Origin of the sequence: Psychrobacillus mangrovi (assembly GCF_037104765.1) — a bacterium.
GTDB lineage: Bacteria > Bacillota > Bacilli > Bacillales_A > Planococcaceae > Psychrobacillus > Psychrobacillus mangrovi.
Window position 1 is genome coordinate 1 of sequence record NZ_JBAWSY010000018.1, and the last position, 48,774, is coordinate 48,774.

55 protein-coding genes are annotated in these 48,774 nt (G+C 36.1%); 17 read left to right on the forward strand and 38 right to left on the reverse strand.

Features of this window, described 5'->3' with window-relative positions:
* The 3 genes from WAX74_RS21065 to WAX74_RS16895 all read right to left on the reverse strand — a co-directional run.
* A partial coding sequence (locus WAX74_RS21065) for a transposase (protein ID WP_413788989.1) occupies positions 1-147 on the reverse strand: 147 nt, incomplete at its 3' end.
* Positions 148-232: 85 nt separating this feature from the next.
* Positions 233-1,786 (reverse strand): flotillin family protein, encoded by a 1,554-nt coding sequence (locus WAX74_RS16890; protein ID WP_336498837.1) that lies wholly within the window; start codon positions 1,784-1,786, stop codon positions 233-235.
* 18 nt (positions 1,787-1,804) lie between these two features.
* Positions 1,805-2,377 carry a hypothetical protein gene (locus tag WAX74_RS16895; protein WP_336498838.1) on the reverse strand — a complete coding sequence of 191 codons (573 nt, stop codon included), beginning with the start codon at positions 2,375-2,377 and terminating at the stop codon, positions 1,805-1,807.
* 262 nt (positions 2,378-2,639) lie between these two features.
* Between WAX74_RS16895 and WAX74_RS16900 the strand changes: the two genes are divergently transcribed.
* Positions 2,640-3,260 carry a DUF47 domain-containing protein gene (locus WAX74_RS16900; RefSeq protein ID WP_336498839.1) on the forward strand — a complete coding sequence of 207 codons (621 nt, stop codon included), beginning with the start codon at positions 2,640-2,642 and terminating at the stop codon, positions 3,258-3,260.
* Positions 3,261-3,272: 12 nt separating this feature from the next.
* Positions 3,273-4,271 (forward strand): inorganic phosphate transporter, encoded by a 999-nt coding sequence (locus tag WAX74_RS16905; protein ID WP_336498840.1) that lies wholly within the window; start codon positions 3,273-3,275, stop codon positions 4,269-4,271.
* 39 nt (positions 4,272-4,310) lie between these two features.
* On the opposite strand, the gene WAX74_RS16910 is transcribed toward WAX74_RS16905, so the two are convergent.
* Entirely contained in the window at positions 4,311-4,943 is a 633-nt protein-coding gene (locus WAX74_RS16910; RefSeq protein ID WP_336498841.1) for a pentapeptide repeat-containing protein, read from the reverse strand.
* A 109-nt stretch (positions 4,944-5,052) separates the two neighbouring features.
* On the opposite strand from WAX74_RS16910, the gene WAX74_RS16915 reads away from it, so the two are divergent.
* Positions 5,053-7,176 carry an MMPL family transporter gene (locus WAX74_RS16915; protein WP_336498842.1) on the forward strand — a complete coding sequence of 708 codons (2,124 nt, stop codon included), beginning with the start codon at positions 5,053-5,055 and terminating at the stop codon, positions 7,174-7,176.
* Positions 7,177-7,382: 206 nt separating this feature from the next.
* On the opposite strand, the gene WAX74_RS16920 is transcribed toward WAX74_RS16915, so the two are convergent.
* From WAX74_RS16920 to WAX74_RS16950, 7 genes are all read right to left on the reverse strand, one after another.
* Positions 7,383-7,988 (reverse strand): alpha/beta hydrolase, encoded by a 606-nt coding sequence (locus tag WAX74_RS16920; RefSeq protein ID WP_336498843.1) that lies wholly within the window; start codon positions 7,986-7,988, stop codon positions 7,383-7,385.
* A 158-nt stretch (positions 7,989-8,146) separates the two neighbouring features.
* Entirely contained in the window at positions 8,147-9,169 is a 1,023-nt protein-coding gene (locus WAX74_RS16925; protein WP_336498844.1) for a beta-carotene 15,15'-monooxygenase, read from the reverse strand.
* Between the two features lie 209 nt (positions 9,170-9,378).
* Entirely contained in the window at positions 9,379-9,756 is a 378-nt protein-coding gene (locus WAX74_RS16930; RefSeq protein WP_336498845.1) for a DUF3221 domain-containing protein, read from the reverse strand.
* 12 nt (positions 9,757-9,768) lie between these two features.
* Positions 9,769-10,239, reverse strand: a complete 471-nt coding sequence (locus WAX74_RS16935) for a hypothetical protein (RefSeq protein ID WP_336498846.1) — start codon at positions 10,237-10,239, stop codon at positions 9,769-9,771.
* 142 nt (positions 10,240-10,381) lie between these two features.
* Positions 10,382-11,326: a dipeptidase gene (locus tag WAX74_RS16940; protein ID WP_336498847.1), complete on the reverse strand. Its 945-nt coding sequence runs from the start codon at positions 11,324-11,326 to the stop codon at positions 10,382-10,384.
* A 54-nt stretch (positions 11,327-11,380) separates the two neighbouring features.
* A complete protein-coding gene (locus tag WAX74_RS16945) occupies positions 11,381-12,364 on the reverse strand; it encodes a diaminopimelate dehydrogenase (protein WP_336498848.1) in 984 nt (327 codons plus the stop codon).
* A 37-nt stretch (positions 12,365-12,401) separates the two neighbouring features.
* On the reverse strand, positions 12,402-12,902 hold the full coding sequence (locus WAX74_RS16950) for a DinB family protein (RefSeq protein WP_336498849.1): 501 nt from the start codon (positions 12,900-12,902) through the stop codon (positions 12,402-12,404).
* 144 nt (positions 12,903-13,046) lie between these two features.
* Between WAX74_RS16950 and WAX74_RS16955 the strand changes: the two genes are divergently transcribed.
* Complete coding sequence (locus WAX74_RS16955) at positions 13,047-13,421, forward strand: nucleotide excision repair endonuclease (RefSeq protein ID WP_336498850.1); 375 nt, start codon at positions 13,047-13,049, stop codon at positions 13,419-13,421.
* A gap of 200 nt (positions 13,422-13,621) precedes the next feature.
* Here WAX74_RS16955 and WAX74_RS16960 read toward each other — a convergent pair whose 3' ends face one another.
* The 6 genes from WAX74_RS16960 to WAX74_RS16985 all read right to left on the reverse strand — a co-directional run bounded on the left by WAX74_RS16960 (position 13,622) and on the right by WAX74_RS16985 (position 16,816).
* Entirely contained in the window at positions 13,622-13,795 is a 174-nt protein-coding gene (locus tag WAX74_RS16960) for a hypothetical protein (protein ID WP_336498851.1), read from the reverse strand.
* Between the two features lie 89 nt (positions 13,796-13,884).
* The gene (locus tag WAX74_RS16965; protein ID WP_336498852.1) at positions 13,885-14,865 is read right to left on the reverse strand and encodes an NAD(P)/FAD-dependent oxidoreductase; all 981 of its coding nucleotides are present in this window, start codon (positions 14,863-14,865) and stop codon (positions 13,885-13,887) included.
* A gap of 25 nt (positions 14,866-14,890) precedes the next feature.
* The gene (locus tag WAX74_RS16970; RefSeq protein ID WP_336498853.1) at positions 14,891-15,280 is read right to left on the reverse strand and encodes a thiol-disulfide oxidoreductase DCC family protein; all 390 of its coding nucleotides are present in this window, start codon (positions 15,278-15,280) and stop codon (positions 14,891-14,893) included.
* 99 nt (positions 15,281-15,379) lie between these two features.
* The gene (locus WAX74_RS16975; RefSeq protein ID WP_336498854.1) at positions 15,380-15,868 is read right to left on the reverse strand and encodes a TraR/DksA C4-type zinc finger protein; all 489 of its coding nucleotides are present in this window, start codon (positions 15,866-15,868) and stop codon (positions 15,380-15,382) included.
* A gap of 38 nt (positions 15,869-15,906) precedes the next feature.
* Positions 15,907-16,365, reverse strand: coding sequence for a DinB family protein (locus WAX74_RS16980; protein WP_336498855.1), 459 nt, complete (start codon positions 16,363-16,365; stop codon positions 15,907-15,909).
* A complete protein-coding gene (locus WAX74_RS16985; protein WP_336498856.1) occupies positions 16,355-16,816 on the reverse strand; it encodes a DUF3052 domain-containing protein in 462 nt (153 codons plus the stop codon). The genes WAX74_RS16980 and WAX74_RS16985 overlap by 11 nt, the downstream gene beginning before the upstream one ends.
* Before the next feature lie 119 nt (positions 16,817-16,935).
* On the opposite strand from WAX74_RS16985, the gene WAX74_RS16990 reads away from it, so the two are divergent.
* A complete protein-coding gene (locus WAX74_RS16990) occupies positions 16,936-17,562 on the forward strand; it encodes a YfbR-like 5'-deoxynucleotidase (protein ID WP_336498857.1) in 627 nt (208 codons plus the stop codon).
* An 86-nt stretch (positions 17,563-17,648) separates the two neighbouring features.
* Entirely contained in the window at positions 17,649-18,293 is a 645-nt protein-coding gene (locus tag WAX74_RS16995) for a GntR family transcriptional regulator (protein ID WP_336498858.1), read from the forward strand.
* Between the two features lie 470 nt (positions 18,294-18,763).
* Here the strand turns inward: WAX74_RS16995 and brnQ are convergent, their stop codons facing one another.
* From brnQ to WAX74_RS17035, 8 genes are all read right to left on the reverse strand, one after another.
* The gene (gene brnQ / locus WAX74_RS17000; RefSeq protein ID WP_336498859.1) at positions 18,764-20,104 is read right to left on the reverse strand and encodes a branched-chain amino acid transport system II carrier protein; all 1,341 of its coding nucleotides are present in this window, start codon (positions 20,102-20,104) and stop codon (positions 18,764-18,766) included.
* 1,023 nt (positions 20,105-21,127) lie between these two features.
* Positions 21,128-21,493 carry a Na+/H+ antiporter subunit G gene (locus WAX74_RS17005; RefSeq protein WP_336498860.1) on the reverse strand — a complete coding sequence of 122 codons (366 nt, stop codon included), beginning with the start codon at positions 21,491-21,493 and terminating at the stop codon, positions 21,128-21,130.
* Positions 21,471-21,755, reverse strand: a complete 285-nt coding sequence (locus WAX74_RS17010) for a Na(+)/H(+) antiporter subunit F1 (protein ID WP_336498861.1) — start codon at positions 21,753-21,755, stop codon at positions 21,471-21,473. The genes WAX74_RS17005 and WAX74_RS17010 overlap by 23 nt, the downstream gene beginning before the upstream one ends.
* A complete protein-coding gene (locus tag WAX74_RS17015) occupies positions 21,755-22,237 on the reverse strand; it encodes a Na+/H+ antiporter subunit E (RefSeq protein WP_336498862.1) in 483 nt (160 codons plus the stop codon). The genes WAX74_RS17010 and WAX74_RS17015 overlap by 1 nt, the downstream gene beginning before the upstream one ends.
* 18 nt (positions 22,238-22,255) lie before the next feature.
* Entirely contained in the window at positions 22,256-23,740 is a 1,485-nt protein-coding gene (locus tag WAX74_RS17020) for a Na+/H+ antiporter subunit D (protein WP_336498863.1), read from the reverse strand.
* On the reverse strand, positions 23,733-24,071 hold the full coding sequence (locus tag WAX74_RS17025; RefSeq protein WP_336498864.1) for a Na(+)/H(+) antiporter subunit C: 339 nt from the start codon (positions 24,069-24,071) through the stop codon (positions 23,733-23,735). The genes WAX74_RS17020 and WAX74_RS17025 overlap by 8 nt, the downstream gene beginning before the upstream one ends.
* Positions 24,072-24,073: 2 nt before the next feature.
* A complete protein-coding gene (locus WAX74_RS17030) occupies positions 24,074-24,496 on the reverse strand; it encodes a Na(+)/H(+) antiporter subunit B (protein WP_336498865.1) in 423 nt (140 codons plus the stop codon).
* Positions 24,483-26,894, reverse strand: a complete 2,412-nt coding sequence (locus WAX74_RS17035; protein ID WP_336498866.1) for a Na+/H+ antiporter subunit A — start codon at positions 26,892-26,894, stop codon at positions 24,483-24,485. The genes WAX74_RS17030 and WAX74_RS17035 overlap by 14 nt, the downstream gene beginning before the upstream one ends.
* Positions 26,895-27,237: 343 nt before the next feature.
* Between WAX74_RS17035 and WAX74_RS17040 the strand changes: the two genes are divergently transcribed.
* Complete coding sequence (locus WAX74_RS17040; protein WP_336498867.1) at positions 27,238-27,924, forward strand: universal stress protein; 687 nt, start codon at positions 27,238-27,240, stop codon at positions 27,922-27,924.
* Positions 27,925-28,115: 191 nt separating this feature from the next.
* Here WAX74_RS17040 and WAX74_RS17045 read toward each other — a convergent pair whose 3' ends face one another.
* Complete coding sequence (locus tag WAX74_RS17045; RefSeq protein ID WP_336498868.1) at positions 28,116-28,505, reverse strand: SRPBCC domain-containing protein; 390 nt, start codon at positions 28,503-28,505, stop codon at positions 28,116-28,118.
* A 72-nt stretch (positions 28,506-28,577) separates the two neighbouring features.
* Positions 28,578-29,792: an MFS transporter gene (locus WAX74_RS17050; RefSeq protein ID WP_336498869.1), complete on the reverse strand. Its 1,215-nt coding sequence runs from the start codon at positions 29,790-29,792 to the stop codon at positions 28,578-28,580.
* Between the two features lie 157 nt (positions 29,793-29,949).
* Between WAX74_RS17050 and WAX74_RS17055 the strand changes: the two genes are divergently transcribed.
* On the forward strand, positions 29,950-30,651 hold the full coding sequence (locus WAX74_RS17055; RefSeq protein WP_336498908.1) for a DUF421 domain-containing protein: 702 nt from the start codon (positions 29,950-29,952) through the stop codon (positions 30,649-30,651).
* Between the two features lie 136 nt (positions 30,652-30,787).
* Here WAX74_RS17055 and WAX74_RS17060 read toward each other — a convergent pair whose 3' ends face one another.
* The gene (locus WAX74_RS17060; protein ID WP_336498870.1) at positions 30,788-31,561 is read right to left on the reverse strand and encodes an alpha/beta fold hydrolase; all 774 of its coding nucleotides are present in this window, start codon (positions 31,559-31,561) and stop codon (positions 30,788-30,790) included.
* Positions 31,562-31,566: 5 nt separating this feature from the next.
* A complete protein-coding gene (gene nagZ, locus WAX74_RS17065; RefSeq protein ID WP_336498871.1) occupies positions 31,567-33,228 on the reverse strand; it encodes a beta-N-acetylhexosaminidase in 1,662 nt (553 codons plus the stop codon).
* 152 nt (positions 33,229-33,380) lie between these two features.
* On the opposite strand from nagZ, the gene WAX74_RS17070 reads away from it, so the two are divergent.
* Together WAX74_RS17070 and WAX74_RS17075 are read left to right on the forward strand one after the other, a co-directional pair.
* Entirely contained in the window at positions 33,381-33,701 is a 321-nt protein-coding gene (locus WAX74_RS17070; protein ID WP_336498872.1) for a winged helix-turn-helix transcriptional regulator, read from the forward strand.
* An 18-nt stretch (positions 33,702-33,719) separates the two neighbouring features.
* Complete coding sequence (locus WAX74_RS17075; protein ID WP_336498873.1) at positions 33,720-34,649, forward strand: DsbA family protein; 930 nt, start codon at positions 33,720-33,722, stop codon at positions 34,647-34,649.
* A gap of 148 nt (positions 34,650-34,797) precedes the next feature.
* Here the strand turns inward: WAX74_RS17075 and WAX74_RS17080 are convergent, their stop codons facing one another.
* Entirely contained in the window at positions 34,798-35,274 is a 477-nt protein-coding gene (locus WAX74_RS17080) for a cupin domain-containing protein (RefSeq protein ID WP_336498909.1), read from the reverse strand.
* Between the two features lie 2 nt (positions 35,275-35,276).
* Positions 35,277-35,864 carry a histidine phosphatase family protein gene (locus WAX74_RS17085; protein ID WP_336498874.1) on the reverse strand — a complete coding sequence of 196 codons (588 nt, stop codon included), beginning with the start codon at positions 35,862-35,864 and terminating at the stop codon, positions 35,277-35,279.
* Between the two features lie 120 nt (positions 35,865-35,984).
* On the opposite strand from WAX74_RS17085, the gene WAX74_RS17090 reads away from it, so the two are divergent.
* Positions 35,985-36,743: a MerR family transcriptional regulator gene (locus WAX74_RS17090; RefSeq protein ID WP_336498875.1), complete on the forward strand. Its 759-nt coding sequence runs from the start codon at positions 35,985-35,987 to the stop codon at positions 36,741-36,743.
* Positions 36,744-36,757: 14 nt separating this feature from the next.
* On the opposite strand, the gene WAX74_RS17095 is transcribed toward WAX74_RS17090, so the two are convergent.
* Positions 36,758-37,180: an NUDIX hydrolase gene (locus tag WAX74_RS17095; RefSeq protein ID WP_413788987.1), complete on the reverse strand. Its 423-nt coding sequence runs from the start codon at positions 37,178-37,180 to the stop codon at positions 36,758-36,760.
* Between the two features lie 17 nt (positions 37,181-37,197).
* Entirely contained in the window at positions 37,198-37,533 is a 336-nt protein-coding gene (locus WAX74_RS17100; protein ID WP_336498876.1) for an MGMT family protein, read from the reverse strand.
* Positions 37,534-37,687: 154 nt separating this feature from the next.
* On the opposite strand from WAX74_RS17100, the gene WAX74_RS17105 reads away from it, so the two are divergent.
* The 5 genes from WAX74_RS17105 to WAX74_RS17125 all read left to right on the forward strand — a co-directional run bounded on the left by WAX74_RS17105 (position 37,688) and on the right by WAX74_RS17125 (position 41,407).
* Positions 37,688-38,011: a PadR family transcriptional regulator gene (locus WAX74_RS17105; protein WP_336498877.1), complete on the forward strand. Its 324-nt coding sequence runs from the start codon at positions 37,688-37,690 to the stop codon at positions 38,009-38,011.
* Positions 38,004-39,044 carry a DUF4097 family beta strand repeat-containing protein gene (locus tag WAX74_RS17110; protein WP_336498878.1) on the forward strand — a complete coding sequence of 347 codons (1,041 nt, stop codon included), beginning with the start codon at positions 38,004-38,006 and terminating at the stop codon, positions 39,042-39,044. Before WAX74_RS17105 ends, WAX74_RS17110 begins: the two co-directional genes overlap by 8 nt.
* A 73-nt stretch (positions 39,045-39,117) precedes the next feature.
* Positions 39,118-39,822: a ferritin-like domain-containing protein gene (locus WAX74_RS17115; RefSeq protein ID WP_336498879.1), complete on the forward strand. Its 705-nt coding sequence runs from the start codon at positions 39,118-39,120 to the stop codon at positions 39,820-39,822.
* A gap of 121 nt (positions 39,823-39,943) precedes the next feature.
* A complete protein-coding gene (locus WAX74_RS17120) occupies positions 39,944-40,828 on the forward strand; it encodes a GNAT family N-acetyltransferase (RefSeq protein WP_336498880.1) in 885 nt (294 codons plus the stop codon).
* 12 nt (positions 40,829-40,840) lie between these two features.
* Entirely contained in the window at positions 40,841-41,407 is a 567-nt protein-coding gene (locus WAX74_RS17125; protein ID WP_413788988.1) for a GNAT family N-acetyltransferase, read from the forward strand.
* A 246-nt stretch (positions 41,408-41,653) separates the two neighbouring features.
* Here WAX74_RS17125 and WAX74_RS17130 read toward each other — a convergent pair whose 3' ends face one another.
* The 5 genes from WAX74_RS17130 to WAX74_RS17150 form a co-directional block, all read right to left on the reverse strand.
* Entirely contained in the window at positions 41,654-43,675 is a 2,022-nt protein-coding gene (locus WAX74_RS17130) for a right-handed parallel beta-helix repeat-containing protein (protein ID WP_336498882.1), read from the reverse strand.
* A gap of 406 nt (positions 43,676-44,081) precedes the next feature.
* Entirely contained in the window at positions 44,082-45,218 is a 1,137-nt protein-coding gene (gene dnaN, locus WAX74_RS17135) for a DNA polymerase III subunit beta (protein ID WP_336498911.1), read from the reverse strand.
* 150 nt (positions 45,219-45,368) lie between these two features.
* Positions 45,369-45,845, reverse strand: coding sequence for a DinB family protein (locus WAX74_RS17140; RefSeq protein WP_336498883.1), 477 nt, complete (start codon positions 45,843-45,845; stop codon positions 45,369-45,371).
* Between the two features lie 43 nt (positions 45,846-45,888).
* Positions 45,889-46,908 carry an STAS domain-containing protein gene (locus tag WAX74_RS17145; protein WP_336498884.1) on the reverse strand — a complete coding sequence of 340 codons (1,020 nt, stop codon included), beginning with the start codon at positions 46,906-46,908 and terminating at the stop codon, positions 45,889-45,891.
* A 30-nt stretch (positions 46,909-46,938) separates the two neighbouring features.
* Positions 46,939-47,787: a GNAT family N-acetyltransferase gene (locus WAX74_RS17150; RefSeq protein ID WP_336498885.1), complete on the reverse strand. Its 849-nt coding sequence runs from the start codon at positions 47,785-47,787 to the stop codon at positions 46,939-46,941.
* 67 nt (positions 47,788-47,854) lie between these two features.
* Here WAX74_RS17150 and aroD point away from each other — a divergent pair, with 67 nt between their 5' ends.
* Positions 47,855-48,607 carry a type I 3-dehydroquinate dehydratase gene (gene aroD / locus WAX74_RS17155; RefSeq protein WP_336498886.1) on the forward strand — a complete coding sequence of 251 codons (753 nt, stop codon included), beginning with the start codon at positions 47,855-47,857 and terminating at the stop codon, positions 48,605-48,607.
* Positions 48,608-48,774: the final 167 nt, after the last annotated feature.

Below are 48,774 nucleotides of genomic sequence, written 5' to 3' on the forward strand. Positions count from 1 at the left end.
TCCAAAAGCTTTATAAGCCCTAACCCAATGTTTGATTGGCGTTGAAGATGGAATACCATGTTTTTGTGCTAATAATAAGTATCCCAGGTGTCCTTTTAAATACTCTTGAACAATCTTTAATTTAAAACCTTGGCTATATTTCGCCATATAAAAACACCCCAAAGGTTAGATTTATTACTCTAACTTTTGGGGCGCAGCACCCACGCTATTAAAGCGATTGGTCTCCCTCTCATTATTTAACTAGTGCTTCTTCTAAATTTTGTTCCGGTTGAGTTTCTTTTGTAGCAGTGACAGCATGTGTAAGCTGCTCAATACTTGGACGAATATTTCCTTTTCCAGCGTAGTTTTCAAGCATTTCTTTTACATCAATTCCAGAGGACGCCTTTAATGTTTCTTGAAGAGTGGTCATTAAATTGGTTGCGTAAGAAGTAACTTTATTTGCTCCTCCACCTTCACCACTGCCTGTATCGACCACGGTAATCTTGTCAATATTTGAAAGCGGGCTAGCAATTTCCTTCGCATACTCTGGTAACATACGCACAATCATGTCTAATACTGCGGCTTGCCCGTACATTTCAAATGCTTCAGCAATTTTTCGCTTAGCTTCAGCTTCTGCAAGACCTTTCAGACGAATAATATCTGCTTCCGACTCTCCTTGAGCTCTTTGAGAATCAGCTTTTGCGAGACCATCTAAACGAACTTTTTCCGCGTCAGCTTTTGCTTTCGCTTCAATTCTGTATTTTTCAGCATCGGCTTCCGCTATTTCTCGAGATTTAGCTGCTGCTGCATTTTGTTCAATTGCATATCGATCTGCATCCGCTTTTTTCTTCACTTCAGAATCATATTGCTTCTCACGACGTAGAATCTCTTTTTCTTCCAATTCAATTTGCTTTTGACGTTCTATAATTTGAATTTGCATTTCTTGTTCTGTTACTTCTTGCTTTGATCTAGCAGTTTCCAATTCATAAGCTTGATCCGCACGTGCTTTAGCAATATCTTGTTCACGTCGGTACTCCGCTACTTTCAGTTGGTTCTCTTTTTCAGCTTCCGCAATTTCTGTAGCTCGCTCTATCTCAGCACGTTGCGCATCTTTTGAAGCTTCCGCACGTTTAATACGTGTTTCTTTTTCCGCCTCTGCCGTAGCAATATCTGCATCTCGTTTCACCTGTGCAATTCTTGGTTTACCTAAAGAGTCTAAGTATCCATTTTTATCTCGAACATCCTTAATTGTGAATGAAACTATAATTAAACCCATCTTAGCTAAGTCTTGTGAAGCTACACGTTGTACTTCCTGAGAAAACTTGTCACGATTCTTATAAATTTCTTCAACCGTCATCGATCCTAATATCGAACGTAAGTGACCTTCCAATACTTCCTTCGCTTCGTTTTCACGTTCTTCTTTTGATTTCCCTAAAAATTGCTCCGCCGCAGTTGCAATTTCGGAAATAGAACCACCTATTTTAATAATAGCTGTCCCATCTGCCATAACTGGAACGCCTTGTTCCGTGTACACTTCTGGTGTTGTTACCTCTAATTTGCTTGACAATAAGCTTAGTGGTTGACCTTGTTGGAATACTGGAAATACAAATGTACCTCCACCACGAATAATTTTGATGCGATTGCCAGAGTCGTCTGTATGTACATTTTTCGACCCTAAGTAACTTCCCGTTACGATTAACGCTTCATCTGGTCCAACTGTTCGGTATTTTGTAATGTAAACTGCTAAAATGACAACTATAACAAACACAACAGCCCCAATTACGATTAAAAGTCCCATATCTAACATCTCATTTCCCCCTACCTCTTAATATTTTAAAGGCTCATATTCTTTCACTAAAAAAGTACCTGCATCTACATCGATGATTAATACTTGTTTTCCATAATCAATTTCTTCATTGTCATACTCAGTAGCTCTTTTGGAAATCAATCCATTTACTGTCTCAATGACTATTTCGCCAAATCCATCCTTTGGTATAGGAACAATCACTTTTCCAACCTGTCCTTGTAGTGACTGATCAGTATAAGCTGTTGATACTTCTGATGAAGCTAATGGAACTAAAATAAAGTAATACATTAAAAAGGACAAAATACTAGAAATGATTAGTGCCGCTACAATGATAATCGTATTATTCCAATCAGTAATTTTTAATAAAATAAAGCCTGACGCACATACAAATAAAACAAAAGATAAAATTACAGTCGGATTAAAAATGCCAGCATCCAGCCCGTCAATTGCATCCGCAAATAAAACATATAGAATCGTTACAAGACCAACAATGATTAAACCATATAAAAAGATTTGCTCGATTTTTATCACCCCTTTCTTGCATATAAACCAACTACTTATATATACGGAAACAATTTCAGAAAGTTTCATATTTTTACTTTTTTTCAAAAATAGTTTTCTCTCATTATTCTACTTTAATCGACAATATTCCCTTCCTTATTTTTTGTATTTACTGTGAATTCAAATATGTAAACGTTTTCAATAGGTTTTACCACCCTTATTTTAGGGAACAATGTTACAACATTGTAAATTTCGTATGTTTTACGTAAAAAGTGTGTAGATTTTGTAATTTTTTTGTTATGATATTTTAGATAAATCGACAACAAAAAATTCTAAAGTCCAGGAGGCTTTTATGATTAGTTCAAGAAAACAAGACCCATTTTTTACTTCTCTACTGAAAGTTGCTCAAAATATTCAAGAAGCAGCTCATTACGCTGACGACTTCCGCATCAATACTGTTGCAGATTTAAAAGAAATCAGTGTGCACGTAAAAAATTATGAGACTGCAGGGGACAAACTAATTCACGACTTAATCGTGATGCTTAACAAATCCTTCATGACTCCTATTGAACGGGAAGACATTTTGTCATTAGCTGTTAGAATGGATGATATTTTAGACGGAATAGATGATTTCACAGCCAATCTTGAAATGTTCTCACTTATTGAAATTGATGAATCTATGCGTACATTTTTAGGATATATCGTTAAAAGCACGGATGAAATTGTAAAAGCAATGGAGCTTCTTGCAAACAAGAAGTTACTTCAAATGCATGAACATGCTATTCTCATTAAAGATTATGAACGTAAATGTGACGAAGTACTTCGTTCGTCTATTAAACAATTATTCTTAAAAGAAAAAGATCCAGTTCGAATTATTCAATTTAAAGATATATATGAAAAATTAGAAGAAGTAGCAGATTATTGTCAAAACGTAGCAACTACGATTGAAGCAATCATCATGCGAAACGCGTAGGAGTGCTTTAAAATGGAAACTATTTTCATTCTTACGATTTTAGTAGTTATTTTTGCTTTAGCCTTTGACTTCATCAATGGATTTCATGATACCGCTAATGCAATAGCAACATCTGTTTCAACTAGAGCATTAAAACCAAGAGTAGCTGTTTTGATGGCTGCAATTATGAACTTTGTTGGTGCCCTTACTTTCACTGGTGTTGCCAAAACTATCACAAAAGATATTGTGGATCCTTTTGCACTGCAAAATGGCTCACTCATTATCTTAGCTGCACTTCTTTCAGCTATTATTTGGAACTTGGTTACATGGTATTTTGGAATTCCATCAAGTTCTTCACATGCGCTAATTGGATCTATTGCAGGAGCTGCAGTTTCTGCTGCTGGATTTGCCATTTTAAATTGGGAAGGGTTCATTAAAATAATTCAAGCATTGATCCTTTCTCCATTCCTTGCACTTGCAGTAGGATTTCTTATGATGTCTCTGTTTAAAGTCATCTTTAAAAAAGGAAGTTTGTACGGGACAAACAAAGGATTTCGTATATTCCAAATTGGAACAGCTGCACTTCAATCATTTACACACGGAACAAATGACGCTCAAAAAGCAATGGGGATTATTACAATGGCATTAATTGCTGCAGAATTACAAACTACGGATGATATTCAGATGTGGGTACGTATTTCTGCTGCGGTTGCGATGGGTCTAGGTACATCCATTGGAGGCTATAAAATTATTAAAACAGTTGGCGGTAAAATCATGAAGATTCGTCCAATCAACGGTGCTGCGGCGGATTTATCATCTGCTATGATTATATTTGGTGCTACAACAATCCATTTACCAGTATCTACAACGCATGTAATTTCTTCCGCTATTATGGGGGTAGGAGCAGCACAACGCGTGAAAGGTGTTAAATGGGGAGTAGCTAAAAAAATTGTTTTAACATGGATTATTACATTACCAATCTCTGCGATAGTTGCAGGACTTATATTCCAAGTACTAAATTTATTCTTTTAATAGAAAGCCCCTTGTCGTTTTTGGACAAGGGGTTTTATGTTATTCTTTTATTGTTAATCCTAACGATCTAGCAAAGCCTATAGCTTGTTCTGTAGATACTGTACAATCTTTAAGCTTGTCCATGGAAACAGTTAGTTGTTCATATGTATTGGAGCTTAAGTCAATGTCCTTCATAGAAGTTTCTGTAAAGTTCGCGCCATCTAGCTCACACCCCTCTATACTCACTTTATCAAAAGTAGCTTCTATGAAGTCTGCTCTATTTAATGTAACTTGTTTAAAGGCTACTTTTTTTAGTATAGAAAAACTCATACTTACATAATTTGCAACAGAATCCTCTATTTTGACTTCTGTTAGTCTACTCTGGGAGATATTTGCTCCTATTAACTTGCAGCCTCTAATTTCTACTCGGTGGAATACGGCGTCTCCAAAGTCGACATTAGACAAATCACATTTTTCAAACAAACAATCGATAAATTCTACTTGATAAAATCGAACTCCCTCCATCGAAATGTTTTGAAAATGTATTTGATCGAATATTAGTTTATCCTCTTGTTCCTCTTCTAAATTTAGTACTGTTACGATACCGCTGGAGACATAATTATCCTCCCGAAGTGCACTTTGAATGTCCAATTCTTCTAACGAGCTAGACAGTTTTGGTGGAGTAATTTTCATTTATAAAACCTCCCTTTCATTGTTCCTATTATTTTAACATTATATTAGTATGTTTTCGCTTCTTTCCAGTACAATAAATAGGGTTAGATATTTTGTCAGGGGGAAATATATGCGTTTTTTTTCTAATATAGTCATGCGTTATTATAAAGCAATACTTGTTGCTTGGTTACTACTGTTTATCGGCTTAGGGGTTTTGGCTATTCGTTTACCTGGTTTATTGGAGGGCGATGGGTTTAATACAGACGGTGAGCATCAGCAAGTAATGGAAGAACTGACTGATACATTCGATTTACCTGCTGAAACATTGTTTGTCGTATTTGATAATACTTCGGATGCAACAATCAAAGAGACGTTAGCTAATATTGAAGATTTACATATCGCTGAATCGATTCAATCCCCTTTGGATGATCCTGCACTTTACAAGGATCACGTCTCTTATGCCATGCTCCATTTTACTAGTGATACTAATGGATTAGTAGAGAAGTTACGCGAAACCATTGATGGTCAAAAGGGAGTTACATTAACGGGTGGCGCTGCGATTAATGAAGATATTAATAGCGCCAGTCAAAAAGACTTAGTAAATGCTGAAACAATTGGATTACCAATTGCTATCATTGTTCTTCTACTAGCATTTGGTGGTGTAGTAGCTGCTGTATTACCGCTTTTAGTTGGAGTAATTACCGTAGTTTCCACATTCGGTTTAATGACATTATTCAGTAGTACGATGGACTTGTCCATATTTGTTATGAATATCATACCAATGCTTGGGCTAGCTTTAAGTATCGACTTCGCTCTGTTACTTATTAATCGATACAAAGAAGAATTGCTGAATCAGTCTGTACAAGATGCAGTTTCAACTGCCATTCAAACTGCTGGTCGTTCTATTATTTTCTCAGCTGTTTGCGTATTTATCGGATTAGGTGCCATGCTAGTGATGAAAGTGGATATTTTCCAAAACATCGCACTAGGTGGGATGCTTGTCGTATTCATGGCTGTTCTTGCATCCATCACTTTATTACCATCCATTTTACTTTTACTAAAAGGGCATATAAATAAGTGGACAATTATACGAGTAAAACCAGGTGCATCTACAAGATGGCGTAATTTTGCTGCATTTGTTATGAAGAGACCAGTTACGTTAATTGTTGTAGCTCTAATTGTTTTAGGAATTGGTATTATTCCTGTAAAAGATATGGAACTTGCTATTCCGCAAGTGGATTCTCTCCCTATTTCATACGATTCTCGCCAAGCATATGAATTGATGGATGATGAATTTGGATTAGGTAATCAATCAACTATCTATATAATTGCCGAACGGAAAGATGGTTGGGACAATACAGAAGGCTTAGAGGAAATGAAAAAATTAGAAGACCAATTGATAGCTGATAAAGATGTGGATTCTGTTAACACTATTTTTACAGCTAGTGAAATCCCTACTGTAGAGCAATGGGAACAGAGTATGCAAGTTCCTGAAATAAAAGCTCAGCTAACCCCTTTGGCAGAGTCGTTTATAAAAGAGAATAAATTACTTTTGCCAGTCACTCTTAACCTAAACGGATCGTCGACAGAGGCACAGGATTGGGCTCGTGAATGGTCTGAAAAAGATGTAGGCGTGGACATCATGCTTGGTGGACACCCTAAATTCAATCAAGAAATCTTTGATGAAATATTTGATAAAGTGGGTTTATTACTAGCAATCATCTTAGGATCTACCTTTATTATTTTAATGATTGCATTCCGTTCAATATTAATACCGTTGAAGGCGATTATAATGAACGTGATTGGACTCTCTTCTACTTTCGGGATCTTAGTATACATTTTCCAGTATGGTCACTTTGGCATAGAGGAAACAACGATTGCACTGATTATACCGGTCATTGTATTTAGTTTAGTATTCGGATTAAGTATGGACTACGAAGTGTTCTTAATATCTCGTATCCAAGAGGAATATGCGAAACATCTCGATAACACTGCTGCTACGATTGATGGACTTACCTCTACAAGTAAAATCATTACATCAGCTGCACTCATTATGATTGTCATCACTGGTGCATTCGCATTTACGGATGTGACGCCAGTTAAACAGATAGGGGTAGGAATTGCTATTGCGGTTGCCATAGATGCATCCATTATTCGATTGCTATTAGTACCAAGCTTAATGAAGCTATTCGGAAAATGGAATTGGTGGATGCCTTTTAGTAAGGGCCCGTATAAAGCAAGTAAGTGGCATTAAATAGGAAAAGCAAGCAGAAGGGTCTCTGCTTGCCTTTTTTGTTTGGTTTCGATTAATTATTTTACTTTACCATCCGATTATTTTGGAAAGCCGTCCGATTTTCTTGGTAAGCCATCCGATTATTACGGAAAGCCGACCGATTTTCTTGATAAGCCGTCCGATTATTACGGATAGCCGTCCGATTTTTCAACTAAGCCATCCGATTATTAGAATTTAGTTTGGTACCAGTCTTTTGCTGCTTGCACTTCATCTTGAGTTAATTGATGACCGTATGAATGCCAATATAGCTCCACTTCTGCTCCAACGTTTTGTAACAAGTCACGCAATTCCTCTGATTCAGCGGCTGGACACATGAAATCATTTTTCCCCGCTCCAATAAAAATTGGAGTGCCTAAAAGTGATGGTAATTCTACACCACGTCTTGGAACCATTGGATGATGTAGAATCGCTCCTTTTAAAACATTCTCATATTCAAATAAAAGATTTCCCGCAATATTTGCTCCGTTGGAATAACCAATAGCGACTACATTATTACGATCGAACTCATAGTTCTCTGCTGCCTCATCGATAAAGTTTTTCAATTCTTCTGTACGGAACTTCAAGTCCTCCAGATCAAAAACACCTTCAGCCAGACGTTTAAAGAAACGTGGCATCCCGTTTTCTAATACGTTACCGCGAACACTTAAAATATTAGCTGCCCCGTCTATTTCTTTTCCCAAACCTACTAAATCATGTTCATTTCCACCTGTGCCATGTAAAAGCAATAAAGTTGGTTTTGTAGAATCTTCACCTTTATAAAAAACATGCTTCATGTTAAAACTCCTTTTTTATTATCTTGAATTTGAGGTAATTATAACTTTATTCATTTTATAGGTCAAATAAAAGGGTTTTCCAACTAAGAGCGGTATTTTTCCAACTAAACGCCCTTAAATTCCAACTAAACTCTTTATATTTCTAACTAAAACACTTTCTATTTAAAATCTCGCAAGAGGTGCTTCAACTTTTCAGGTTCATCCACTCGTATAGCAAACTCTGTTACACTCTTTTTCATCCCCAAAAACATCGTAGCTTGAACAGCTTCGTGAAGATAGACAATCGCTTGTGGTTCTACTTCTTCAAAATCTTTATACATAAACTTCAACGTATGTTTACTTGGCACTGCAGCTCCCCACTCTACCTCCTTAATATTGGAAACAGGAACTATGATTCGGTTTGCAAATCCTTGTGTAATATACATTTTTCCGTTCTTAATTTCCATTGGGTGGAGTCTAGTAACTTGAATATCAGCGAGAACAAAAATGACAGAGTAAATATTCAAGAGTAGGAGAACAATTGAAAGAATAAATGATTTTTCATGCAACCACCAGTGAAGTCCGATTGTTTCAATAAGGATTGCGTGTATGAGCATAATATTAATGGCTACCGCACTCGTCTTTTCATGCATTGTCACAACGCCCGTATGGCTTGGGGCTTTCTTTTTCCAAGTGAAAAATGCATAATACACAATTAAGAATTCGGACATGAAAATTTGGATAAATATATTTTTCGTTACTACTTTTTCAATGGCAGGTAACACGCTATAAATTGTTCCTTCATTCATTTCCTTCATTTGCTTACGAATTTGTGGTACTTTCCAAATAACTATGAATAGAAGTCCCAGTTCTGCGAGAACGAGCAAACCCTCCACTGCAATCCCTGTATATAGTATTCCAGCAAAAGGGGCGAATAATTCGGTTGGTATAAAAATCCTTGCTATGACTAAGCCAGCAACCATTAGACCAATTGTTTGTTTAATGGAGATTTTAAAAGCAGCATAAAAAAGTAGCGGAGCAATTATAGCTAAATCAATTAAAGAGCCAATTGCTACATCACTAGTTACCTGTATGGATAAAAAATCTTGAATTCCTGTTTTATACAAAAGAAAATTGGAGGTTAATACTAATAGCAGAAAAACCATTGCTAAATGAGCCTTACGGGTTTTACGGTAGACCATATTATCTCTCCCTTTCTGAGTTCTTTCTTTTATTATAACTTTCTGTTTTTTTTAAACACTAGTATCAATCATAAAAGAAGCACAATTTTATGACAGACACTAAGCATAGTCTATTTTTCAAAATAAAATGCCTAACCATTAAAAGTTATGGTTAGGCATAGTCTCTTCATATTTTCGTTCTTAACCAGGTGCTTTATATTTCACCAACTTTATTCATTCAACTTCTCAATTGTTTTTGCTGTTCCCTGCATTGGGTGTGATTCTGCTAGAGCCTCATGCCCTACTTTTACTTCATCGTATTTCTCTAGTTTACTTCGTTGATCCATTGTTAAGGAAAACCATGTCGCCTCTTTTCCTTGATCAATCGCTTCTTGAACAGAAAGGGCTTTAGCCTGTTCCACGGACAAGTTGCTTACGACTAATATATGTCCGTCCTCTTTCATATCTACAATAACTCCCGTAATATATCCAGTTGGTTGGGGCTGTGTAGGATTGTCTTCGAAAAACTGCGTAATAAAATAAAAGGTAGCTCCAATAGCAATGATAAGAACTGTTAATAAGAGAATAACGGTAGATTTACCCTTCATTCAAAAACCCCCTTACTTCTTAGCTACTTTGCGAAAGCCTTCTTCTAAAAGGTAAGATGTAGCTTCCTCATACGAGCCAAAGCTTTCTTCTAAGTTATATCCGTGATAGATATTCCAAAGTGTATCTTCCTGTAGTAAGGTTAGTTTAGAGTTTTCTTTGTTTTTCCACTCTTCTTCAACTTCTTCTTCAAAAATTTCTTCTTCCTCAGTAGCTAAATAAGCAATAGAATCTTTGATCATCTGTCTTAATTCATCGGCTGAAACTTCACGAATATTAACAAGTCCTTTTTCTTTAGCTTCATACTGTGGAAGATCTCCAACATAGACAAATCCATTTCCATTTGGGTGAAGATGATACACAACTGTTGTTTTATCGTATAAACTTTCTTCAAAATGGTAATTCACTCGTTTCATGGATACTTCTTTACGATTTAATTCCGGAAATTCCTGAATGATTGCTTCTTTTTCTTCAAATGTTAACATATGAGACCTCTTTCTCTTCTAATTTCATCCCAAGTATAGCATATACCCTATCCCCTACGCGTCCACCATTCCGCTAAAAGAATAAAACAAATAACCACTGCAATGACAAGAGCAAAAAACCAATCTGGTAAACCACTCATTTTCATTCCTCCTTACTAATCCGCTTCACAAATCGCGCAAAATTTTGTGAAGTGAATCCTTCTACTTCTTCTTTAGTAAAAGTTTTTAATAGATGCTCTACTAAATTCTGTGTTTTCGAAGCATCTTCTAATCCTACGACAAATTCTCCGATTCCATCAAAATCCGAACCTAATCCTATCAGGTGTTTACCTCCCAGAGAAAAAATATGATCTATATGCTCAACTAAGTGTTCCATAACTACAGGGTTGGTAGAAGTGTTAATAAATTGTGGATAATAAACAACATGAATAGGAGATTCTCTTTCAATTAAAGCTTTTATTTGATCATCTGATAAATTTCTCGACGAATCACATATAGCCCGTGCATTCGAGTGGCTCGCTATTAACCATTTAGCTTTCGGCAACACATCCCAAAATGACTTTTCACTCAAATGAGAAACATCAATAATAATATTTTCTTCGTTTAATAAATCCACCACTGTTTCTCCAAAAGAAGTTAAGCCTGTTCCCGAACTCTCTGCTGCACCATCCGCAACTTCGTTTGCTCCATTCCAAGTAAGGCCTACTAATTTCACTCCGTGTGCTAATAATAACTTTAATTTTACTAGATCTCCATCAATCATATCTAAGCCTTCTAGTGAGAGTACAGCTCCGATTTGCCCTTCTTTTAATGTATCGAGTTGCTCCCATTTATTAATAGCCACTACATTATCATTGTTCCCTACTATTTCTGTATAGAAAAATTCAATCTGTCGAATAGCCTCCATAAATTGTTTTTCTTTCGGAAATCCCTCTGACACAAACACAGCAAATAATTGAACTACTATCTCTCCCGCTTCTAGCGCCCGTTTATTTGCTTGTAATTCGGTTGAATCCGCAAATGAAATAGGGTTATCCGATTTTGCAAGTTTAAATAGCACGTCACAATGTAAATCATACACTTTCATTTAATTCCCCCTAAATAAAAACCGGTACTCTTTCAAAGAGTATCCGGTTTAGTTTTATAATAATTCTGATCTTAACTGTTCCGCCGTCTTTAGTGACAACAAACCTACTGGAATATCGTAAATAGTCTTAGCACCACTTTGACCTGACTCGCCTAATCGATAAGCTGCCCTTGCATAAGCAACTAATACGCTAGATGTGAAATTCGGATTGCTTTCCAGCTTTAATGAAAACTCCATTAATTGCTTTTCGTTCGCTTCACTTTCACCACTGCGGATGACAAAACCTCCATGAGGCATTCCACTATGATTCTTTTGCAGCTCATCTTCAGATATAAAGTGCACCGTTGTATCATAGTCTTCAAAGTAGTTTGGCATTGTAGTGATTTGCTGCTCTACTTGATCTTTATCCGCATCTTCTTTTAACACGACAAAGCATTCTCTCGTATGCTTTTCTCGAGTTGATAGAGATGGTTGCTCTCCACTACGAACACGCTCTACCGCTTCTTTTACAGGCAATGTGTATTGAACGCCATTTTTCACACCATCCAAACGTCGGATAGCATCTGAATGTCCCTGGCTTAAGCCATCACCCCAAAATGTATATGTATTTCCTTGAGGAAGTACCACTTCACCTAAAAGCCTATTTAGTGAAAATAACCCTGGATCCCATCCAACAGAAATTACACTTACTTTTTTTGATACTTTTGCTACTTCGTCCACTTTTGCAAAGAACTGCGGTATTAGAGCATGTGTGTCATAACTATCAACTGTATGGAAAAGCTGCGCGAATAATGGAGTTTGTTCTGGCAAATCTTTTGCGGAGCCTCCACATAATATCATCACATCTATTTTATCTTGAAAATCCTTTGCCTGATCCACTAAATACACACCAACTGATGGGTCATTCACTTCAACTGAGGAAGGGTCACGTCTTGTGAACACTCCAACTAACTCCATATCTGGGTTCTGCTTTATTGCTAATTGAACTCCACGCCCTAAATTTCCATATCCCAAAATACCTATTCGAATCTTATTCATCTCTAAATTACCTCCGTAACACCTTTATTTCCGCTATTTATTCTGGAGCTTCTCCAGAAAAAGCTAACCATTCTTCTTTAGATGGACCATACATTCCTGGGACAACTAGCCCTGCCTGACGCATTAGAACAGTCATTTGACCTCTATGGTGTGTTTGATGGAAAGCCAAAACATGTAAAATATTTGCAACAGTCCACGTTTGTCCATACATATCTTTCTCTTCCAACAGGGTTTCATCTGTCCATTGTTCTTTTATAGCTCGAACCATTGCATCACTTGATTCTTTGTATGCCACGGCCATTTCTTTTGCCGTTTCAGGTTGAGTTGCATCATGCGGTGTAGCTGTAAATTGTAATCCCGTTTTTCCAATCATCTCATCAATTGTTGTTACTAGATGCCAGGCAAGTTGTCCTAGCGTTCTGCCTTCTTCGTACACTTTCTGTTTTAAAGACTCATCTGTTAATGTATTTAAAATATTAAGTGTAGAGTCGCTTTCATGTTTCCAGTTCGTTAAAAAGTCTTCTAGCTTTCTAATCATAAATAAAATCCCTCCATTTACTATTATAAGTTATATTTCGATATTTTAGATGTTTTATCCTGCCTATAATCGCTTTTCTTCAGAATAGATATTACTGTGTAAATATGGTAGACTAAGGGACAGACAATAAGAGGACGTGAGTGTATGATTAAAATCGAATTACCAAAACCAACTGTAACCATTACCCAACGAGAGCAAGAGCGCAAAGAAGGCGAACTAGAGATTCCATCAATCTACGGGTTCATCGACTTCCACCAAATCCCACGAGATAAAGGCGGCATCTTCATGTTTTATAACAAAAATGATGAGCTTCTATTCGTAGGAAAAGCACGTAAAATTAGACAACGTATTAAAAAACATTTTGAAGATAATGTTTCTCCGATTATCAAACATCGTGATGAGGTCTACAAAATTAGCGTATGTGTAGTGGACGAAGCAATGGATCGTGAGATATACGAAACATATGCCATCAATACACTAAAAGCAAAATACAATATCGATAAAGTCTTTTACAAGTAATATAAAGCACCAAGAGAAATATTCTCTTGGTGTTTTATTTTTATATGTTTATGTGCTACTATTACGTTTTTGTTTTGAAAAATGTAATATCCCCACGATCAAGCAAAGCATACTCAATGTCCAAACAATTCCTGAAATACCTATTTGTAAAGATATCTCTTCAGATGCCATAGGATAATTGTAATCAAATGAGATAGCTTTTAAAGCAAAGTATGCAGCAAAAGAGAAAAATAAAAGGTGCAATATTGTCCAAAGATAGGCTGTACGATTTCCTTTATTTTAATACATAAAAATAGTACAGTTAAAAGTGCAATGCCCATAATAATTGAAAATCCTCCAATTAATAGTCCAATTACTTCTTCTTCTAAAGGCATCCTTTATTCCTCCTCTTAGATGTTGCTCTTCACCTTAATCGTTAGTTTGATGCATTTGCGGTTACTTTAGTTGCTTTGGCAATGAACTCTTATTCAAAGACACTTGTACTATGTGGCGGTTGAACACGTGATTTCGGGTCAATAAAAGCTTTAATATGACTAATTGCTATAGGTACTTCTCCAAATCCTACTGCAATTAGTTTTACTTTTCCATTATGCGTGCAAACATCCCCTGAAGCGTAAATTCCTTCTATGTTCGTTTCCATTTTTTCATTCACGACTACCGAGTTTTTCTGCATCGTGAGACCCCAATCTTTCAAAGGCCCTAATGATGCTACATTTCCATAATTGACAAGGACATGATCAACCGGAATTCGCTGTTCTGATTCATCTTTTGCAACGACCACAACCTCTTGAATCAACTCACCATCTCCAACTAATTCTTTAATTCCAAATGGTGCTTTTATTTGAACCTTTGAATTTTTCAGTTGTTGAACAGTCATTTCATGAGCTGTAAACTCTCTTCGATGGCAAATTGTTACGCTTGCTGCGACGTCTTCTAGCATTAAGGACCAATCTAGAGCAGAATCTCCGCCACCTAATACAAGTACAGTCGAGTCTTTAAAATCCTGGAGATTCTTTACTTTGTAGTGAAGGTTTTTCCCTTCATACTCTGCAGCTCCTGGAACTTTAAGTTTACGAGGCTGGAATGAACCGATTCCAGAAGTAAGCAAAATCGTCTTGGAATAATGCACTGCTTTATCTGTTGTTAATTTGAAATGATCTGGGAATTTCTCCAGAGTTGTTGCCGTTTCTTCTAGGCAGACTGTCGGTTTGCTATAGGCAGCCTGTTCCTCCAGGTTTGCTACTAAGTCTCTAGCTAAAATCTTCGGGAGACCCCCGATATCATATATATATTTGTCAGGATACAACTCCATTAACTGTCCACCAAGCTGTGGTAAACTATCTATTATTTTCACCTTCAGGTCTCGTAATCCTCCGTAGAACGAAGCGAATAATCCGGTCGGACCTCCACCAATAATAGTAACATCATACATTTCTTTCTCCATAATACCTTACACCTCTGTTTTGTTCTCATAAAAATCGATTTCGAATTTCAGGAGACGGAATTGTACAACTATCTTTTTTACCAAACCATTTATATCGATTATTTGCAACAAATTTATAAAGGATATCTCGAAATGTCTTGGGAATAATCTTAAAAAGGTAAAAAACCTTCCATAATCCATTCAGATGCTTGCAAATAAAAAGTGCCGCATCAGAGGAATTATATACTGTATTATTTTCAATTACTAACACACTATTCAATTTTTCAGGTATTTGATGCTTTTTTTTAAGTTCTTCGCCTATATCACTTTGTAAGGCTGCAAACTGAAAGTATCCTTTTGGATCCCTTGCGATAATAAATTGAACACTTGCATTACAGAAATTACATACACCATCAAACAAAACAATCGCAGTCATATAGTAACCCCCTTAACAATAGTGTACTATAGTGCGAAACATTTGTTTAATGATAAGGCAAATAAAAAGGACGTCCTACCTTACAGGACATCCCTTGTATTATTGTTTATCTTGAGGTGTATCAGATGATCCAACTTCTTCTAACACTTCAAAGCTATCCGAATAGTCTCGTAAACGGTCATCTTCGTCCTCTACCGGTTGTTCGGTAGTAGAATTCAGTACATCCTCTTCTAATGAACGAATATCCTGATTTACTTCTTGTCTAGCATGCTCTACGCATGTTAGGGTAGTTGGAACCGCCTCTAATCTTTCCATTGGAATTTCCTTAGAACATTCGGTACAAATACCATATGTACCTTGTTCCATTGCATCTAAAGCCTCTCTAATATCTTGCATCTCATCTTCATCATGCTTTTGCAATGCCAAACGAGTATGTTGAAGGGTTAAATCGGTTGCGTTGTCTGCAGGATGGTTATCGTAAAAAGATAACTCCGTTGTATTAAACTCTTCATTATTATCCCTACTATGTTCCAGTTCGTTTAATCGCGCAAGCAATGTATCTTTTATTTTATCGTACTTCGTCGTCATAAGAACTCCTCCTTCATTATAAGTAGGATTCCCACTTTTCAACGAAATAAAACAATATGTACTTCTTGATTTAGTAATAGAAAATATTGATATAATTGCATCCGGTGATGTACCAAATGATTGACAATTTGGATAAACCATTCTGCCCTACTATAATCACTTCCCCAATATGTGGTGAATCTTTCCTCTAATTCGTCTTCTGTTAAGTTTTCAAAATTACTTATGAGATCTTGAATACCAGTTATAAATATTAACTTTACTTCTTGTATATTCAAAGACATATTTGTTTGATAGTAATTCGTCATTTGTTGTTCAGAATAGCCTTTTTGAATATGTAAATCTGCTCCTGGTATTTGAGAGAGATGTTGGCAAACTTCCCATACACTCATTTTATTTCCCACTGGACGTTTATTTAGTAGTTCATTATCTACTTGTTCAAAAAGTTCTAAAATTGTATCCGAAATAAATTGTAATTGTTTTATAGCGTCATTGATCATTTGTGCGCTCTTTTCCCGCTTCTGTATGAGCAAATTTACGTACCATCTTTTTAATATTTTCTACCTTACGAAATCTCAGCGCTGACCAATCTTCATCTATTGCTATATTTCGAACTGGTTCAAAACCTTCTTCGGCAAGTACTTGTGCTACCGTATCTCTGCTACAGTCAGATCCCTTATAAACTTTTGAAGATTTTTTCGGATAGCATAGCCATAAAAGGCCATCTTCCTCAAGAACTTCTATAACTGATTTAGAAAGTGCTGTAATCTCTTCGTTGGAAGTCCCAAACACTTGAATAAACCCATAATTATCTGCAATCGCTTCTTTATCTACTCTTCCTTCAAAAGCAGCTAATACTTCTTTATAAGAAAGTGGAGCATTTAAAATGAGCACCGCCTTTCCTGTTTCCTTCCATTGTAGTTTCTTTAATACGGGTTGAATTTCAGTCATTTTTAACCCTTCTTTCATTTTACATTCATACTACCTTATTTTTTGGTTATCTTACAAATATGCTTTCATTACAATAATTTCGATTTTTCAAGTATGATAATAAAAAGGAGTGGTTATGAATGGGTATTCATAAGTTTTTTATGAGCATGAACGATTTAGAAAGAATTATACGTGCCCCTGGACGTTTTAAGTTTGAGGATCATAATGTTGCTGCGCATTCTTGGAAAGTTTCCCAATATGCGATGTTTTTTGCAACGATTGAAGAGAATAATGGAGCAACAATCAATTGGAAGTCTCTTTATGAAAAAACGATTAATCATGACTTTGCCGAAATATTTATCGGGGATATTAAAACTCCAGTGAAGCATGCATCACCAGAACTGAAACAAATGCTTTCCCATGTTGAAGAAAAAATGATGGAGAAATTTATTTTAGACGAAATCCCCGAGGAATTCCAAAGTATCTTCTTCGAACGCATGAAGGAAGGAAAAGATGAAACCATTGAAGGGAGACTGCTTGAACTTGCTGACAAGCTTGATCAAGTATATGAAGCTTTTGCTGAATTACAACGGGGAAATACAGACAAAGAATTTTTAAAGATGTACGATAATGCATTAAGAAAAATACTTCATATGCCTCTAGAGAAAAGTGTTAGTTACTTTAAAGAAGTCATGCTACAAGATATTATGGCGGAAGAATCTGTAATTGATGTAAAAGCTCTTACCTTAAAAATTTTAATGGAATAAAACTTTTTTAACAAAAAATGCGATATACTGTATAATATAGTGTATAATTTTGTTAACTATTAAGATATTTGAAGGGGGGTTGTCTCATGCCGATACCAGTTAATCATACAAAACCTGTAAGAACTACCGCTAAACTTCATGCATTTAATCAATTACAACAATGGATTATCGATGGTACATTACAACCAGAAGAAAAATTAAATGATATCGAGCTTGCTCAGGCACTGGGAGTCAGTCGAACTCCGATTCGTGAATCACTTCAGCTTTTAGAATCTCAAGGTTTTGTTACAATGCAACCAGGAAGAGCTACACAAGTAACGGCGGTAGAAACAGATGACATTAATAATCTTTTACCACCATTGGCAGTATTGCAAGCGCTTGCAGCCGAACTCTCTATATCAAATATGGATGAGAACACGCTTGAATTACTAGAAGAAAAGAACAAACAATTCGCTGATGCACTTCAAGCAAAGGAATTTACCACTGCATTGAAAGTAGACGAAGAGTTCCACCAGATTATTGTGGACAGTGCCAATAATCCATACATACTTTCTATGATAGAGATGCTTCAAGCACATGTAAGAAGATTATTCTATTATGAAAAAATTAATCTTAGAGAGTATTCCGTTGAACAACACGATGAAATAATTCGTTTTCTCAGAGAAAAGGACACACAAAAAGTAACGGAAGTTATGCGCGCAAATTGGATTTATACTATAGAAGAATTTTAATAGAAAACAAGGGGCTGTCCTGAAAGTCAAAAAATGACTTTTAAGGGCAGCCTCTTTCTTCGTAGCTTCTATTAAAAGGTATGATAGATTTCCGTTCCAGGCGACACTTTCCGCGGGCGAGTGTCGAGCCTCTTCACTTCGTTGGAGGCCACTGAAAAAGTCCTCAAAAGAATTTCATAGCGAGTAAGTGAACGGTTTATTGTTCACCTACTCCCTATTGTAGAAGGAACCCGTTGATTTCCGTTCCAGGCGGTCGCGTTCCGCGGGGCGAGCGATGAACCATCACCGCCCCTTCGGGTACGTTGTGATGTTTCATCTGTCTCACTTATCCCGCTGGAGTCGCCGCCTTTCACTCCAATCAACTACTTCACTCAATCAACATGGAAACACAAAAGCAGATAGAGAAAAACGAGTGTTTTTCTCTATCTGCTTTGTTATAGGGACTTATTGGACAGCCCCTTTTGCTTCTATTATGCTTTTTGCATTCTTCCAAATATACCTGTTATTATTGTTACTACTATGAATGGTATTAACCACCCTAGTCCAACATTATAAAATGGTAAGAAGTTTTCATAAAAAGTTACAATTGGTTTCATCCATCCAAAATATTCAATACCGAGTGAATCACATAATGCTTTAAAACCATCAATGACACTAATTAAGAATGTAACAAGAATGACACTCACATAAACAATTCTTGCGTGTTTAAATAGCGGAGATAAAAATGTCAATAAGATCAAAACAATTGCTAATGGATATAGCAGCATCAATACAGGAATTGAATATGTAATGATGTTTGATAATCCAAAGTTAGCAATAATACAAGTAAATATACTAAAGAATATGACAAATGCCTTATAACTAATTTTAGGCATTAGAGTATGAAAATATTCGCCACATGCTGTTGTTAAACCAATACTTGTCGTCAAACATGCTAAGAAGATAATGACAGATAAAAGCACTGCACCAAATGAACCAAAATAATGCTCAGAAGCACTACTTAAAACGGGACCTCCATTATCAAACAATCCGAAAAGACTTGTACTTGTTGCCCCTAAATAAGCAATCCCTGCGTATATTACGCCTAAAAAGAATATTGCAATTCCACCAGATTTTGCTGTTGCAGATATAATTCCTTTTGTGGAATTAACCCCCATCGAACGAACTGCATTGATCACGATAATACCAAATACAAGCGAAGCTAAAGCATCCATTGTATTGTATCCCTCTGTAAAGCCGGTCATAAATGCATTGTCTACGTAGTTTCCTTGAGGAGCTTCAAATCCACCCATTGGCTTTAAAACAACAAATAGTAATAAGATTAATAATCCAATAATTATTCCTGGGGATAAATACTTTCCTACATTATCTACAATTTTCGAAGGGTTAAGAGAAAATAATAATGTAATCCCAAAGAAAATTATTGTAAATATAAGTAATCCTATTTGTGCGTAGTCTGCATTAATAAACGGCTGAATTCCGATTTCATAAGAAACGGCACCAGTTCTCGGCAATGCGAAGAAAGGTCCTATAGTTAAATACAACAGAGAAGTAAAAATAACGGCGAAAATAGGGTTTACTCTACTTGATAACTCTTGTAAATTTTTACTACCGGAAAACCCCATTGCAAGCGTACCTAAGAAAGGTAATCCTATTCCTGTTGCTAAAAATCCAATTACCGCTGGCCAAACATTAGACCCTGCGTTTTGTCCTAAACTAGCCGGAAAAATAAGATTTCCCGCTCCAAAGAAAAGTGCAAACAACATTACTCCAATAACAAGATGATTAGAGAATGATAATTTTTTATCCATACTATTCTGCCTCCTGAAATGATAAACAAAATCATTTTTGATTTAACTTGTGTTTTTTCTTAGATGAATTTGCAAAAATGATTTCTCATTTCCTCGACTTGCAAATATATCAGACCTGATAATACTATGTTTTTATGCAGAATGCAATATATCAGAGCGAAATAAATAGAAAATTGTCGTTATTTTAACAATATTATTTACCTAGTTACCTGAATTATGTTACTATTGGTAAAATTTATATGTGATGAAGAGAATAGTAGATTGATATATTCTTTCGAATAGAGCTTCCAAGTGCTAAAAAGTAGTAAGAATTATTTATTGAAACAAGTCTCGGAGAATCACATAGGACCCTAATTATGAGATGGTGTAACGGAGCTGCAAAGATCCGTAATTTTATTTGTTGTACCGATTAAACTTAATATGGTGACATAATAATAAGCTAGGGTGGTACCACGACTTTCTAAATCTTGTCCTTAAGACATTTGGCTTGGGGCTGGGATTTTTTTATTTGCAGTTTTTTTAATAAAGAATCTGTTATCAATTACTGTTGGAAGTTAAATCGATTATTTGAATATGTTTCAGCAAGTTGTGAGCTAAAACACGGACGTGCGCTGCCGCACGCTACGCATGAGCCTCCTGCGTCGTGCAATGCGCACATCCTGGAAATATCCGATGAAATAGAAATATTCAATAAAAGTATCAATACATATAAAAGAATCTACTTTATTCCTTATTAAGAAAATACACTGGCATTCGCGCCTTGCCAGCCGCATGACGTGCCGTATGAGACAGCGAAATGCGCTTGCGCATACAGCGGCTCATGCGGACGTGCGGCCAGCGCGAATGCATATAGTCGGTGATGTATTTGTTCAAATCTCTACATATAATTGATACTTAAAGATTCGAAACACGGATGTGAACTCACCGCACGCTACAGGCTTATATTTGGTAACTTGCATTAAATTTTACGAATCCCTTTATTAAAAAAACACCTTCCAAGCGAAATCTTGGAAGGTGTTAATTTTACTTACTTTTCTCCTCTGGAAATAATACTTCCTTCAAAGCGTCTTCTGCTGATGAATTAGAAAGTTTCACTCCTGAACGATACGCAGCACGAGTAATTAGATGCCCAGATATAGGTGCGGTTAAAAAAACAAATATTATCCCTAAAATAAGCCTTACACTAATAAAAGCATCATGTACCCAAAAATATACAAACGCTCCAGAAAGGGATAATAATACTGCTAACGTGGAGCTCTTAGTAGCTGCATGTGAACGAGTGTAAACGTCCGGTAGCGTTATGATACCAAAAGCGCTTATAACACTCATAATACTCGCCAATAGGATCAGTATGGCTGCACCAAGTTCAATTATCTGACTTGCGCTCAACGATAATCCCCCTTTCTATGTACTTCGAAAAGGCAATTGTACTAATGAAAGCAAGAATTCCTAAAATAAGAATTGCCTCTAAAAAGGCCATTGTTCTTAATACCATCGAAATAACAGCGATTGAAGATAGTAGATTTACACCAATCATATCTAAAGCTATCGCACGGTCCGGCATCGTGGGTCCTTTAATCATCCGAAAAAGAGCGATCGTTATGGAAATGGCAAAAAAGGCGAGAGCAATCAAAAGAATCTTCTCTATCATCAACGTGTCACCTCCATAATTGCTTTTTCAAATCGTTCAATTGATCTTAATACATCTTCTTTTGATTTCTCAATATCCATTGCATGAATATAAAACATGTCTCCCTCAGGGTTTACTTCCATTACGACAGAGCCTGGAGTAAGCGTTAATAACAAAGCAAGCGCTGTAATTTCCCAGTCTCCCCGTAATTCAGTTTTATAAGTAAAAATCCCAGGTGTTATTTTATGTCTAGGTATCAATATCTGTTTAATAATTAGGATACTTGAAAAGGTTAACTCTGATATAAAGATAAAAGTAAGTTTTAAAATAGAAACCAATCTTCTTAAATAGAAATGGGTACCGAAAAAACGGTGCATTAAAAAGATAATGCCTATTCCCACAAGGAAACCAGCGATAAAGGTAGTTATTCTAAGCTCATCTTCATCTTGTAATAGCATCCATAAAAATGCGATAAACAAATTAAGCAAAAACTGTGCAGGCATGTATATTCACCTCTTCCTCTACTTTTCTCCACCTAAAACCGCTTCAATATAAATAACAGGATTTACAAGAGTATTTGCAGCATCACCTACGTAAGCAGATATAAATTCTGCCCCAAGCCCTAGTGAAACTGTTCCAATAGCCAATAATACAATTGGAACAAGCAATCCTTTTTTAAGTGGTATTTCTTCTCCTAAACTAATAATTGTTTCACCGAAGAAGGAGTTTAAAAATATACGAAGTAGTGAATACAACACCACAAGACTAGATATAAAAGCTAAAGCCAATAAAATATATGAACCTGCTTCCACTGTCCCTTGTCCCACTAGTATTTTCCCAACAAAACCACTTAATGGAGGTATTCCAGTAAGAGACAATGTTACGATGAAAAATAGCCATCCAAACAATGGGTAGTTTCGAATAAGTCCACTTATCTCGTCTATCTTATTCTTTCCAGTAAGCAAAATCATCGTACCTACAAGTAAAAATAACATAGCCTTTGCAATCATATCGTGGATAATGTAATAAATAGAACCTTCAATCGAAGCAGGTGTCGCAACTGCTAGTCCAATTAATATAAATCCAACTGCAATGACGACATTATATGCCACGATTTGTCGCACATCTTTAAACGCAATCGCACCCATACACCCTGCCACAATAGTGATTCCTGCCATTACTCCAATTAAGCTATGTGTAACATCTGGTTCATGATAAAAAATCAGTGTGAATGTGCGGAACAATGCATATATTCCTACTTTCGTCAGCAAAGCTCCAAATAGTGCCGCTACTGCAGTCGGAGGAACACTATAAGAACCTGGAAGCCAAAAGAATAATAACAATCCTGCCTTTAAGCTAAACACTAGTAAAAAGACGATGGATATCGTTGTAAGTAAAGGATCCTGTCCTGCTTCCGCTACCCTTTCTGCTAAATGAGCCATATTCAAAGTACCAGTTGTGCCATATAGAAGAGCTAATGCTACCAAGAAAAACCAAGATGCAACCACGTTAATGACCACATACTTAATCGATTCTCTTAATTGTACCTTCTCCCCTCCAAGCGTTATAAGCGCATAAGAGGCTAATAGCATCACTTCAAAACAAACGAATAAATTAAACATATCACCAGTCAGCAAAGACCCATTTACCCCTGCTAATAAAAATAAGACAAATGGGTAGAAAAACATTTTCTCATGTCCTTCTCCAATTGAAGAAAAGGCATAAATTAAACAAATTGCTGTTACAATACTTGCCGTTAATACTAGTAACATGGAAAAGGAATCGGCTACAAAAAGTATTCCAAATGGTGGTTCCCAGCCTCCAAAATCTAACCGTAAAATACCCTCTGATTGAATGGTATTTAAAACAAAGATACTAATACAAGCTACTGCAATCATCGTTAACAAACTAATAATTCTCTGTACACGTATATATGAACGAAGAAAAACGAGTATAACTCCTACCATTATCGGCATGATTAAAGGCAAAACAATTAAATTATTCATCGTTTGTTCCTCGCAATGCATGAAGATCATCTTTCCCATTTGCTTGATAAGATCGATAAGCTAACACAAGTAGAAAGGCAGTCACCGCAAAACTAATAACAATAGCAGTTAAAATCAATGCCTGTGGAAGAGCATCAGTATAAGGTGCATCTGCTTGCTTTAGTAAAGGTACATTTCCCTTTTTCAAGCCTCCAATTGTTAAGATCAACATATGAACAGCATGAGAAAGAACAGCCGTCCCTAAGATTACTCGTATAATATTTCTAGAGAGGATTAAATAAGTTGCAACGGCTGTTAGTATTCCGATTAATATCATAATTAACGTTTCCATCTCTACTCATCCTCCCTAATACTCAAAATAATTGTTACAACTACTCCTACCACGGTTAAAGCTACTCCTGCCTCGAAAATAGTGACTGTCGTAAGCTCTGTTTTCCCAAAGATAGGTAGATCAAAGTAGCCAAATGATTGGGATAAAAAAGGAACTCCCAGAATGATAGAACCAAACCCAGTGGAAGTAGCGATCAACACACCTAACGCAGCTACTAGCTTAAAATCAAAGGGAAGACTCTTGCTGATTGATTCTATACTATGTGTTAAATAAAGAAGCACGATAGCAGAACCAAGTACTAAGCCACCTATAAATCCACCACCAGGTTTATGATGGCCCGACAAAAATAAATACACACCAAAAGTAAGAATAATAAACACTACAATTTTAGTTACTGTTCGTAAAATAACATCATTGATCTTCAATGTCTTCTGCTCCCTTCTTTGCTCGCAACTTAATGAGTGTATAAACTCCTAAGCCAGCAATAAAGAGTACGACAACCTCAAGCATTGTATCAAACGCACGGAAATCACCTAAAATGGCGTTTACTATATTTGCTCCACCAGCCAGTTCATATGCATCTTCAAAGAATACAGATATCGATTCAAATGAATTGTAATTTATGGCAGATAAACCGATTAGCATCACAATTGCACCAACAGCGATCGAAATGATTCCATTCATCATCTTAGTATTGGACGATGATTTCTCTTTCTTCCAGTCAGGTAGATGTGAAAAAGCCAAAAGGAATAGAGCCGTAGTGACAGATTCAACAACAAGCTGGGTTAACGCCAAGTCTGGAGCACGGAATATAACGAAAAAGATCGAGATAGCATATCCCAAAACACCATTCAATAGAACAGCTGTTAAGCGTGATTTCGCAAATATCATCGCTACAGCAGCAATTGCCATTACTCCGACCAATATGGCTTCATACAAGCTAATTGGAGCGTTAGTGGAAACACTAAAGGAAAAAGCAGATGAAAATAATAAAAATCCACCTGTGGTTACTATAAAGAACAAATATATATAAACTAAATAATCTCTCAAAAATCCAGTCATATATGACTTCGTTGTTAGGGTTGAACTTACTTCACTGTCAGAAAGAACCTTGTTATAAAGCGCATTAAAAGTATATTTTTGAGAAAACAAGCTGTAGATAGGCTTCCAATTCTTAAGTCGATAATATAATAATGCCCCTACTAAAATAACTCCAATCGTCATAAGTAATTCTGCATTAATTCCATGCCACGCAGAAATTTTCGGAGTGAGACTTTCTGCCTCCGCAAATGTCGGATATATACTAGCCATTGCTGGGCGTAGTATATATTCACCTAGTATGTTAGGGAAAAAGAATATGCCTACCACAAATGCAACTAAAATCAATGGAGAAATAAGCATTCCTATTGGAGCTTCATGAATTGGCTTATCTAACTTTTCAGGTTGAGCAGGTCCTAAAAAAGTTTTAAAAATGATAATCATACAATAAACAAAAGTAAAGACACTCGCTATCCATGCGATTATTGGAAAAATAATACCTATGGTGTCAAGTGAATAGGCATTAAGCTCACTAATTGCTACCGTAGCAGCAAAGAACATCTCTTTACTTAAAAAACCATTAAAAGGAGGCAATCCTGCCATCGATAAACTTCCTATTGTAGCTACAGTGAATGTGAAAGGCATTAGCGTCATTAATCCACCAAGTCTTCGTATATCACGAGTCCCAAGTTCATGATCGACAATTCCCACAACCATGAACAAAGCTCCTTTAAAAGTTGAGTGGTTGATCATGTGAAATAACGCTGCAAATGTTGCTTGGGTATAAATAATTGAATCCTTCGAATAACCCAAATGAAGTGCAATCGATCCTAAACCGAGGAGACTCATAATTAGACCCAGTTGACTAACAGTCGAATACGCTAACAAGGCCTTCAAATCCGTCTGTCGGATTGCATTGAAAGAACCCCAAAATAACGTAATCATTCCTACTCCACTAACCACCCAAAACCAAACTTGTTCTCCTCCAAAAATAGGAGTAAAACGTGCAACTAAATATATCCCAGCTTTAACCATTGTCGCGGAATGTAAGTATGCACTAACAGGAGTTGGAGCTTCCATTGCATCAGGTAGCCAAATATGAAATGGAAACTGTGCTGATTTTGTAAACGCACCTATTAATATCAATATCATTGCCGGGATAAAAAACGCATGATCCGTAATCTCACTTAGACTTGAAATAATTTCTCGAATACTATATGTCCCAGTCATTGAATGAAGCATGATAAATCCTACAAGCATAGCTACTCCGCCGCTAACGGTAATAAGCATTGCTTTTTGAGCACCTTGTCTTGAGCCTTTACGATGATGCCAAAAGGCAATTAATAAGAATGACGAAACACTTGTTAATTCCCAAAATACATATAAGACCATTAAGTTGTCCGAAAAGACAACACCTAGCATGGCACCCATGAATAATAGCAAATAACAATAAAAATGTTGAAGGGATTCTTTAGATGAAAGATAAAAAATAGAATATAAAATGACTAAACTACCTACACCGGTTATAAGTAAACCAAATATCATACTTAAACCGTCTAAATAAGTAGTGAAATTAATTCCTAGATGGGGAATCCACTTATATGTATGGATATATGTACTTCCACCTGCTACCGAGGGAATTAGCCTAGCAAGCATAACTAACAAAAAAATAGGAACTAATAGGACAAACCAACCTACATGAATTTTGGTAAATCGCCTATATATAAATGGCACAATTGCCGCTATTATAAAAGGAAAAACAATAATTAAACTGACAGGGAACAAAATTTAACCTCCTACCTTACAAGTTTTGTGGAATGTTGGTATTTACAGAATTATTTCATTTGAACTGGATGCTTGACTATACCACTAACAAGTAGCATAATAGGAATCCATATGGAGTCCTTTGCATTTTCGGAGAAAATTTGAGGTGTATGACGTTGAGTATTTTTGCTTCTTCGCTTTTATATGGAAATTAAGCCCAACAAAGGAATGCATTAATATACTATGTAAATTATACACTAAAGAAGCGCTCTACGCACTTGAAGTGCTTGAGGATTAAACAATCTGACATAAAGTTAAACGCTAGACGATAAATAAATTAATTGAAAAAGAGGTGTAGACTACCGTGAAACACACGAAAGGCCGAATGGATGAGAGTATACTAGTCTGCGTATACTACGGACCTAATGGAGAACGTTTAATAAGAAGAGGTCATAAGATGGCTACTATAATGGATTGTCCTCTATATATTCTTACAGTTGACCCTCTTCCATACGATGCATTCGACGCTGAAAAATCAGGATATATAGAACAATGGCAAAACCTTGCAGAAGAATTGGAAGTGGAAGAATTTATCATTCATGATAACGAAAAACGACCTTCCCCAAAAGTAATTAAAGAAGTTGCACATAAACATAATATTACCCAAATTATTATTGGACAAACTGCTCAAAGCAGATGGGAAGAAATAACAAAGGGTTCTTTTATGAATGTATTATTGCGTGAAATTCCTTTTGTAGATTTCCATGTCGTTTCAGTAGATCGATCAGTCAAAGATGAAGAAGACGGCATTTTTGAAAAAGGGGTTCGAGCGTATTTGGTTGCAGATGGAGATGATTACAAAGTATCCTTCACGTGTGCTAAAAACATGTGCCAAGAAGGTATTTTCTTTAAAGAAATTGGAACAGATTTTGATAACGGAATATTCAAATTCATGCATAACAATAAAATGCACCAAGTCCATATTCAAGAAAATCTGGTAACGGACAACTCCCAAGTTCCAGATGGATGTAGCGTAAAAATTAAACAATAACCTTTAAAGGAGACTCTGATGAGTTTCCTTTTTTATATGGCTTTATATGTTGACAATTAGTAGTCCCGAATAATGAATCCTGGCATAACTATTTTTATTAAATTGGAACTTTATCAACAGATGTTTTCAGGAAGTGCGCCTTACACGCCGCAAGAGCGCGAAGAATGAGACCTCCGAGTTCTATTCTCTAACTAAATAAAAGGAATTTCCTTTCCCTCTACTAAGGCTTTTAAATTTGCTAATGACTCATCGAAGCCATCTGAATTCATTATTACTCTTGTCCCATTGTCTTCCTCTTCTAACACAAAGGACAGAACTGTTTGCTGTGACTCCAAATAAAGAGAGAATTCCTTATAAGTATTTAGAACTGCAATAGTTAAAGACATAGGAAGTTTCTCTGATAAATTATTATGAATACTAGGCATTAACGTAAAAGTTACTTTCTCCCCGACCTTCAGATTGGGGATCATCCAAGGAGAACCCGGAACATACCACTGGGAGATCTTTTTCTCTTCCGTAATAGCATTCCAAACCGTTTCTTTATCTCCATGAATCCACACAGAACTTATTTTATCTATCATAATTATTCCTCCTTGAAAATTCTAATTAAGTGCTCTCAAAAAGAGAGAGAGCTTATGAAAGCTCTCTCTTCCTTATTTTAGATTAGCAATTTTACGATCTGTTGGTAACGCAAGCGCAACTAATCCGATAAGCGGTAGTGTTGAAACGACAATCATCGTTTTGTAAACTCCTATGTAATCCATTAATATACCTATTAAGACCGCCCCAATGGCACCCATACCAAATGCAAGCCCTACTGTTAAACCAGCCATCGTACCAATTTTACTAGGTACAAGCTCTTGGGCATAAACGACGGTCACTGAAAAACTTAACATGAGGAAGAATCCAATAATCACAAGTAGTAAAATGACAGCCCAAATTGGAACATACGGCAAAATGAGACATAAAGGAATTGGAACAGCCAGTGAAAGTAAAATGACATTCTTTCTACCAAATCTGTCCGCCATTGGACCACCAAAGAATGTCCCAACTGCTCCTAACACAAGGAATATAAAAATAAATAACTGCCCTTTTTTAACCGATAAATCATAGTTTTCCATCAAATGAAAAATATAAAAGTTTGTCATATTTGTCACGTAAAAGGATCTCGCAAAAATAATAATCATTAAAAGTGTAAGTGCAATTCCCACTTGTTTTTTAGATAGAGGTGGCAAAGAAGAAAATATTGTTTTTTTTCGTTTAGAAAGCTTCTCTGCTTCTAACTCTTTCTTATACCATATAGAAATTCTAGATAATAGAAAAATACCAATAGCTGCAACAATTAAGAAAAGCGCAGCCCCCTTTTGACCAAATGGCACTAGAATAAATGCACTTATTAATGGAGCAAGAGCTTGTCCAGAGTTCCCTCCTACTTGATAAATGGATTGCGATAGCCCTCTTTTAGAACCAGCAGCCATAAAGGAAACGCGAGAACCTTCTGGATGAAATATGGCAGAACCAAAACCAAGGAATACAACTGAAACAAGAATCATCCAATATTCCGTAGAAAATGCAATACCCGCTATCCCAACAAAGGAACTTATCATACCTAATGGAAGTGCGTATGGCATCGGTTTTTTATCACTAATAAAACCTACAACTGGCTGTAAAATAGACGCAACAATATTTAACATAAAAGTAATTAAACCTAACTGAGTGAACGTTAATCCTCGTTCTTCTTCTAATACCGGAAACATAGCTGGAATCACCGATTGGAGTGAATCATTGAATAAATGACAAACGCCAATCGCAAACATAATAGGATAAACGGGATTCCCCATTTTATGCGAAGCATTGGCAATGGACATATTTTTCACATTCTTTCTAAGATTAATATACATGAATAGTTTTATTATAGCGCAAATTTCGACAATTAATTAGAAATTAACAAGAAAGTAAGAATAGTTACTATTTTCTAGGTAATACTAAATAGAAGTCATTTTAAAAGAGGTGTTTGAAATGAATATGGAAACATTTTTTGAATTAAACTTTTGGGAAATGTTAATTAGAACAACATTATCCTTTTTAGCATTATTGGTTTTAGCTCGAGTATTAGGTAAAAAACAGCTCAGCCAATTAACCTTTTTCCATTACATCACAGGAATCACAATTGGATCTATCGCTGCTGAAATAGCAGCTCAACACGAAACACCTTTTCTTGATGGTCTAGTTTCACTAGTATGGTGGACTATCCTTACACTATTTATGAGCTATCTCTCTCTATGGTTTCCAAAGGCACGTGTCTTAATAGATGATGAACCTACTATTGTTATTAAAGATGGAGAACTTGTAGTGAAGTCATTAAAAACTGCTCGTTTACATATGGATGATGTGTTAATGCTACTACGAGAGCAATCTATTTTTTCCATACAAGACGTGCACTATGCGGTTCTCGAAACAAACGGAGAATTAAGTGTATTTAAAAAAGTAGGTCAGCAAGAAGCCACTAAGACAGACATAAAAGCGACAATTACTCTTCCAACATTTATGCCTTCTGAAATAATTTCTGATGGTAAAATTGTACAAAAAAATCTTACTGAATTAGATTTGTCCGAGGAGTGGGTAATGAAAAAGCTTCGTAAACAAGGAATTGAGTCAGTGGATGAAGTGTTTTATGCCCAAGTCCAAACAAATGGTTCCTTATTTATCAGCCTATATAATAAATGACAACACAAGAAGACTAAAACAACGCTAATCGCGCCCCCTTAAAAGGTTTTCTAGTAGGATTATTTTGAAGGGGTGGTCGTGACTGTCGTCACGACCACCCCTTCTTTTTTCGGTAATTTTTTTCACTCATCTTTCTTTATCTTTGAACAAAGACCTTAACCAGTTCTTCTGGCGCTTCATACATACTCATATGTCCTACATTTTTAAGCAGTACTTGTTTTATATTAACTCCATCTGCTGTGAAGGTTTTCTCGGATGGGATAAGTTGATCTTCTTCTCCAGCCACAAGTACTACCGGTAATTCTGTATTATTTATTACCGCTCTACGATCTGTTCTATCTCTCATTGCCTCTAAAGCATACTTAGCTCCTATCAGCGATGTTCTATATCCAATTTTAATCGCTTCCTCCACTGAATTTTGTTGACTCTTCACATTATTTGGTGCAAATAATTTTGGTATTAATCCGTCAATAAATGCCTCTATTCCTTCATCGTCTATTTTTTGAGCGGAAGAATCTCTTCCTTTTTTGGCTTCCTCTGAATCAGGGAATCCAGTTGAATGTATTAAGGAAAAGCCATTTAGTCGTTCGCTATATTTGTCTGCGAAGGCGAGTGTTATATAACCACCTAAAGAATGACCAAGCATTGTTACCTTTTCAATCTTCAACGAATCTAAAAATTGATAGATGAAGTCTGCATAAAGGTCAATTTGATTTACATTGTCTTGTACCTCCGAATCTCCATGACCCGGTAGGTCTATCGCAATCACTCGATACTGTTCTGTAAGCTTTGGAATCACTTTACTCCAATAAGCAGAACTTCCGCAAAAACCATGCATAAGAAATAATGCTTCTCCCTGACCTTCATCTAGATATGCTACACTTGAACCTTTTATTTGCACTGTTTTCATCTTTTTCATCTCCCTAATGTTTGCACGATAGTTTGGTTTAACTCTTCTATGTTTACCCCGTCTACTCGTTTATTACTCAGTTTATACTTTTCTTTTAATAAAAGGATTCTTTCCACACTGGCATTTATTCTCTCCTCTGAGATTTGCCCTTCATTTACAGCTAATAAAATGGATTCTATCGCTTCCTTAATATTGACATAATCATGTGCTATTAAAACAATATCGTTACCAGCTTTCACCGCTTCTACAGCAGCCTCCCCAATTTTATAATTATCTAATATCGCACCCATCGTCATATCGTCCGTTATAACCACACCCTCGAACTGAAGCTTATTTCGCAAAATATTTGTAATCAGTTCATATGACATGGAAGAAGGAAATGTCGGGTCTATCTTTGGTAAAAGAATATGACCAACCATAACAACGTCAGCCCCATTATCTATTGCATCTTTAAAAGGAATTAATTCTAATGCCTGTAAGTCTTCTAATCTCTTTTGAATGATTGGTAGCTCTTTATGAGAATCTACAGCCGTATCACCATGCCCAGGGAAATGTTTCACGACTGGAATAACATGTTGATTTTTAATACCTTTCATCGTTTGTATACCAAGGTTACTGACAATATTTGCAGTACTGCCAAATGAACGGTCTCCAATTACAGGGTTTTTAGCATTGCTATTTATATCTAGTACTGGAGCAAAGTCGAGATTGAAGCCGAACGAATTTAACTCTTTTCCTAATAGATTACCTATATTATAAGAGAGTGAAGAATCATTTATCTTCCCAATTTCTTGATTTGTCGGAAGCTGTATAAGTTCAGGTAGCCTGGAGACTCTACCACCTTCCTGATCCACACCTAGAAATAAAGGAAATTTATTTTTTGCACTCTCCTCTTTCATTTCATTTAATAAGGAGACGGATTGATGGACATCCTCCAAGTTATCTTTAAATAAAATAATTCCTCCAACTTTATCATTAGAAATTAACAACTTCGACTCTTTTGATAAGCTAGTTCCTTCTATTCCAGCAAATATCATTTGCCCCACTTTTTCTTCCAAACTCATTTCCTTCATAGCCGCGATATCAGTACTAACCTCCTCTTTTACCTCTGTAAAAACGGATATATGATCAACTGCAGGATTCGGGATACTTTCTGTTGGTTTTGGGAAAACCCACTTGAGTTGATGAGTAGATGTAACATTAAATACAAGTATTATTTGCTTGACCTGATCATCTTGATAGGCTCGAATTTCATCAGCTTCACCCTTATGTTTTTCAATATCATCTAGACGGATTTGCTGAATTTCTGGTGAGCTCGAGCGTATATCAAAAACAAGATTTGAAAAATGACCGATTGTTGCATTTTTGGATAAATAGTCTTCATAAATCTTTGCAGAACGCTCGTTCATTTTCTCTGAAGTCCCCCATAATTCATGGACGTCCTGAATATCTGATTCTCCTACAATAAACGGAATATCCCAGGCTTGACCCTTTTCTGCAAGTTCAAAAACGAGGGAAACAAGAGACTCTTTTTCAGATGGTATTTCTCCTATAGGTGTTCCCTCTTGATAATTAACTTCCTTTATTTCTTGTTTGCTTCCCAAATAAATAGTCGCAACCATAATTAATGTAAATACAAAAAGGATTATCCCTACTTTTTTAAACATTTCAGAACCTCCTTCGTAATGATCTTTCCATTTGTTGCTTTCTCTAATAATAACCAATATTCCTTTAAATTATAATTTTTAATATAATTATTATACTTGATATATTTTTTATACCATATTATACTTCAATTAGAAACGAGGGAATAAATAACATGAAAATTTGCCCATATTTAGAATCATCCTTTCAAATACTCGGAAGAAGGTGGAACGGTTTAATCGTTCATTACTTATTTAATTGCCCAAATTATACAGCTCATTTCTCAGATTTGAAAAAGGACTTAACCGATATTACACCTCGTGCTTTATCGCTAAAATTGACGGAACTTGCAGAACATGGTCTAGTCGAGAAAAAAATGAGCGCGGAGCAAACTGTTCATATCTCATATTACCTAACTGTTTCAGGTCAAGAACTTGCAGAAGCTCTCAACCCTGTACATGCTTGGGCAAAGAAACATATTACTTTAAAAAATTAACGAAAAGAGGACGAGAATATGACGAATAAAAACGCTATGATGTGTGACCTAGAAACAGGAATTTGTGGACCTGTTGGTGAAGAAAATTCTGTATTAGAGTTAATCGATTTAACTGTGCCTAACAAAAAAGTTGACCTATATTATGTAACGGATCCAATATGTTCACATTGTTGGGCACTTGAGCCGACATTACGTAAATTCGTAGAAGAATACGGTAATTATATTAATATGCATACGTTAATGGGCGGTCTTCTGGAAAAATGGGATGGATTTGCAGATGTTGCTAATGGAATATCTGGACCTGCGGATGTTGCAGAACACTGGCGAGAGGTAGGAGATCATACCCGTATGCCAATAGATGGATCATTTTGGTTAGAAGACCCTGTGTCATCTTCTTATATTCCGTCTCGCGTATTTAAAATAATTCAACAACATGATGCTAGCCTTGCACCAGTCTTTTTACGTAAAGCAAGAGAAGCTGTATTTCCATTTAATAATAACATTGCGAGAGATGAAGTATTGATTGACATCATTAACGAAATTGGGTTAAATGGCGAAGAAATTGTAAAAGAATCTCATCTTCCAGCAACACAAGCAAGCTTGGAAGAAGACTTTACAATGGCAAGCCAACTAGGTGTCCGTGGTTTCCCTACAATTATTTTCTTAAATGAAGAACAAAAAGGAGTAAAAGTAGTAGGGGCCCGACCATATGAATATTATGTGCAAGCATTAAAACAAATGCTTCCAAATGAAAATATTCAGCCTAAAACTGTTCCAAAGCTACAGAACATATTAGAAAAAGAAGAATTATTATTCTCTCGTGAAATTGAAGAATTATATGGCTTAGATCAACAGGATGTCGCTTCATTTGTAGAAAAAGAATTAGCTGAAGGTACCTATCTTGTCGATAAGGTACTTGGTGAGAAATATATTAAGCGGAATAAATAATAGAAAATGCCCTCAAGTTTTTGCTTGAGGGCATTTTTTCTATTGATTGCTTTTGCTATAGAGTTGATTACTTTCGTTTTATATTTCGTCGCTTTCAGCGTAGAATTGGTTGCTTACCTAACTATTTAGGTCTCCCTTTGCCAATGCCTTACAATTTTTCATACGCTAGCTTGCGAATGATTTGTTCATGCTGTGGATATTTGTCTAATAAGTCGGTTTGAGTGAAAAGCTCGAAGTCCTCAAATTCAAACCCTGGTGCAACCATGCAGCCAACAAGAGAAAATGACCCGTTATCTACAACAGAGGATCCGAAAATAGAGTTTTTCGGAACAAGGACTTGTGGAGTTTCTCCATTTTCAATATTCAATCCTATCTTGTGTTCTAAATAGTTTCCATCCTCATCAATCACATGGACTAATAAAGAGCTCCCCCCGTGAAAGTACCACAATTCATCGGATTTCAGTCGATGAAAGTGGGACACATCTCCTGCCCCTAGTAAAAAGTAAATACTCGTATATAACTTTCTAAAGTTCACCGTTTCTTCTGAAGAAAAGGTACTTTTAAAATACCCACCTTCTGGATGAGGTTCTAAACCTAACTGTTTTATATAATATTCTGCGTTCATCATCAAACTTCCCTCGCTTCTAAATGCTTCATACAATTAAATAAATGACATAAATTTTTCTTTTCTTGTAATTCAACAACCGTAACAGAAGTATTCCCAATATCCTTTGAAAATTCCTCTTCGGGCATAAGTGCATTTAATAGCCGACTTATAAAGCCTCCGTGACTTACTACCAATACCCGTTTGCCAGGATGTGCATCTTTCACATCTTCTATAAAAGACATGCCTCTAGAAATAATAACCTCTTCTGGTTCAAAGCCCATATCCTGCTCTCTCCATGAGGCTCCCCATTTGGCTACACGTTCTTCTTCGGTCGTTCCTTCTATGATGCCCCCTCCAATTTCCCCTAACCTCTTGTCTGTATAAAATTCAGTGCTAGGATGTTTTTCAGCGATAATCTCTGCAGTTTTTTTTGCACGGATTAAAGGACTCGTATAAATGACATCCCATTCTTCCTGTTGCATTCTATCTGCAACACGCTCTGCCATTTCGATTCCTTCTTCATCTAACGGAACATCTGTATATCCTTGCGCTCGTCCTTCTTTGTTCCAAGCCGTCACTCCATGTCTTACAAACCCAATCGTTGTCATTATTTTTTCCCCCTCACACTCTCGTTCTTTTATTATAATGAAATGAAACAAAATGAACAATTCGTTCTTGACATTGACGTTGCGTAAAGGTTTAGACTTTATTTATTAGGAGGTGAAAGCATGGAATATACGATACAGAAGCTTGGCCAATTAGCGGGAATTAGTACGAGGACTCTTCGATATTATGATGAAATTGGATTGCTCAAGCCAGCACGTATAAATTCATCTGGCTATCGTATTTACGGTTCTGCTGAAATAGATAAATTGCAACAAATTTTGTTCTATAGAGAGCTCGGAGTGAACCTAGATCATATTAAAGAAATTATGACTTCTAAATCATTCGACCGTTCTATCGCACTTAAAGAACATCGAGAAAAACTGTTAGAAAAAAGAGCACAATTGGATTTATTGATTGCAAACGTCGATAAATCCATTCAACAAACAGAGAGGGGAATTATAATGTCAGATAAAGAAAAGTTTGAAGGGTTTAAGCAAAAACTGGTGGAGGACAATGAGAAACAATATGGAAAAGAAATTCGTGAAAAGTACGGAGAGGAAGCAATAAATAAATCTAACGCAAAGGTAAAAGGAATGACTCAAGCACAGTATGAGGAAGTTACAAACCTAACGGAGGAGATTGCAGTGAATTTAAAAGCGGCAATAGCAACAGGTGACCCTTCAAGTGAACTTGCTCAAAAGACAGCAGATTTACATCGTCAGTGGCTAAGCTTTTATTGGAATGAGTATACGAAAGAGGCACATGCAGGTGTTGCTCAAATGTATGTGGACGATGAACGATTTACCGCATATTATGATAAAATCCAACCTGGTGCGGCTGAGTTTTTAAGAGATGCGGTTCACATATACACAAAAAACTAAAAGGCTTATGCCTTTTAGTTTTTTTGCATGGAAATAACTGTTTGAATAATATCTACATCTTCAGGATAGGCAAGGGACAACTTAGAAAGTTCCTCCACTGGTTGCCAAGCAATCTCATGAATAAATTCATCTGGGTCCTGAATTGTAATTTCTCCACTTACTATTTCAACTATGAAATAGTCTACTTTGTAGGATATTCCATAGTCACTCAGTATCCCACTTTTGTTATGAACATTTTCTAAGGTACGTACTCTGAACCCTGTTTCCTCCCAAAACTCTCTTTCACAGCATTTTTCAAACGTTTCCCCCTCTTCCAATGTCCCAGATGGAACGGTCCATTTCTTCTCTTCTCCTGGAGCAGCTTGAAGAACCATTAAAATTTCATTTTGTTCATTTATACAAATTCCTGCTGCACCTCTCCAAACAAACATATCCATTCCATTTCCTCTTCTCTTTAAATAAGATCTTCTTCAAATACAACTACCTCAGATGCAAATCTGGACTTTTCTAAATCCACCAAACCATTTTGTCGAAAGCAAACTCCCTCGTCTTCTAACATGATTCTTTGTGAATAAGCAGATTCCTCATCCGGAATAGCAATTTCTCCTTTTGCATTAACCACACGGTGCCAAGGCAAACTGTGCTTGGCACTCATTGAATGCAAAATGCGTACTACTTGTCTTGCTCCTCTAGGACTTCCAGCAGCTTTAGCAATTTGCCCATATGTCATAATTTTTCCTGCAGGGATGGACTTTATAATTTCAATAACTCTTTCAGTAAAAGGGTTCATCACGCTTCATCCTTTCATTACTTCCGATTATAACTGATTTTTAAAAATTATTTTATACTATTTTTCTTAGTACCTTGCATAGAATAATACTACATGATATATTACTATCAAAGGTACTGTTTATTAAATAGTAGTGAAAGGAGTTAAGAAGCAAATGAATATACAGTTTAAAAAAGGCGTGTTGAACCTTTGTGTGCTTGTTTTATTAGATAAACAAGATCGTTATGGATATGAGTTAGTTCAAAAAATATCGGATCAAATCTCAATTTCCGAAGGCTCCGTTTATCCATTATTACGACGTTTGACAAAGGAAGGTTACTTCACTACTTATTTACAAGAATCAACGGAAGGTCCTCCGCGGAAGTACTATAAGCTGACAGACTTAGGTAGAACTTATCTACATGAACAGTTGAAGGAATGGAAAAGCTTTACAAACGGTGTAAACAATCTAATCGAAGAAGGTGTAAAAAATGACTGAACAACAATTTCTAAGTGAACTGGAGCTTGCTTTAACGAAACTACCTACGGAAGAACGAAACGATATTCTATCTGACATTAAAGAATATTTTAGGAATGGCCGTGAAGATGGAAAATTGGAAAGAGATATCGCCGCTTCTCTAGGCTCTCCAAAAGAAATTGCAAAGGAACTTTTGGAAAGCCATGTACCAGAAAAGATCGAAACAAATAATAAAATGATTCACCTGCCTCATTCTAACTTTACTAACGTAATGATGGATATAGATTTTGGTTCTCTTAACGTTTTTCCTTCTGAAACAGAAGAAACGTTTATTGAATTAATAGGTGAAAATGACAAATTGGAACTTACAGCCAATGTGGTAAATGATACATTGTCAATTCAATTAAAAACAAAGAAATTTAAACTTTTTAGCTTCTTATTCTTGATTAAAGAAATCAAAGTGAACGTAGCTCTGCCTAAGAAACTATATTCTTCCATCAACATGAAAACGGATAACGGTCGCATTCGTGCAGAAAAAATTCTTGGGAAAACAATAAAGGCAACTTCTGACAACGGAAGCATTGGCTTAAAAGAATTTGCGTCAACTGTTTTAGAAGTAGAAACTGATAATGGTCGAATTGAATTAGACAAAATTCAAGTTGATAAGCTTTCTACTCAAACGGACAATGGACGAATCGAACTTCGAAATATAGATGCTGAGCAAATTCAAGCAAAAACAGATAACGGTCGAATTATGATGGAATATGTAAACGGAGATATCATTGGAAAAACTGATAACGGGAGAATCTCCCTTCTGACTACTACCTTGGATCGCATGATTGAACTAGAGACAGATAACGGAAGCATTCTTGTGGAAACCGAAAATGAACCTACGAATGTTTCTATACAAGCCAAAACAGCTTCTGGAGGAATCAATATTTTTGGAGAAAAGAACTCTCGTACAGTTATTGGGAGTGGAACGAATACAGTTAAACTTTCTTCCGATAATGGGAAAATTACCGTAGGAAAGAAAATACCAATTGCACACGCTTAATGATAGTGATAGACACATATCTTCTCCGTTCTTCATAAGCTATTGAAGCATGAAGTATAAAAGGGGGAACAATGTGAATATAAATGAAGTCTCTAACCAGCAAATGTATGATCAACAGGCTTATCAACGGTCTTTAAAAATGATGGAAGATGCTGTTCAAGGGGAAAAAGAAGACCGTATCTTTTACGACTATTTAATATCAATGGCACCAACACAAGAACAAAAAGACATTATTACATCCATCCGTAACGATGAAATTATGCATAACCAATTATATAAGCAAATGTATAAAGCATTAACAGGCAATGAGGCAACTATCTTACCAGAAAAAGAATTTATACCGCCGCCGTCGTATAAAGATGGTATTAAGAAGGCATTACTTGGAGAATTGAAAGCTATGGAAAGATATAGAATCATTCGACAAGGGCTTCCTTATGAACAGTACAGAGACATTGTATTTAATATACTTACAGATGAGCTTAAACATGCAACACTGTATAATTATATATTGACTGAGCTTGATTCAAATAGCGCTAGTTCCAATAATAGTTCTAAATCTCCAGATGAGTGGGTTCAGTACACAGAGTACTTAGTAAACGAAGGCTTAGAGGATGTTAAAAGAGGAGTAAACTCTAAACATATTTTACAAGAATTTATTTTAATGGGTGTTCTTGTTGGGAAAGGATACACTCCAGAAAAAGCATATGAAACAGTTGAAAACTGGGAACGAACAGGTGAATCAAAGCTTCTCCAACAAAGTAAAAGTATGGATCGATGATAATGAAGAGCTGCGTAGATCTCGATTACGCGGCTTCTTTATCTAGAAAGTTTGTATTGGTTTTAAATATAATTTTTCAAACTATTTTTTATGCATATAAATTATTTAAGGGGAATTAAACATGAAAGATTCATTTACATTTGTCAAAGACTATAAACATAACAAGCTATTACGGGCAAGTTTCAATAATTTAGCTAGTTCTACATTTGGTCTCAATTTTGAAACTTGGTTTGAACATGGCTATTGGTCACACAAATATATACCTTATTCATTTACTAATGAAAATAAGGTTATAGCAAATGCTTCGGTAAATATTATCGATGTCGTAATTGATAATGAGATTAAGAAAGCAGTACAAATTGGAACTGTTATGACAGATCCTACTTATCGTAACCAAGGTCTTGCAAGAATGCTGATGGAAATAATTCTGGAAGATTATAAGGATGTTGATTTCTTTTATTTATTTGCAAATTCTAACGTTCTAGATTTTTATCCAAAATTCGGTTTTGAATTGCATCAGGAGACACAATATTCCATGAAATTTAATGGCAATAGCAAAAATGATTCCGGCGTAAAACAATTATCTGGACAAGATAAAGAAGATTTAACGTTTATCTATCACTTCTCTTCTAAAGGTAAAATTGTTTCCAACTTTTTTGCTACAAAGGATACTAATGAACTCCTAATGTTTTATTGTATGTACGTATTTCCAGAGAATATCTTTTATATTCCACAAGAAGACTTGATTATTCTCTGTGAAATTAAAGACAACACTTTACATATTTTTGATGTAATAAGCGAGCAACCATATAATTTAATTGAACTGGCTAAGTATGTAGCTAATGAAAATACGAACCACATTGTACTTAATTTTACACCCATAGGCGATACAACTGAGTTTACAATGACACCTTATCATGACAGCAATCCATTGTTCGTAAAATTAAATCATCCAAACATTAGATTACCTAAGCATTTTAAACACCCTATTACCTCACAGGCTTAAGAAGAAAGGAAAATGATCATGAGTAATGAAACATTTCCAATAATTGAAACAAAACGCCTAATTCTTAAAGAAATAAAAAAAGAACATGCAGAAGATATGTTCCAATATTTATCCGATCCAGAAGTTATGGAGTATTATGGGATAAGTCCTTTTACTACAATTCAAGATGCTTTAGACGAAATGGAATGGTACAACAAAATCCGTCTAGAGAAAAAAGGGATTAGATGGGGAGTATCTCTGAAAGAAAGTAATCAAATTATTGGGAGCTGCGGTTTCCTAAATTGGGAGCAAAAGCATTTCCGCGCGGATATCGGAGCAGAATTGTCTAAAGAGCATTGGGGAAAAGGTATCATGTCTGAGGTTTTTGAAGCTGTACTTGATTATGGATTTCAAAAGATGAATTTAGAACGTATTCAGGCAATCATTGAACCATTAAACATCGCATCACAAAAGCTAGCAGAAAAAAGCGGTTTTATGAATGAGGGTCTACTTAGAAAGTATGAATACGGAGACGGGAAATTTGATGATTTATTTATGTATTCTATCTTGCGCGAAGAGTTCCAGAAGGGATTACATTAATGGAAGAGATAAAAGAAAAAAGTACGTATGTGAAGTAAACTTTTGCTAATTTAAATTGAAATACCGTGAAAAAATCAAGATACACAATAGATTATTCATTCCAAAAAACAGTACAAATAACTAGAAATTTCAATAATTTTGCAATTAAAAACGCTTGGAGAATTCCAAGCGTTTTTTATCGTGGCTATTAGCTATCACAGAAAAAATTGTTTCAAAGGTTTATAAAAAAGCTAAACTGCCTATTGTTTATATGGTAATTTCTATTTCCAAACCACCGTGAGTCATATTCGCAAATGGAACATGATCCGATTCTTTTGTTAGTTTTATACCTATTATGACACTTGCATGCGCTACTTGATGACTGTATAGATAATCTATTGTATAACCATCTGCTATTAGTCCATTTTCTCCTGTTTGAGAAATTTTTACTAATGGATAAATGCCAGGAGAGACATTTTGAAGCTTGACCTCTAACCCTTTAGGATTGCTTTCAACTAAAGATACATAGGATTGACCACTCTTGAATAGAATACTTCCATTTCCGTTATTTGCTACTAGGCTGAATACAATGGGCTGACCCTGAAGAGGCTGGAATGCTGCATTACCACCTACTAATGTATTGTGTGCTACTGCCCCAGTTGTTTCTGCATTGAGTGGTACTCCTTCGCTTCCCATTTTAATCGTATTTCCAACAGCCCCAACATCCTTACAATTCCATAATCTCAAACCATATTGAGTTAGAGAGTTAGGAGTTTTAATCGTGTTGCCTTGAACCGATCCCTCCTGTAAATTACGGACTAAGATTCCTCCTGCTATGCTTGGATGGTCTACATCTACTATATTATTGGACACATTTCCACTAAAGTTAGGTTGAGTAGGAATGGAATATCCAGCATAAACCACATATGGCTCAAATATCGTGTTATCAATGTCCAGTTCATCTGGAACTCCGTGAATGATATTCCCGTCGATAATCAATCGATCAAACGAACCAACAAAAATAACACTGTCTGTACCAAAGCAATTTTTAACATGATTATTGCTCACAATGGCATTAGTCTCTTGATTGACTTTGGGTTGCCTTTGAACTCCTCCAATATATATTGCACCCAATGGATTTTTAGCATATCCACAATCAACGATCTTATTGTTAGCTACAATACAATCCTTTGTATATTGCTCTACATTGGTCCATTTATAAAAGAGCCCTCCAACCATGGAGTCAGATATAAAATTATCTGTTGCTATTAAACCACCACCTGCGTGGCCATCTATGGCTTTACGTTTGTTACCTCTAAGCGTGCACCCGGTGATTAAAAGGTCATTGGCTTTGGGAAATAACGTACCCAGTGAATTGATCCCGTAACCAGGGTCTACATAAGTATGATATTTGGAGGCATGTGGATGCCCTGCTCGATCGCTTATGCTATTAATTACCCGCGGTCTTTCTACTGCTGAAAACACATAATTACTAGAGTAATTATCATGAGCATTACATTCAATAAAAGTAACGTCTGCATTATCTTCGTATTGTAAATCGGTTGGTAGGTAGTCCCCTAAATGCCCTACTGCAAAACCCGAGTAGTTAAACCCGCAGCTTTCACAGGCTCTGAAGATAATATTTTTACAGCCGCGATGCACTAAAACTCCACTTCCTACATTTCCTATAAATCCTCCGCCAAATAACCCGAATGGCTTACCATCATTTCCAACACGTGCACTCGTATCGAAGCTATTGTTTTTTCGGTAATTCCAAAATCCAGAAGTTGGATAGCCCCCTGCAGTGGTACCTTTTTCTCCATAACCAGTTACGGGATCTATTCCTGGGAACTCACCATAACCCTCAAATTTGATCCCTTCAATAATACAATCCTCACAAAGCTGAAGCTCTAAGATTCCCTGAGCATGAGTTCTGGTGAATAAAACAGCCCCATAACCTATCAAATGAACTCGCTTCTTCCCTCTCAGGAGCAAACAAGGTTGGTCATTGTTCGGAAAATCTTCTAGCTTCAAGTTTTTCTCCAGCCAGTAACGTCCTGGTGGCAAAATCAAAGTATCACCATCATTTGCATGATTAAAAGCTGCCTGAATAAAATCCTGTATTCTTGTCCGTCCAGTTGCGTCAGCCTTTATGATCTTAGCCGTTCCACCTTCTATTTCATCTAACATTTCAAAATTACGTGTTATTCCCTGCAGGAATTCCTTTGAAAGTTTGTCTTCGATATTGGTTGGAATATAATATTTTTTCTTGGGTGTATAATTTGTCATCTTTTATATCTCCCCTTCAAATATAATTTTTCTAAGATCAGTAGGCTAACTTGATAAAACATTTATCTTTGTTCATCTCCTCCCCTTAAAAGAGGCCAAAAAAACAATAAACCCCTCCACATCATTAGTAATTACTAATTCGATAAGTGGAGGGGTATTTCCTTTACAAATTTTTGAATAGATTGCATTACAGTTAAATAGACCCTCTTTGGCCATGGAGATATAACTATTGATTCAATGGAGTATCTCTGAAAATTTCGGCGTTTCTCCGGAAATCTCAGAGTATCTCTGAAAATCTCGACGTTTCTCAGAAAATCTCGGAAATACGTAACAGGAGAAAATACAGGTAGGCCCTGATTAAGCACTTGCCTTTTATATTACTTTTATTTTATCCGGTCACCATCAATTAATATGTACGGACCGGGACAATTAATTGTAAAAGAGTATTATCTTGAACTGCGTTTATAATAAACGGACGCATGGCACCAGTTAATTGGATAACTATATCTTGTCCATCGAAAGCTTTTAAAGCATCCATCATGTATTTTGCACTAAACGAAAGTTTTATCTCTTCCCCTTCCATTGTAGATATTTTAATTTCTTCTTCTACGTTTCCAATCTCAGGGGAACTAGAGGATACTTCTACTTGATTACCTTCCATTGAAGAGAAACGAACAATATTATTCCGTTCTTCACGTGCTAATAAAGAAGCACGGTCAATCGCTTGAAACAATGCTTTGCTATTCATGGTAATAATTGTTTTATACTCGGTCGGAATTAACCGAGAGGTATCTGGATAGTTTCCTTCTAGTAAACGAGAGTAGAATAACACATCTTTCGTTTTAAATAATACTTGTTGGCTCGTAATTACGATATAAACAGGTTGGGACGAGTCTCCGATAATTTTGCTTAGCTCATTTAAGCTCTTCCCCGGAATAACTACATTAAATTCATCTTCTGGTGGGTTCTCTAAAATTAGTTTGCGACGAGCTAGACGATGACTATCAGTGGCTACACAAATGAGTTCTCCATCCTTCACCTGCCAATGGACTCCCGTTAATACAGGACGACTTTCAGATGTTGATACCGCAAATACGGTTTCTCGAACAACAGATTTTAATAAATCAGATCCAATTATTAACAGTGAATCATCCTGAATCTCCGGGAGTAATGGATATTCAGTTGGATCTATCCCAATTATATGAAACTCTGATTTTCCGGATTTTATATACGTCTGATTATTTTCCTTCACCTCCATTTCTACATCGCTAGTTGGTAGCTTCCTTACAATTTCATTCAACATACGTGCTTGCAAAACAATCGAACCTTCTTCTATAACTCGAATTACTTGTTCCCCATCTTCCTCTGATTTAATAAACGTTTGAATTGTTACATCTGAATCACTTCCTGTCAGACTCAATCCTTTTTCTGTAACTTCCAACTTTATTCCAGTTAAAATTGGAATCGTTGTTTTTGAACTAACTGCTTTCATTACTACATTTAATCCATCTAATAATCTGTGCCGCATGATTTCAAATTTCATTATTTTACCCCACTTTAATATCTCAATATTTTTATCTACTAAATATTCAATCAAATTAAATGTAACATTATGAAAATTTATTTGCACCACGTTTTTACAACACAAAAAAGCTCTATCACAAAAAATGTGATAGAACTTCCATTATATATTCTATTTAGAAGCAAGACCTCTGCCGATTAAATTTGCAGAAATAGGTTTTTTCCCAATTTCTCGAGCCCATACAGATAGTTGTCCAATATGATGAATTTCATGAGCAATTATATGACGCATTACCTCGCCCCATGTATCTGTCACCACCCTACCATCAGGCGTTTTATCGTGAAAAAGTCGATTTTCCATTTGTTCTTCCCATGCTCGAACAAATGGCTCTACCTCAAATCTAAATTTTGCGTCCAACTCTTTCACTTTTTCCAACGTATTGTGATCATCGAAACTCTCTTGGAAGTCTGGTTTTCCTTGAAGGATACGAATCCAACTCCACTCTACATCAACAATATGAAAAAGAGTATGCAGTATCCCGCCAACTCCACCTGTTCTAACTAGGAGAAGGTCCTCCTCACTTACTTCTTCACACCATCGATACCACTCTTCTCTAACCATCCAATTGTAACGGAACATCATTTGCAAGAAAATCTCCTCCGATTCCCGTAAATAGATTAATTACAAAAAACTAAATAATTCTTCTTCCCATTTGCCCTAGGGAATAGTGAATTCCATGTTGAAGCGTCCGGAAGCAATCGAATTTCAATAGTTGAACATCAGATTGAGCAATAACCTTGCTCAATTCTGGTGATATACCTACCAGTATTGTCTTAACTCCAATCAATGCAGTAGCAGAAGCAATATTTTCAATTAGTTGAGCAGTGTACTTGCTTATATTTTCATCTAATCCGGTTAAATCAAGAATTAAGTAGTTTGCTTTATAACTAGGTATATTATTTAAAGTTTTTTCTACTAATTCCATAGAACGTTCTTCATCATATTTTCCAATAAGCGGCACCACTACAATGCCTTCTAATACTGGTATAACGGGGGAGGAGAGTTTCTTAATAAGTTCATTAAGGTCTCTTGTTTTATCTTCTACTAGTGCTTCCAACTGCATGATTTGATTCATTTCCGTTTTTTTAGCTAGCTCACTTATATTATTATTAACTGTTATATCTGACGGAAAATACTTTACTTCCGTATGCTCGTATCCCTCTAATTGGTAATGATTGACCTCGTACCAAATATTTGTGCCAAACATTCCTGTAAATATACCTGCATAGTGAGCTGGTATATATTTTCCACCTATCGATTTTCCCTGTACTTCGTTTATTTTATGTTCCCAGCTATTTATAAATTTTGCTTTAAAGGTGTTAGCTTTTACATCTAGATCCTCTATAACCGTAAGTCCCCAGCCGGCAGAAGCATAAGTGTTAGTGATTAACTTTGCAGCTTCTTCCACACTAACATTTTTCATGTTTTGAAAGTATTCACCTACCATTAAACCTTGTCTAAAGCCCGTTGTTTCAAAAACCAATTGAGAAGCTTCTTCTCCAGTTATTTCCTCAATTGTGTCAAAGAATGATCGCATAGCTGAAGAAATCCAAAAAAGCATGGCATCTTGTTGTTCAAACATGAATTTTCCTGATTCTAAGTCCCAACTAAAATCGATACCATTTACTTTTATATTTGCTTGTTTCTCCATCTTTTCTAATCTCCTTTTCTTGCTTGAATATTACTTAATAAATTCTAAATGTACGGAATCTATAAGCTTTTGATAACCAATCTCCTGGTAAATTTTATTTGAAGTAGGATTTAGCATATCTGTGTATAGTACACAAAACTGATATTCCTTTAAAAGCTCCTTACTCCCCGCAGCTACCATTGTGCGTGCATATCCTCTTTTACGCTGCTCTTTTGGTGTAAATACCATAGAAACAGTAACACCATTCGCTGTAGGTCTTGCTTTTTTCATCATGGATACTATCTGCCCTTCATTCTCCCATAAAAATACTTCATTTGCATCAAGCATTACTTTTACTTTCTTTTTTATTTCTTGTGGCTCTGTCCTTGGAAGTCCAGTGTCCCCTTCAAAAAAGCTATACCATCTTTCTATAAGGTTTGCATGTTCTAAAGTTGCAAAGCTCCATGTGCCTGGACTCATTTCTAAGGAATCAACCACCTGATCTAAACGATATAACCCCTGATCCATTAAGAGTGAATGACCTTGTCCAGTTTTCTCCTGCCATTTTTCTGCAAATTTATATGCCCATTCTTTCACACTAATGATAGATTCTATATTGATTGAATGTCCTGTTAACTCTTGAATACATAAATCGATACAAGCTTCCATTTGTAGTTCATCAACAAAAATCATATTAAACGGGTGTGGAGGAGTCATTTGAAAAAGTGCTAATAACTTTCCATTTTCTTCAATGGTCGCCAAGTAAGGATTATCATATTTCCCCTCTTTTATTCCTTGTAGAACTCCCAAAAACAAGCTAAACTTATCCTCATTTTTCAGCAAAAACGGTGTAGCCACTTGCGCAAATTCTTCCGCATTTTCATAACGTTTAAAAATCATATTAACATCCCCCTTTGTATCTTTGTATGTTACTATAACTTAAAATACTGCTAGAGGGGAGTTAATAATGAAAGTTATTTCGATTCGTAATATACATATTGGTGAAGGTTTGCCTAAGATTATTGTTCCGCTAATGGGAAAAAACTTAGAGCAGCTTCTTTCGGAAATTAATACAATAAAGCAAGCTGGCCCAGATATTGTGGAATGGCGAGCGGATGTACTAGATGAAGTAGAAAACTTAGAAGAGGTGTTAGAGGTAATTTCAACTATTCATGAAGCACTTTACCCTACTCCTTTATTGTTTACATTTAGAAGTCACCGTGAGGGTGGAAATAAAAAAATTACTGACACCTATTACAAACAATTGCTTTGTGAGGTAGTGCAATCAAGGGCAGTTGACTTAATTGATGTTGAATTATTTGATCCAAATGTAAATGAAATAGTGGAAGTTGCAAAATCTAATAATGTCTACGTTGTCATGTCTAATCATGACTTTGAAAAAACCCCGGCAAAAGAAGAAATTATATTTAGATTAAAAAGAATGCAGGAATTAGGTGCAGATATCCCCAAAATAGCAGTAATGCCTAAACTCCCAACGGATGTTCTAACACTATTAGATGCTACCTATACGATGAATTCCTTATATGCAGATCGTCCCATTATCACGATGTCAATGGCTTCTACGGGTGCAATTAGTCGAATAGCTGGACAAGTTTTTGGTTCAGCTGCAACATTTGGCGCTGGAATAGAAGCCTCTGCTCCTGGTCAAATACCAGCAGTGAAGCTTCGAAAAATTTTAGAAGTCTTGAATACAGATTAAGAAAAGCGCAAGCGTAACCTTTAAAAGCAAAACCTGTTTTCCATTGTTTCCGGAGTGCTTTTGACAGACTTTGGCTACATTATTAACGTGTGAATTTTGAGGGGAGGGGGGGGGGGGGGGGGGGGAGCCCGCCCGCCAGGGTGGTGTGGAATTTTGGTTGGGGGGGT

What these genes read in the sequence shown, in the direction of transcription:
- WAX74_RS16890 (WP_336498837.1), bottom strand. Translation starts at nt 1,786, where the DNA reads ATGTTAGATATGGGACTTTTAATCGTAATTGGGGCTGTTGTGTTTGTT.
- WAX74_RS16895 (WP_336498838.1), bottom strand. Translation starts at nt 2,377, where the DNA reads ATGAAACTTTCTGAAATTGTTTCCGTATATATAAGTAGTTGGTTTATA.
- WAX74_RS16900 (WP_336498839.1), top strand. Translation starts at nt 2,640, where the DNA reads ATGATTAGTTCAAGAAAACAAGACCCATTTTTTACTTCTCTACTGAAA.
- WAX74_RS16905 (WP_336498840.1), top strand. Translation starts at nt 3,273, where the DNA reads ATGGAAACTATTTTCATTCTTACGATTTTAGTAGTTATTTTTGCTTTA.
- WAX74_RS16910 (WP_336498841.1), bottom strand. Translation starts at nt 4,943, where the DNA reads ATGAAAATTACTCCACCAAAACTGTCTAGCTCGTTAGAAGAATTGGAC.
- WAX74_RS16915 (WP_336498842.1), top strand. Translation starts at nt 5,053, where the DNA reads ATGCGTTTTTTTTCTAATATAGTCATGCGTTATTATAAAGCAATACTT.
- WAX74_RS16920 (WP_336498843.1), bottom strand. Translation starts at nt 7,988, where the DNA reads ATGAAGCATGTTTTTTATAAAGGTGAAGATTCTACAAAACCAACTTTA.
- WAX74_RS16925 (WP_336498844.1), bottom strand. Translation starts at nt 9,169, where the DNA reads ATGGTCTACCGTAAAACCCGTAAGGCTCATTTAGCAATGGTTTTTCTG.
- WAX74_RS16930 (WP_336498845.1), bottom strand. Translation starts at nt 9,756, where the DNA reads ATGAAGGGTAAATCTACCGTTATTCTCTTATTAACAGTTCTTATCATT.
- WAX74_RS16935 (WP_336498846.1), bottom strand. Translation starts at nt 10,239, where the DNA reads ATGTTAACATTTGAAGAAAAAGAAGCAATCATTCAGGAATTTCCGGAA.
- WAX74_RS16940 (WP_336498847.1), bottom strand. Translation starts at nt 11,326, where the DNA reads ATGAAAGTGTATGATTTACATTGTGACGTGCTATTTAAACTTGCAAAA.
- WAX74_RS16945 (WP_336498848.1), bottom strand. Translation starts at nt 12,364, where the DNA reads ATGAATAAGATTCGAATAGGTATTTTGGGATATGGAAATTTAGGGCGT.
- WAX74_RS16950 (WP_336498849.1), bottom strand. Translation starts at nt 12,902, where the DNA reads ATGATTAGAAAGCTAGAAGACTTTTTAACGAACTGGAAACATGAAAGC.
- WAX74_RS16955 (WP_336498850.1), top strand. Translation starts at nt 13,047, where the DNA reads ATGATTAAAATCGAATTACCAAAACCAACTGTAACCATTACCCAACGA.
- WAX74_RS16960 (WP_336498851.1), bottom strand. Translation starts at nt 13,795, where the DNA reads ATGCCTTTAGAAGAAGAAGTAATTGGACTATTAATTGGAGGATTTTCA.
- WAX74_RS16965 (WP_336498852.1), bottom strand. Translation starts at nt 14,865, where the DNA reads ATGGAGAAAGAAATGTATGATGTTACTATTATTGGTGGAGGTCCGACC.
- WAX74_RS16970 (WP_336498853.1), bottom strand. Translation starts at nt 15,280, where the DNA reads ATGACTGCGATTGTTTTGTTTGATGGTGTATGTAATTTCTGTAATGCA.
- WAX74_RS16975 (WP_336498854.1), bottom strand. Translation starts at nt 15,868, where the DNA reads ATGACGACGAAGTACGATAAAATAAAAGATACATTGCTTGCGCGATTA.
- WAX74_RS16980 (WP_336498855.1), bottom strand. Translation starts at nt 16,365, where the DNA reads ATGATCAATGACGCTATAAAACAATTACAATTTATTTCGGATACAATT.
- WAX74_RS16985 (WP_336498856.1), bottom strand. Translation starts at nt 16,816, where the DNA reads ATGACTGAAATTCAACCCGTATTAAAGAAACTACAATGGAAGGAAACA.
- WAX74_RS16990 (WP_336498857.1), top strand. Translation starts at nt 16,936, where the DNA reads ATGGGTATTCATAAGTTTTTTATGAGCATGAACGATTTAGAAAGAATT.
- WAX74_RS16995 (WP_336498858.1), top strand. Translation starts at nt 17,649, where the DNA reads ATGCCGATACCAGTTAATCATACAAAACCTGTAAGAACTACCGCTAAA.
- brnQ (WP_336498859.1), bottom strand. Translation starts at nt 20,104, where the DNA reads ATGGATAAAAAATTATCATTCTCTAATCATCTTGTTATTGGAGTAATG.
- WAX74_RS17010 (WP_336498861.1), bottom strand. Translation starts at nt 21,755, where the DNA reads ATGATAGAGAAGATTCTTTTGATTGCTCTCGCCTTTTTTGCCATTTCC.
- WAX74_RS17015 (WP_336498862.1), bottom strand. Translation starts at nt 22,237, where the DNA reads ATGCCTGCACAGTTTTTGCTTAATTTGTTTATCGCATTTTTATGGATG.
- WAX74_RS17020 (WP_336498863.1), bottom strand. Translation starts at nt 23,740, where the DNA reads ATGAATAATTTAATTGTTTTGCCTTTAATCATGCCGATAATGGTAGGA.
- WAX74_RS17025 (WP_336498864.1), bottom strand. Translation starts at nt 24,071, where the DNA reads ATGGAAACGTTAATTATGATATTAATCGGAATACTAACAGCCGTTGCA.
- WAX74_RS17045 (WP_336498868.1), bottom strand. Translation starts at nt 28,505, where the DNA reads ATGATAGATAAAATAAGTTCTGTGTGGATTCATGGAGATAAAGAAACG.
- WAX74_RS17050 (WP_336498869.1), bottom strand. Translation starts at nt 29,792, where the DNA reads ATGTCCATTGCCAATGCTTCGCATAAAATGGGGAATCCCGTTTATCCT.
- WAX74_RS17055 (WP_336498908.1), top strand. Translation starts at nt 29,950, where the DNA reads ATGGAAACATTTTTTGAATTAAACTTTTGGGAAATGTTAATTAGAACA.
- WAX74_RS17060 (WP_336498870.1), bottom strand. Translation starts at nt 31,561, where the DNA reads ATGAAAACAGTGCAAATAAAAGGTTCAAGTGTAGCATATCTAGATGAA.
- nagZ (WP_336498871.1), bottom strand. Translation starts at nt 33,228, where the DNA reads ATGTTTAAAAAAGTAGGGATAATCCTTTTTGTATTTACATTAATTATG.
- WAX74_RS17070 (WP_336498872.1), top strand. Translation starts at nt 33,381, where the DNA reads ATGAAAATTTGCCCATATTTAGAATCATCCTTTCAAATACTCGGAAGA.
- WAX74_RS17075 (WP_336498873.1), top strand. Translation starts at nt 33,720, where the DNA reads ATGACGAATAAAAACGCTATGATGTGTGACCTAGAAACAGGAATTTGT.
- WAX74_RS17080 (WP_336498909.1), bottom strand. Translation starts at nt 35,274, where the DNA reads ATGAACGCAGAATATTATATAAAACAGTTAGGTTTAGAACCTCATCCA.
- WAX74_RS17085 (WP_336498874.1), bottom strand. Translation starts at nt 35,864, where the DNA reads ATGACAACGATTGGGTTTGTAAGACATGGAGTGACGGCTTGGAACAAA.
- WAX74_RS17090 (WP_336498875.1), top strand. Translation starts at nt 35,985, where the DNA reads ATGGAATATACGATACAGAAGCTTGGCCAATTAGCGGGAATTAGTACG.
- WAX74_RS17095 (WP_413788987.1), bottom strand. Translation starts at nt 37,180, where the DNA reads ATGGATATGTTTGTTTGGAGAGGTGCAGCAGGAATTTGTATAAATGAA.
- WAX74_RS17100 (WP_336498876.1), bottom strand. Translation starts at nt 37,533, where the DNA reads ATGAACCCTTTTACTGAAAGAGTTATTGAAATTATAAAGTCCATCCCT.
- WAX74_RS17105 (WP_336498877.1), top strand. Translation starts at nt 37,688, where the DNA reads ATGAATATACAGTTTAAAAAAGGCGTGTTGAACCTTTGTGTGCTTGTT.
- WAX74_RS17110 (WP_336498878.1), top strand. Translation starts at nt 38,004, where the DNA reads ATGACTGAACAACAATTTCTAAGTGAACTGGAGCTTGCTTTAACGAAA.
- WAX74_RS17120 (WP_336498880.1), top strand. Translation starts at nt 39,944, where the DNA reads ATGAAAGATTCATTTACATTTGTCAAAGACTATAAACATAACAAGCTA.
- WAX74_RS17125 (WP_413788988.1), top strand. Translation starts at nt 40,841, where the DNA reads ATGATCATGAGTAATGAAACATTTCCAATAATTGAAACAAAACGCCTA.
- WAX74_RS17130 (WP_336498882.1), bottom strand. Translation starts at nt 43,675, where the DNA reads ATGACAAATTATACACCCAAGAAAAAATATTATATTCCAACCAATATC.
- dnaN (WP_336498911.1), bottom strand. Translation starts at nt 45,218, where the DNA reads ATGAAATTTGAAATCATGCGGCACAGATTATTAGATGGATTAAATGTA.
- WAX74_RS17145 (WP_336498884.1), bottom strand. Translation starts at nt 46,908, where the DNA reads ATGGAGAAACAAGCAAATATAAAAGTAAATGGTATCGATTTTAGTTGG.
- WAX74_RS17150 (WP_336498885.1), bottom strand. Translation starts at nt 47,787, where the DNA reads ATGATTTTTAAACGTTATGAAAATGCGGAAGAATTTGCGCAAGTGGCT.
- aroD (WP_336498886.1), top strand. Translation starts at nt 47,855, where the DNA reads ATGAAAGTTATTTCGATTCGTAATATACATATTGGTGAAGGTTTGCCT.